Annotated in this window: 49 protein-coding genes (1 of these 49 running past the window's edge); 18 read left to right on the top strand and 31 right to left on the bottom strand. The window is 60.8% G+C overall.

What is annotated here, in order from left to right; translation table 11 throughout:
- Both Q0367_RS06515 and Q0367_RS06510 read left to right on the top strand, forming a co-directional pair.
- On the top strand, positions 1 to 777 hold the 3' end of the coding sequence (locus Q0367_RS06515) for a PQQ-binding-like beta-propeller repeat protein (RefSeq protein ID WP_297634511.1). It extends 1,377 nt beyond the left edge of the window; the window shows 777 of its 2,154 coding nt (coding positions 1,378-2,154); its start codon lies beyond the left edge, outside the window; its stop codon occupies positions 775 to 777.
- Positions 778 to 892: 115 nt separating this feature from the next.
- Positions 893 to 2,458 (top strand): DNRLRE domain-containing protein, encoded by a 1,566-nt coding sequence (locus tag Q0367_RS06510; RefSeq protein ID WP_297634514.1) that lies wholly within the window; start codon positions 893 to 895, stop codon positions 2,456 to 2,458.
- A gap of 2 nt (positions 2,459 to 2,460) precedes the next feature.
- Here Q0367_RS06510 and Q0367_RS06505 read toward each other — a convergent pair whose 3' ends face one another.
- The 11 genes from Q0367_RS06505 to Q0367_RS06455 all read right to left on the bottom strand — a co-directional run bounded on the left by Q0367_RS06505 (position 2,461) and on the right by Q0367_RS06455 (position 17,364).
- A complete protein-coding gene (locus Q0367_RS06505) occupies positions 2,461 to 4,002 on the bottom strand; it encodes a sialidase family protein (protein WP_297634517.1) in 1,542 nt (513 codons plus the stop codon).
- A 56-nt stretch (positions 4,003 to 4,058) separates the two neighbouring features.
- Entirely contained in the window at positions 4,059 to 5,756 is a 1,698-nt protein-coding gene (locus Q0367_RS06500; protein ID WP_297634520.1) for a hypothetical protein, read from the bottom strand.
- A gap of 84 nt (positions 5,757 to 5,840) precedes the next feature.
- Entirely contained in the window at positions 5,841 to 7,412 is a 1,572-nt protein-coding gene (locus Q0367_RS06495) for a hypothetical protein (RefSeq protein WP_297634523.1), read from the bottom strand.
- A gap of 52 nt (positions 7,413 to 7,464) precedes the next feature.
- Positions 7,465 to 9,045, bottom strand: a complete 1,581-nt coding sequence (locus tag Q0367_RS06490; protein WP_297634526.1) for a glycosyltransferase family 39 protein — start codon at positions 9,043 to 9,045, stop codon at positions 7,465 to 7,467.
- A gap of 274 nt (positions 9,046 to 9,319) precedes the next feature.
- Entirely contained in the window at positions 9,320 to 10,234 is a 915-nt protein-coding gene (locus Q0367_RS06485; RefSeq protein WP_297634528.1) for a glycosyltransferase family 2 protein, read from the bottom strand.
- A complete protein-coding gene (locus Q0367_RS06480) occupies positions 10,231 to 11,694 on the bottom strand; it encodes an O-antigen ligase (protein ID WP_297634531.1) in 1,464 nt (487 codons plus the stop codon). Before Q0367_RS06480 ends, Q0367_RS06485 begins: the two co-directional genes overlap by 4 nt.
- Before the next feature lie 8 nt (positions 11,695 to 11,702).
- Positions 11,703 to 12,932, bottom strand: a complete 1,230-nt coding sequence (locus Q0367_RS06475) for a glycosyltransferase family 4 protein (RefSeq protein ID WP_298981274.1) — start codon at positions 12,930 to 12,932, stop codon at positions 11,703 to 11,705.
- Positions 12,933 to 12,935: 3 nt separating this feature from the next.
- Positions 12,936 to 13,964 carry a glycosyltransferase family 4 protein gene (locus Q0367_RS06470; RefSeq protein WP_297634537.1) on the bottom strand — a complete coding sequence of 343 codons (1,029 nt, stop codon included), beginning with the start codon at positions 13,962 to 13,964 and terminating at the stop codon, positions 12,936 to 12,938.
- A gap of 178 nt (positions 13,965 to 14,142) precedes the next feature.
- A complete protein-coding gene (locus Q0367_RS06465) occupies positions 14,143 to 15,069 on the bottom strand; it encodes a glycosyltransferase family 2 protein (protein ID WP_297634540.1) in 927 nt (308 codons plus the stop codon).
- A complete protein-coding gene (locus Q0367_RS06460; protein WP_297634543.1) occupies positions 15,066 to 16,244 on the bottom strand; it encodes a glycosyltransferase family 1 protein in 1,179 nt (392 codons plus the stop codon). The genes Q0367_RS06465 and Q0367_RS06460 overlap by 4 nt, the downstream gene beginning before the upstream one ends.
- Entirely contained in the window at positions 16,222 to 17,364 is a 1,143-nt protein-coding gene (locus Q0367_RS06455) for a glycosyltransferase (RefSeq protein ID WP_297634546.1), read from the bottom strand. Before Q0367_RS06455 ends, Q0367_RS06460 begins: the two co-directional genes overlap by 23 nt.
- Before the next feature lie 257 nt (positions 17,365 to 17,621).
- On the opposite strand from Q0367_RS06455, the gene Q0367_RS06450 reads away from it, so the two are divergent.
- A complete protein-coding gene (locus Q0367_RS06450) occupies positions 17,622 to 18,359 on the top strand; it encodes a bifunctional 2-polyprenyl-6-hydroxyphenol methylase/3-demethylubiquinol 3-O-methyltransferase UbiG (RefSeq protein ID WP_297634549.1) in 738 nt (245 codons plus the stop codon).
- A gap of 14 nt (positions 18,360 to 18,373) precedes the next feature.
- Here Q0367_RS06450 and Q0367_RS06445 read toward each other — a convergent pair whose 3' ends face one another.
- The 5 genes from Q0367_RS06445 to Q0367_RS06425 form a co-directional block, all read right to left on the bottom strand.
- On the bottom strand, positions 18,374 to 19,864 hold the full coding sequence (locus Q0367_RS06445; RefSeq protein ID WP_298981272.1) for a flippase: 1,491 nt from the start codon (positions 19,862 to 19,864) through the stop codon (positions 18,374 to 18,376).
- Positions 19,818 to 21,152 (bottom strand): glycosyltransferase family 4 protein, encoded by a 1,335-nt coding sequence (locus Q0367_RS06440; protein ID WP_298981271.1) that lies wholly within the window; start codon positions 21,150 to 21,152, stop codon positions 19,818 to 19,820. The genes Q0367_RS06445 and Q0367_RS06440 overlap by 47 nt, the downstream gene beginning before the upstream one ends.
- A gap of 426 nt (positions 21,153 to 21,578) precedes the next feature.
- Positions 21,579 to 22,571, bottom strand: coding sequence for a metallophosphoesterase (locus tag Q0367_RS06435; protein WP_297634986.1), 993 nt, complete (start codon positions 22,569 to 22,571; stop codon positions 21,579 to 21,581).
- 24 nt (positions 22,572 to 22,595) lie between these two features.
- On the bottom strand, positions 22,596 to 23,528 hold the full coding sequence (locus Q0367_RS06430) for a cyclopropane-fatty-acyl-phospholipid synthase family protein (protein WP_297634559.1): 933 nt from the start codon (positions 23,526 to 23,528) through the stop codon (positions 22,596 to 22,598).
- Between the two features lie 419 nt (positions 23,529 to 23,947).
- A complete protein-coding gene (locus Q0367_RS06425) occupies positions 23,948 to 24,187 on the bottom strand; it encodes a hypothetical protein (protein ID WP_297634562.1) in 240 nt (79 codons plus the stop codon).
- 154 nt (positions 24,188 to 24,341) lie between these two features.
- Between Q0367_RS06425 and Q0367_RS06420 the strand changes: the two genes are divergently transcribed.
- Positions 24,342 to 25,478, top strand: coding sequence for an MGDG synthase family glycosyltransferase (locus Q0367_RS06420; protein WP_297634565.1), 1,137 nt, complete (start codon positions 24,342 to 24,344; stop codon positions 25,476 to 25,478).
- Positions 25,479 to 25,523: 45 nt separating this feature from the next.
- Here the strand turns inward: Q0367_RS06420 and Q0367_RS06415 are convergent, their stop codons facing one another.
- The 3 genes from Q0367_RS06415 to Q0367_RS06405 all read right to left on the bottom strand — a co-directional run bounded on the left by Q0367_RS06415 (position 25,524) and on the right by Q0367_RS06405 (position 28,811).
- Entirely contained in the window at positions 25,524 to 26,282 is a 759-nt protein-coding gene (locus Q0367_RS06415) for a DUF6062 family protein (RefSeq protein ID WP_297634568.1), read from the bottom strand.
- A 12-nt stretch (positions 26,283 to 26,294) separates the two neighbouring features.
- Positions 26,295 to 28,004, bottom strand: coding sequence for a ribonuclease J (locus Q0367_RS06410; protein WP_298981270.1), 1,710 nt, complete (start codon positions 28,002 to 28,004; stop codon positions 26,295 to 26,297).
- A gap of 132 nt (positions 28,005 to 28,136) precedes the next feature.
- Positions 28,137 to 28,811: a uracil-DNA glycosylase gene (locus Q0367_RS06405; protein ID WP_297634574.1), complete on the bottom strand. Its 675-nt coding sequence runs from the start codon at positions 28,809 to 28,811 to the stop codon at positions 28,137 to 28,139.
- 196 nt (positions 28,812 to 29,007) lie between these two features.
- Here Q0367_RS06405 and Q0367_RS06400 point away from each other — a divergent pair, with 196 nt between their 5' ends.
- The 3 genes from Q0367_RS06400 to dnaN all read left to right on the top strand — a co-directional run bounded on the left by Q0367_RS06400 (position 29,008) and on the right by dnaN (position 32,771).
- Positions 29,008 to 29,754, top strand: a complete 747-nt coding sequence (locus tag Q0367_RS06400) for a response regulator transcription factor (protein ID WP_297634577.1) — start codon at positions 29,008 to 29,010, stop codon at positions 29,752 to 29,754.
- Positions 29,751 to 31,277: a cell wall metabolism sensor histidine kinase WalK gene (locus tag Q0367_RS06395; protein ID WP_297634579.1), complete on the top strand. Its 1,527-nt coding sequence runs from the start codon at positions 29,751 to 29,753 to the stop codon at positions 31,275 to 31,277. Before Q0367_RS06400 ends, Q0367_RS06395 begins: the two co-directional genes overlap by 4 nt.
- Positions 31,278 to 31,562: 285 nt before the next feature.
- Positions 31,563 to 32,771 carry a DNA polymerase III subunit beta gene (dnaN, locus tag Q0367_RS06390; protein WP_297634582.1) on the top strand — a complete coding sequence of 403 codons (1,209 nt, stop codon included), beginning with the start codon at positions 31,563 to 31,565 and terminating at the stop codon, positions 32,769 to 32,771.
- A gap of 75 nt (positions 32,772 to 32,846) precedes the next feature.
- Here the strand turns inward: dnaN and Q0367_RS06385 are convergent, their stop codons facing one another.
- The 6 genes from Q0367_RS06385 to Q0367_RS06360 all read right to left on the bottom strand — a co-directional run bounded on the left by Q0367_RS06385 (position 32,847) and on the right by Q0367_RS06360 (position 40,405).
- Positions 32,847 to 33,986 (bottom strand): LysM peptidoglycan-binding domain-containing protein, encoded by a 1,140-nt coding sequence (locus Q0367_RS06385; RefSeq protein ID WP_298981268.1) that lies wholly within the window; start codon positions 33,984 to 33,986, stop codon positions 32,847 to 32,849.
- A gap of 93 nt (positions 33,987 to 34,079) precedes the next feature.
- Positions 34,080 to 35,957: an ABC-F family ATP-binding cassette domain-containing protein gene (locus tag Q0367_RS06380; RefSeq protein ID WP_297634590.1), complete on the bottom strand. Its 1,878-nt coding sequence runs from the start codon at positions 35,955 to 35,957 to the stop codon at positions 34,080 to 34,082.
- Positions 35,958 to 35,963: 6 nt separating this feature from the next.
- The gene (locus Q0367_RS06375) at positions 35,964 to 36,860 is read right to left on the bottom strand and encodes a metallophosphoesterase (protein ID WP_298981267.1); all 897 of its coding nucleotides are present in this window, start codon (positions 36,858 to 36,860) and stop codon (positions 35,964 to 35,966) included.
- Positions 36,857 to 37,828 (bottom strand): metallophosphoesterase, encoded by a 972-nt coding sequence (locus Q0367_RS06370; RefSeq protein ID WP_297634610.1) that lies wholly within the window; start codon positions 37,826 to 37,828, stop codon positions 36,857 to 36,859. Before Q0367_RS06370 ends, Q0367_RS06375 begins: the two co-directional genes overlap by 4 nt.
- 343 nt (positions 37,829 to 38,171) lie before the next feature.
- The gene (locus tag Q0367_RS06365; RefSeq protein ID WP_298981266.1) at positions 38,172 to 39,329 is read right to left on the bottom strand and encodes an acyl-CoA dehydrogenase family protein; all 1,158 of its coding nucleotides are present in this window, start codon (positions 39,327 to 39,329) and stop codon (positions 38,172 to 38,174) included.
- A 74-nt stretch (positions 39,330 to 39,403) separates the two neighbouring features.
- Positions 39,404 to 40,405, bottom strand: a complete 1,002-nt coding sequence (locus Q0367_RS06360; protein ID WP_297634633.1) for a hypothetical protein — start codon at positions 40,403 to 40,405, stop codon at positions 39,404 to 39,406.
- 563 nt (positions 40,406 to 40,968) lie between these two features.
- Between Q0367_RS06360 and Q0367_RS06355 the strand changes: the two genes are divergently transcribed.
- From Q0367_RS06355 to Q0367_RS06345, 3 genes are all read left to right on the top strand, one after another.
- Positions 40,969 to 41,328: a hypothetical protein gene (locus Q0367_RS06355; RefSeq protein ID WP_297634636.1), complete on the top strand. Its 360-nt coding sequence runs from the start codon at positions 40,969 to 40,971 to the stop codon at positions 41,326 to 41,328.
- Positions 41,325 to 43,013, top strand: a complete 1,689-nt coding sequence (locus tag Q0367_RS06350; RefSeq protein ID WP_297634646.1) for a gamma-glutamyltransferase family protein — start codon at positions 41,325 to 41,327, stop codon at positions 43,011 to 43,013. The genes Q0367_RS06355 and Q0367_RS06350 overlap by 4 nt, the downstream gene beginning before the upstream one ends.
- Positions 43,014 to 43,140: 127 nt before the next feature.
- Positions 43,141 to 44,571, top strand: a complete 1,431-nt coding sequence (locus Q0367_RS06345) for a UTP--glucose-1-phosphate uridylyltransferase (protein WP_297634651.1) — start codon at positions 43,141 to 43,143, stop codon at positions 44,569 to 44,571.
- Between the two features lie 137 nt (positions 44,572 to 44,708).
- Here the strand turns inward: Q0367_RS06345 and Q0367_RS06340 are convergent, their stop codons facing one another.
- From Q0367_RS06340 to Q0367_RS06315, 6 genes are all read right to left on the bottom strand, one after another.
- Positions 44,709 to 45,632 carry a cation diffusion facilitator family transporter gene (locus Q0367_RS06340; protein WP_297634653.1) on the bottom strand — a complete coding sequence of 308 codons (924 nt, stop codon included), beginning with the start codon at positions 45,630 to 45,632 and terminating at the stop codon, positions 44,709 to 44,711.
- Positions 45,629 to 46,822, bottom strand: a complete 1,194-nt coding sequence (locus Q0367_RS06335; protein WP_298981265.1) for a nitrate/nitrite transporter — start codon at positions 46,820 to 46,822, stop codon at positions 45,629 to 45,631. The genes Q0367_RS06340 and Q0367_RS06335 overlap by 4 nt, the downstream gene beginning before the upstream one ends.
- Before the next feature lie 77 nt (positions 46,823 to 46,899).
- Complete coding sequence (locus Q0367_RS06330) at positions 46,900 to 47,250, bottom strand: hypothetical protein (protein ID WP_297634662.1); 351 nt, start codon at positions 47,248 to 47,250, stop codon at positions 46,900 to 46,902.
- 22 nt (positions 47,251 to 47,272) lie between these two features.
- Positions 47,273 to 47,989, bottom strand: a complete 717-nt coding sequence (locus Q0367_RS06325; RefSeq protein WP_297634666.1) for a hypothetical protein — start codon at positions 47,987 to 47,989, stop codon at positions 47,273 to 47,275.
- Positions 47,964 to 48,920, bottom strand: a complete 957-nt coding sequence (locus Q0367_RS06320) for an ABC transporter ATP-binding protein (protein WP_297634669.1) — start codon at positions 48,918 to 48,920, stop codon at positions 47,964 to 47,966. The genes Q0367_RS06325 and Q0367_RS06320 overlap by 26 nt, the downstream gene beginning before the upstream one ends.
- 231 nt (positions 48,921 to 49,151) lie before the next feature.
- A complete protein-coding gene (locus tag Q0367_RS06315) occupies positions 49,152 to 50,531 on the bottom strand; it encodes a GAF domain-containing sensor histidine kinase (RefSeq protein ID WP_298981264.1) in 1,380 nt (459 codons plus the stop codon).
- A 168-nt stretch (positions 50,532 to 50,699) separates the two neighbouring features.
- On the opposite strand from Q0367_RS06315, the gene Q0367_RS06310 reads away from it, so the two are divergent.
- The 8 genes from Q0367_RS06310 to Q0367_RS06275 all read left to right on the top strand — a co-directional run.
- Positions 50,700 to 51,365: a response regulator transcription factor gene (locus Q0367_RS06310; RefSeq protein WP_297634683.1), complete on the top strand. Its 666-nt coding sequence runs from the start codon at positions 50,700 to 50,702 to the stop codon at positions 51,363 to 51,365.
- A 72-nt stretch (positions 51,366 to 51,437) separates the two neighbouring features.
- Complete coding sequence (locus tag Q0367_RS06305; RefSeq protein WP_297634686.1) at positions 51,438 to 51,881, top strand: universal stress protein; 444 nt, start codon at positions 51,438 to 51,440, stop codon at positions 51,879 to 51,881.
- A gap of 19 nt (positions 51,882 to 51,900) precedes the next feature.
- Positions 51,901 to 52,842 (top strand): radical SAM protein, encoded by a 942-nt coding sequence (locus tag Q0367_RS06300; RefSeq protein WP_298981263.1) that lies wholly within the window; start codon positions 51,901 to 51,903, stop codon positions 52,840 to 52,842.
- 233 nt (positions 52,843 to 53,075) lie between these two features.
- Positions 53,076 to 53,678, top strand: coding sequence for a bidirectional hydrogenase complex protein HoxE (gene hoxE / locus Q0367_RS06295; protein WP_298981262.1), 603 nt, complete (start codon positions 53,076 to 53,078; stop codon positions 53,676 to 53,678).
- Entirely contained in the window at positions 53,665 to 55,362 is a 1,698-nt protein-coding gene (locus Q0367_RS06290; protein ID WP_297634703.1) for a NuoF family protein, read from the top strand. The genes hoxE and Q0367_RS06290 overlap by 14 nt, the downstream gene beginning before the upstream one ends.
- 67 nt (positions 55,363 to 55,429) lie before the next feature.
- The gene (hoxU, locus tag Q0367_RS06285) at positions 55,430 to 56,158 is read left to right on the top strand and encodes a bidirectional hydrogenase complex protein HoxU (protein ID WP_298981261.1); all 729 of its coding nucleotides are present in this window, start codon (positions 55,430 to 55,432) and stop codon (positions 56,156 to 56,158) included.
- A gap of 3 nt (positions 56,159 to 56,161) precedes the next feature.
- Positions 56,162 to 56,695 carry an NADP oxidoreductase gene (locus Q0367_RS06280; protein ID WP_297634709.1) on the top strand — a complete coding sequence of 178 codons (534 nt, stop codon included), beginning with the start codon at positions 56,162 to 56,164 and terminating at the stop codon, positions 56,693 to 56,695.
- Between the two features lie 11 nt (positions 56,696 to 56,706).
- Positions 56,707 to 57,671, top strand: a 965-nt coding sequence (locus Q0367_RS06275) for a Ni/Fe hydrogenase subunit alpha (protein ID WP_298981260.1), incomplete at its 3' end; no start/stop codon positions are given.

The following is a 57,671-nucleotide window of genomic DNA, read 5'->3' as shown; positions in this document are numbered from 1 at the left end:
CGTTTTATGGAAAGCACCTTTTTCCCCACCGATGAACAGGCGAATCTCTCCATGGCGGGCAACGATTTACTTGGGGGACACTGGATGTTTGGCCTTGCCCATCGCGTCCTTGATCGTTCTCCTTCTCGCGGGGCTTCGGGTTCCAATCCGATCACAACAGCAAATCTACCGCACATTATCACTTCCGCCAGCAACTGTGGATTCAGCACCAGCCACTATTGTCCTAATGGGTTAACGCAGGATGGCGATCCGCGCACGATTCCGGGTGGCTTTTACATTTATTACAACCAAGGGCAGGTCTATGACCGTTACTGGAGCGAATACGCCTCCTGGGTGGTCAGCAACGACACCATCTACTTCGTGAGCACCGACGGCGCAGTCGTGGCGTTGGAGCACGGCGAGCCGACCGGCGTGGCCATGCAGCCTCCACCGGAGCAGGCTGCGGCAGCGCAGTTATCGTTCGTCCACGAAGGCGTCATCGACTACACGGCGGCGCGCGACTACGCAGGCCGCACCGTCACCGTCGAAGGCGTTCTCCACGATGTCTTCAACAATGGCAAGGCGGTGTATCTGACCTTCAAGACGCCTCACCAGGGCGCCTTCCTGGTCCGCATCCTCAAGCCATACTGGGGCAATTTCACCCAGCCGCCGGAGCGCATCTACGCCCCTGGCCAGCGCGTTCAGGTCACCGGCTTGATCGAATGGTATCAGGGCGATCCGGTGATCTACGTAAGCCATCCGTCACAGATCCGCGTGATGGAAGCGGCGGAAGGGTAGAAGCTGCACCTTCTCATATCAATGCGGGGATCAATTCTTTTGATCCCCGCATCGATCCGGAGAGCACAAAGAAGGTTTTGGACTCATGCACAGTTTGCATTTCTGAGGATTCAAGATGATGACAAAATTTGTCGTTCGACTTGCGATCGGATTGTTCGCCATCGCCTGCGTGTTTGCGGCTGTAGAGACCGGTTTTCCCGCCACTCCGGTTCTGGGGCAGGACGGAACCGGCGCTTCCACCACGATTTACCTGCCCGCCATCAGCCGCCAGGAGCCGCCGACGCCTACGCCCACCTTCACGGCGACCCCAACCGCCACGCCGACGGCCACCCCGCTCGCTACGGCGACCCCCACAGCGACGGCGCCACCACCGCCGGCCACGCCGCCCGCTGCGTCGATGCGACGGGTCAACGCGCCGTTCTTCGACGGAAACATTGTCTTTGAGCAGATGGCGATCTTCTGGTTTGGCAAGCTTTCTGAAAGCAGCAACTACGCCGACGTGCGCGTTGGCTACAATCAGGAGAAACTCACCGTCTATCTGGCCGTCTTCGACCGTCACCTGTGGTACGATGAGACGCCGACGTCCGAGACCCTGACCGATTGGGACGCCGTCACCCTCCTGCTCGATCTGAATCCCGCCGCGGCTGCGCTCTCCGCCACCTCCTATCAGTTCGTTGCGCAGCTATCGCCCGACTCCAGCAATGCGCACAGAGCGGTCTATCGGGGTGAATCACAAGGTTGGCAGCCACGCACGATCAACATCGCCACCAAACCGGGATGGCGAGGCGAATCGCTCAACGACAACCGCGGAACCGATCGCGGTTGGGCGATGACCTTCGACGTTCCATTCGCCACCTTGGGTTTGAACGCCCCGCCTGCGATCGGCAGCGAGTGGCGGCTCGGGCTACTGCTTCATGATCGAGATGGACGCAACGAGGCGCCGCAGCCTGTCCAGACTTGGCCGGAGACGCTGCATCGCGACCAACCTACCAGCTGGGGACGGCTGCGCTTCGGGCTGCCGGGCTATGCCGCGCCCAACGTTCCGGTGACGGGCGAGGTCCTCATCCGGCGAGAACGCCAAAATGACCCTACCGTGATCGACGCCGACGTCGGCGGCGCCATCACCAATCAATGTCCCGGCGACGACTATCACATCTGGAACGAATGGGCCAATCGCAACTATGGCAAAGCGCCGGACTTCAACATTCAGAACCAATCCGATGTCGCCGATTGGCCCTGCTTCGCCAAATATTATGTCACCTTCCCGCTCGATGCTGTGCCGCCGGGAAAAATCATTCTCTCGGCGACGCTCACGCTCCACCAGTTTGGCAACGCCGGAGGCGGAGACGCGCAGCCATCCTGGATTCAGGTGTTGACAGCCGCCGAAGACTGGCGGGAAACCACCATCACCTGGAACAACGCGCCGCTGGCGTGGGAAAACGTGACCGGACGCTGGGTCGATCCGGTGGGGAACAACTGGAACGGCTGGCCCGGCATTCCCTGGAGCTGGGATGTGAGTTACGCCGTCGCCAATGCCTACGCCAGCCATCAACCGTTGCGACTCATCCTGTATGAGGCGGATTCCGCCTATCACAGCGGCAAGTATTTTGTTTCTTCGGACACCGGCGACTGGAACATCGAAGGCCGCCCTTCTCTCCGCATTCGCTGGGGAGACCGCTAATTTTAGCCAGGAGAACGTCGACGCCGCAGCAGCATCATTGTCGTCAGCAGCAACAGGATCGCCATCACCGGCCCAACAGAGAGCAGCAGCAGCAGGACGTCATCATTTTCGCTGCGTAAATTCGGAGTGAGCAGCGAAAGGGCCGGCTGCGACGCATCTTCCACGTTGACCGGCGCAATTTGAGAGGTCGGCGTCGGAATGACCACCGGCGTCAACGCCATGGCCACCGGCGTTGGCGGCGGAATTGCAGGAACAGCAACCGGCGCCAACGCCGGGCTGTCGGTGGCGCCGGAAGCATACCAGACTTGATAATTCCCTGCATCCGAGTTGAAAAGGTTCTCGGCGTCGCGCACGAACCACACGACATGCAATTGGTTGCCTAAGCCGACGGCGATACGCGGCCACTCCGGCATATCTCCCTCATAGCTGGCGATCACAGACGGCGACGACCAGTTTGCGCCGTCCCAAATGACGTGTAAAAGCTCGGCGCCTGGCTGCTCAACCATTCGTCTGCCTGCTAAAACAAGATGCACCCGTCCCCTGCTGTCCACCGCCGTCGCATAACTGTCGAGCCGCGATTGGTAGAGCGCCCAAATGCCAAGCACATCTGGGACTGGGGCAGGGGAACTCCAACTTTGGCCTGCGTCTCTGGAAAGTTGGTAATAAACAGCGTCTTCCGGGATCGCCCACCAGACCGCAACTAGATGACCGTTGCCGTCTTCGGCAAGCGTGACATTGCGCGCCATAGATGCTGTAGAGGCGCCGCGCGTCGGATCCAATGGATAGGGACGAGACCAGGTGACGCCGCCGTCGTACGACGCCACATACATCACCGTCGTTGGATCCGAGAGTTGACCGTAAGAGCCGCCATACCCTGCTTCCCAGACGACGTGAATGTTATCCTGCCGATCCACAATCATCTGAGGTTTGGCGGCGCCGGTCAGTTGCACAGAAATGTCGATCGGGTCGCTCCAGGAGAGACCCTCATCCACAGAGCGCACATAGAAAATGTGATAGCAGATGCGACAGCTTTCGGTCGGAACATTCTGGGTAAAAATCAGGTGCAATACCCCCTGGCTATCCTGCGCCATCCGTGAAAAGTAACCTTCGTCGATCAGCAACGGAGCGCGCCAGTATCCCGGAACGCCTGCCCCACCTGCAGGCGCTTGTGTGTAATAGATCGATGTGTAACGATACGTGAGATGCAACGTATTGCGACTGTCGAGCAGCAGAGTTGGGCGTGTGGCCTCGCCGCCCCCGGCGATCTGTCGAACTGCAGCAATATCGACCGGTTGACTCCAGCCGCCTTCATCCTTCGCAGCATACATCACGGTGTCGAAACCTTCGGCGCCCGATGACCAGACGACGTGCGCTCGGCCAGAGCCATCCACCGCCACGTCAGGAAACCAGTATGCTCCAAGTGGAATCGGCGTCGACCATCTGCCGACTTGCGCAAAAGCCTGATTGGCCGACAGCGTTGCCAGCAACATTGCGCCGAGGAAGAGCCACATGCGCCATGCAGCGCCGTGCAGCTGTGCTTTCACCGTTGTGGCAAATGCCCTTCTGTTCTGATTGCTGCCACCCATGACAGACTCTGGTCTCACCGGGACGTCGCCGCCGGAACAAATATCGTGGCGTCCCCCCGGACAAATACCGGTTGGAAGGCCGGGTTCTCGAACAGGGGATGCGCGCCCAACGCGCGTTCAGCCGGCCCCCAAATGATATAATCCACGCTAAAATCCTCGATGATCTTTTTACGCTCACGTGGAGTCGCGTCTTCGTTAAAGAATCGCATCACCGCCGCCTCTTTGCCGTAATAATCCACCGTCTGCGCCCAGTGCGCCAGAAACGCATGAGCGCCTGTCTCGGCGGGCACATACTGCCCCAGTTCCAGCGAACTCAACACGACGTCCTCTGGCCGCGCGTTCTCCTCCAGCCAGCGCAGCGCTGCGACCTCGTCGCGATGCAGATAGTACGGGTAATCGTAGCGACTCAGGTCATAAAATCGCCACGCAAACAAATAGAGATTCGTCAGCGAAGAGAAACCGATCACGACGGCGGCGACGACGATCGCCCACCGCTGTGCAGACGCCTGCGTCAGCCGACGTCGCTGCGCCAGCGCAGGCGCCAGATAGCCGAAAATCCCCCGCGTGGCGAGAATCGCAATCGGAACCTGCCAGCCGTTGAGCATGTGAATCTGATAATCCACAGGCAGGTACACCAGCACGAAGGAAATCCAGAACCAGCCGCGCACAAAGAGGTCGTTGTCGCTCACGCCCTGCAGCTGCAACGGATTCTGGCGGATGGCCGTATATAGCGCCAGCAAAAAGGGCAGCCCCAGCAGGACCGGCAAGCGATAGAGCGGCGGCGTGTAGACGCCGGCATTGGCGAACTGCTTGAGCACCTCCTTCCACAAGGGATCGAGCGAGGTGAGCAACACCGAATAGAGCGCCGGCCAGACGGAGAGGACGCCGACAATTATACAGCTCCAGATTAAATACATCGGCGGTCGTCGGTCGCGCCACCAGACCAGAAACGTATACGCGCCGAGCACGCCGTAGACGATCAACAGATCATAGGCGTGCTGCCAGCCCATAAAAAGCGCAAAGAGACCGGCGTAGACGGCGTAGCGCAGCTGATGCTTGGCCTGGCCGCGCAGCACCAGATCGAAGACGAACATGTAGAGCGCCGCTGCGATGAAATGGGGCGATCCCAGGATGCTGAAGAAGGTGTTCGGCTCGGCGACGTAAACGTCGAGCGGCCAGATCAGCTCGCCCCTGGTCACCGTGTATTTCATCACGATCAGCACCCAGCCAAAGCCGGCTCCGAAGAGCACCAGCAAGAAGGCCGTGATGCGATGAAGTCGGTCAGCAAAGAACCAGCTCAACATCCGATAGAGCAGCAACAGGAAGAGGATCGTCGCCACCCAGCGCAGCATCTGATACATGCCCGCGTATCCAATCCCCAAGACGCCGCCGATGCGCGCCATCCCCCACCAGAGAAGGTTGAAGAAGATCGGTTTATTCGGCTCCGGCGTCAACTTGTTGGCCGCCAGGTTGGCGTGGCTGAACTCGCGGAACCAGGAGAAATACTGCATGTGATCGGACACGTTGTAAATGACGCCCATGAACTGTTTGTCCGCCGGCGCCGACCAGTAGCCATAAAGGTAGGGCAATGTGGTGACGATCAGCACGATCAGCGCCGTCGCAAACACGAAGAACCACTCCCGTCGCGTCACGGCGGCGGTGATGGAGCGCTCTTTGGCTTGCGTAGGCGCGTAACTCAACTCTGCCTGCATGGAATCCTCGATCATATCTTTATTGTTGCCGGCTATTTGCTTAATCCACTCTATCGATTGCCAGGTCAAACTGCACAACTTCTATCATTTGTTCACCTCCATGAGCCGATTTCCGCTTTCAGCTTCGATTTCGAGCGAAGATCGACCCTCTTTACTGAACAACCCCTCGCGAGATTGCAATGTGACCAGCCATCGCCACGCAACCGCCGCCAGCGCAAGCAGGAGCATCAGCGGGGTCAGACTCCAGAAGCCCTCCAACCCCAGCACCGTGCCGAAGTTGCGCGCGATGTTGCCCACCGCCCAGTTGGGCAGCACATGCTCGGCCCACGGGTTGCGCAATGCGTCCGACGGGAAGGCCTGTTCCGCCAACGTCATGCTCCACACGGCGACGAGTGACCAAAGGAGGCTCAACGCCAGCGTGAGGCGCAGCCACAGCTGCTCGCCCCAGGCGACCAGAACGAACGCCGTCGGCAGCGCCAGGAAGGGCAGCATCGGCAGCAGGTAGCGCGGCCCGACGGCGAAGCCGCCCCACCACATGCTCGACGAGGCGTTGAACAGGAACATGCCGACGACGACGGCGAGCGTCAGCCACCACTCGGCGCGCAGGACGCCGCTGCGTCTCCAGAGCGCAAAGCCCGGCGGCGCCCACAGCAGCCAGGGTGAAAGCAGAAACAGCCCACGAAACGGGCTGAAGGTGATTCCCCAGACCGCGTCGAGCGTCGGCGCAGTTAGGCTCATGAAGCCGGTGTGATGCTGCTCTGTCCACAGCTCGGAGCGGCTGTAACCCAGCTCCAGGGGGCCGCCGAAGATGGCCGTGTTATAGGCCATCCAGCCTGCAGCCACGATCGCCCCGCCAACAACAAGCCAGAAAAACGGCGCCCGTTGTTGTCGTCTCCAGAATTGATACAATCCGTACAGACCGATCGGCGCCGCCATCAGCGCCACCGGATACTCCGTGATAAACGCGTAGCCAAGCAGCAGCCCGACGAGGCAGGCGCGCATTGCTCCGACCTGCGCCGGCGCGCGCGCCAGCAGGAAGAACGCCAAAAAGAGTAGAAACGCCGCCAGTTGATGGCCGTAGAAGGCGTTGGCGTAGGCGAAGACGGGCGTCGCCAGACCGTAGCCCAGCGCGATGACCGCGCGCGGCTGCGCCAGCGGCGTCACTGCGCGCAGCCACAGGAAAAGCAGTGCGGCCAGTGCGGCCGTCGGCAGCGCAGAGACAAAGAAGCTCAGATAGACCTGGACGATGGCGAAGCGAACCTTTTGCGCCGAGACGCCGGTGCCCTCGGCGCGCAGGGTGCTGGCGAACGCCCGATGCGATTCCAGCCGCGTCGTCAGCGCGCCGATCAGCGGCGTCTCCAACAGCGGGCGCAGGGCCGCGTACAACGGAATGCCCAAAAAAGCTGCGCCCGGCGCTTTGTCGCTGTAATAATGCTCGCCCACTTTGGCGTAATCGACGGTGTTGGCGACGTACTTGTCAATTTGAAATGTGCCATCTTCCACGACGGCGAAGACCATGTCAAGCCGAGAGTTTTGATTCGGATCGGCCCAGCGCGGGAAGAAGTAGACGTAGCACAATAACAACACCGAAAACAAGGAAAACACCCACGCAAAATCTGGAGAAATTCTGCCTTGACGATATTTTGCAAAGTTCATCAATAACGCACCTTACGCAGTTTCGGGTAAACCTGGCGCACGAAAGTTGAAATTAATTCTTCAGATAGCATCGATCTCTTGTGTCATATAACGAGTACTCTTCGATGGACACGACGCATTTGCAATTCCTTTCCAGGAGTTCAGAGGGAACGTACTGTAAATGCTCATTTTCTGGTCCATCCACGATGTAATCGGGTCTTAGGTCAGCAAATTTACGAATAGGGTTGTCATTACAGTGCAAACCAAGCTGTTCGCAATCCACTTTGCCGATGAGAAACCCAAATGGAATCGGCACAAATTGATGGTTCGAGAAGAAAGAGACATCCCATTCACCAGAAAGGATGCGCACATCGAAAGAGAGATGCGCATCGAGATAGGCGGCAAATTTTTGAGCGCCGTGATTGTCGCCGCTGATCAGACGACGCACTGTATTCTGAGCAGGCCAAAACAACAGCATCAATATTAGCAACCACGCCGCAAGACTCAACGCCTTGTGGTTCCGTTTTTCAATTGCCGAAAACACGCCGTCACAAATAGATAAATTTCTCGGCGCGCCATCCGCCAGATCGACTAGAAACTTCGCAACCAATACACTCATTACAGCCCATTCCGGATACGCATAGCGGGGCCATCCGATGGAAATAAAAACGTACCAGATGAACCAACTCACAAGAAAAAAAGGAATGAACAACAGACCAATCGTGGCTCTACGATCCTCCTGATGAAAAGCTGAAGCGATGGAATAAAATAGCGCCGGCGCTCCCCAAAGCAAAATGTCCTGTTCTGCCAGAAACTTTAGATTCTTATACCAGAGCGTAATGAGTTGAGAAGGTTGCTGAATAAAGAGCAAAAATCCCGCAATCGTTGGATTAACGACCGCCCCTGATGATGTTCCGTTGAGGATCGACTGTAAAATTGACCAACCGATAAAAGTGAACAAACAGGACAACATCGGCAGCGTTGTCTGATGCCATCGCAAAGTTTTTAGCCAGAGTCGGTCAATGATAAATAGGCCCATGAAAGACGCCGCAATGGCCAGAAACAATAAATTCTTCGTGAGGACTGCACATGAAAAGAAGAGGCTGGCGAGCATCCAGTCTTTCCGACGATTGAGACGCACAGAGCGCCCCCAGAAGTAGGAGCCCCAAAATAGAAAGGCAAGACCGGGCACTTCGCCGTATACGGATCTACCCATAACAATTGTGTTCAACCAGGGAGGGCCCCAAAATAGAAACGTCAAGATGGCAACAACCGCTGCTCTGTGACCATAGGCCTCTCGTGTGTACACGTAAACGGCAATAGAAGCCAGAATGGTGTATATGCTTATAACAATTCTGGCATTCCCCAGCGTCACCCCAAATATTTTGAAGATGACGGCGATCGGCAGGAGCACCGTTGGCCCTGTCGAATCATGCCAAAAGGGTGAAAGCCCTTCGTATGTGGAGATCCCCCATTCGCCTTCCATTGCAAGGTTTCTGGGCAACATGAGACGATAGGCTTCATCGAGTGCAGTAAATTCGGGGTATCCACTGAGGTTATAGACAACCAACAGGGTCGCCAAAAGGAAAACCCCTGCTAAAATCCAATTGCCAGGGACTAGACGCAATGGCCGAAAATAGATGCGCAGCGCCATATGCCCTCCTTGGGCGGAAAAGCCACCCAGAAAGAAATAAGAACGCTTCCTTGCAATGACTCAAGTGAGCGCGCTTTGAAACCACCCGAATGGCCTTTGCTATCAAAGCAACCGTTTTAGCGCATGTGGTAGTTCAATTGTTAAGGTGCAACTAAAATTCACTCAAGAGCAATAGGCTTCCAATGATGCGTTCAAATAGCTGTTCGTTCTCCGTTCATCGAAAAGCGTCGCAGCCCAACTCATCGATTGCATCAGGAAATGCATCAAGCTACTCTTACACCTTTCGCAACGCGGTCAACAGCTCCCGCAGCGTGACCACCGGCCGCCCACGACGATTGCCCGTCGCCCACTGCGTTAGCGTATGGACGAACTGCTTTGCTCCGGTGAAGAGGACGATCATCGCCTTGAGCAGTTCCGCCTGCGTCCGCCCGTGATGGATGCGAAAGTAGCGCACGCGGCTTCGATAAAGGTCGGCCTCGCGGCTTGTCTTGCGATGGGCGCTGCTGGCGCCCCCGATATGCACGACCTTCGCCGCCGGCGCGTACCAGACCTCCCACCCGGCGATCTGCATGCGTTTGCACCAGTCCACCTCTTCGGCGTACATAAAGTACCCTTCATCCAGTCCGCCGACCTCCTCCACCGCCTCGCGGCGCACGAGCATGCACGCGCCCTCCACGTAATCGACGCGCTGCGGCCCCTTCTCCTCTTCCGGCCCATGGCTGGGATACCATGGCCTGAGGAGCCGCCGACCCAACGTCGAGAGGATCAGAAACTCTTGCCAGAGCGTCGGGAAGCGCGTGTGCGAGGCCTGAAACGCACCGTCGGGATTCAACAAATGCGCGCCGACGACGCCGGCGCGCGGCGCAGCTTCGGCTGCCTGCAACAGCGCCTGGATCGAGCCGGACTGCACAAGGGCGTCGGTGTTGAGCAGAAGCCAGTAACGGCCTGCGCTCTTCTGCATCGCCAGATTGTTGGCGCGGGCGAAGCCAAGGTTGACCGGGCTTTCGATCACCTGCACATGCGGAAAGTCGCGGCGCAGCATCGCAACGCTGCCGTCGCTGGAGCCGTTGTCCACCACCCAGATGTCATGCGGAATGGATGCAGCTTCGCGCTCGACGGCTGCAATGCACTCCGCCAGCAGCGCACAGGTGTTCCAGTTTACTATAATCACAGAAAGCAATGGCTTCATACGCGCTCGATCTCCGGCTCCACCGTTGAGGACGCTTCATGCTGGTTGGCGGATGGCGCAGCCAACGCTCCAAGCGCCGCCATTCCGCCGAACATCACCCAGCTCAACACGGCGTTGTCGAAACCGCCGATCGTCTCGTTGTACGCAAAGGGCAGCATCCAGTCGCCGAGCATCATGCCGACCATGGCGCCGACGACGCCGCTCAGGGTGACGGCGGCGAAGACCTCCTCGAAATTTCCTTTCCCTGAATAACGGCGCAGCGTTTGGCGTCCGACCTGAAGCAGTCTCGTCAAGAAGACAATAAAAATTGTAAAACCGATCACGCCGGTTTGGGCGAGAATATCGAAATAGTTGTTATGCGTAGAACGGGCGTCTTCGCTGTGATAGGTCATGTTGTAAATAGCGTAGCCTGCGGGCCCCATGCCAAAGAGAGGATGTTGCGCCACATGATTTAAGTTGCGCATCCAAAGCTCCACGCGTCCGGTGCCGCTCCCCCCTTCCTCTTCGGCAATGACGATATTCTGATAGTAGAAATCAAAGTTTAAAGCGAGATATACGAGCCCGATGGCGAAGAAACCAACGAATAGGCGTCGAGAGCGGAGCCATGTAAGCACCATACATGCTACGCCTAACGGCAACCAGCCGGAAACCCAGGACATGCCGATGATAAAGTATCGATAGACAAGCAATGCTACAAACAAAAATAGCAATATGCGTTGCCAGAACTTCAGGTCTTTATGGAAAAGCGCCAACCCATAGGCAAAAGCGGCCACCCACATGCTAAACAGGCCGCGCGTCCCTCGATAGAAAAACAGGTCTCCGATACGCGGATTCAGGAAGAAAAACGCAAGGCTGAGGACGCCTGTGATCAGCACGACGCCCACCATGTATTTGAGCCACTTGACGTCGTTCACCTGATTCCCGACGTATAACAGTGTTAACGGGAGAAGCGAGTTGACGGTCAACGCCGCCAACTGGACTACAGGAAAGCTGCTCCAGATATACAAGATTGGGTCTCGAAAAACCAGGCTCCATAGATAAGCAATGATTCCAACGATCACAAAAGCGACTAAAGGCTTATTGATCGGCGAAGGACGCAAGCGGGTCGGCGGCTTTCCCCACGCCATAGAAAGCAGCCATGGAATCACCAACATCATCGCCACAACCATGCTTAACGGGACCCGACTTTCGCGGCCCGTCGGCAATGAGACAAAACTGAGCGTCGCGCCGGCGATCAGAAGAAGCACAATTCCCTTGTTGCCTCGGTCTTTCACTTGAATGAGCCGCAGTGCGACGATTACGCCGACAATTCCTGCGCCGATGAGAAGGGGGTCAAACCGACCTCTGACATAGAGAAAAATCACCGGAGGAATGATGAGCAGCACACCGCTCACCACAAGGAAATTCAATAGCGCATACCGATCGAACGGGAGGCGTATGCGGTGGAGGTGGAACGTCATGAGTTTGCTCATCGCACCAGGTTGCCTGACTCTATAGCCGCCGATTTCGCTGAGGAAGGACTCACGCCTTCTGTCACTATTTGATTGAAACGTCTACCGATTCCATTCCAGTCATAACGATTCGCTGCGCGGCGTCCGGCGAGAGATAAGCCATTGCGCAAGGCTGGGTCTGTCAACAGGGATAACGTCGCCTCGGCGAATCGCTGAGGAGTATCCGCCACCAAAACTTCTTTGTCTTGTTCCAGGTCTAATCCTTCCACGCCCTTTGAGGTCGCCACCACAGGCACACCTAAGGCTAAAGCCTCAAGCACTTTCAGCCGGGTCCCACCCCCCAGACGCAACGGTGCAACCAGGGCCCAACTCGCCCCTACGACGGCATGAATATCCTCCACATAGCCTGTAAACACAACATTTTTTCGATTCGGCAACTGTTCAATCGGCGCGCCCCGGGTGTTTCCTGTAATCAGCAGGGTGGTTTTCGGTGCACGTTCTAAAATTCGTGGAAAGATTGCGCTTAAAAAGAAGTGCATGGCGTCAAAATTGGCGTAATAACTCAGCGCTCCGTTATAAATTAACACATCGGGCTGAGGCTCTCTGGAAACAGAGCGAAGCGACCTCACGTCGACTCCATTCGGAATGACTTCGACCGGCACAGTGGACGGAATAACTCTTCTGGCCAGCGTCTGTTCTGGCGAAGAAACCACTGTGCAGAGCTGAAACGCGGAGAGCGTCCTGCGAAGATAGGCGCTCAATTTCCACCAGGTGAGGCCTTTTCGCAACTTTGCCGGTAAATGAGACGCCTTGATGTACGCTTCATATGGAACCGTAAGTTCAATTTCTTCCGCCACCCGGAATACATCCCGCACCAAAAGCGCGTATGGAATCATGTCCAGCTGAGAAGCAACCACAATGTCCGGTTTCCATTGACCGGACACTTTCTTGACTTTCTCAGCCATCTCCGCACTGAAAGTGTCAATGAGCGAACGAGGCGTTGGAGAGAGAAAACCCAGGCGAGCGCGAACGCTGTTGGTTTGAAAACCCTTGTAAGAAACAAAATCAACCTGCGAGCAAATCTCTCGGAGAACTTGAACGGCGGCTGCCGTCGGCGACTCGTTCGCAAAAGAAAGCAGCGCCACTTCATGTTGATCGGCCAAAGACTTCAACAGATGATAGACGCGAATCTTTGAGCCGTTGTCTGTTGGAAAAGGGAACCAGCGCGACAGAAAAAGAACTCGCATCGATTAACCCTCGCGCTGCATCTGAGCCACCTTCTGCAAAACAGCGTATTGACATCGTGCAGCATGCTCAGAGGTGAAACGTTCCTCATACCGTCGTCGCGCGGCCACGCCCATCGACCTGCATTCCTCAGGATGATTCAGCAAATAAAGACATGCTTCTCGCATCGCTTCTGCGCTCTTAGGAGGAGTCAGGACACCGGTGACGCCGTCTTCAACATAATACGATGTGCTGGGGGTGCGCGTCGCCACCACAGCTTTTCCAGCAGCCATTGCCTGCACTAAAGCGGACTCCCCCGCTGCGTGCCGAGTCTCTTGCAGCGGAATTGCGACGAATCTCGCAGATATTAACAGACGTGCGTACTCACGTTCGGGCATCATTTCGTTGACAGTGACGTTGGACGGAATTGTTAAACCTTTGAGAGTAAATTTGCGGGTGTTGATAATGACTTTGACCGGCAGATCCTCAACAGCCTCGATGAAAGTCTTATAATCTCTGTACGAACGGCCAAATGAAAAAACAAAATTGCCGTTCTCCACCAGCTCAACATTTTTGCAAAGGTCATGCCAGCCAAAAGGGCAGACTGTCATATGCGCCGACGGCAAGCCTAGAACCTGTTCGTAATACGTAGCTTCAGCCGGAAACAATACGGTTACGTGATCGATTCCTCGCATGAAATTTCGGCTAACTAGCGAGAAAGACGCAGCAACTCCCTTGAATGAAAATGCAAATATGACAAGCGGGGGAGTGTTCATGCCCCTCAAACTACGAAGCGCACCGAAAGGAAAACCTGTCTTCGATTCCCAAGCAACGATGACATCGTATCGTTTTCTCCGGCACGCCTGCATCGCTCGCCATCCAAGAGCTAAATACTGGGGATAATATGATAAAAACTTACCCCATTTCGGAAAGCGGTCGGCCGGCGAGGCCCATAGGAAATCCACTTCATCTTGTTGAGCCTCCTCCGGCAGATGATTCCACATCCAGCGATCTGGCGGTTTCACCGGGCCGTCGACAAGACATAAAACGCGCATATCAAATGCTCTCCACAACACCAGTTGTCGTGGGCGCAACCATAGCTGCACTTTCTCGATTCATCCAAAACTTTGCGGTCCATCGAGAACGCGCGGCTCGTAGCCGCACCTACCATCATCGCCGCCTGTTTGCTCAATCCGCTCTATCGAGCGCCAGGTTCAACTGCGTCACTTTCATTCAGCAAAACGCCAGAGTGCGACGCCCCCATCTTCCGAATAGGCCATCGATCAGCGCCCATCGTGCTGCAGACGAAGCACAAAAATTTTTCTCAAGGCGATTCCGAATGATTCCATGAATAAGACCCCGACTTGCCCTATAGAGCGCCTGAACTTTCTGCACGCCCTGCGTATGCCGTGCAAAAAAGTGCAGCCGATTGCGCCCCATGTAATAGAGCGTCGCCGGGCTTTGCGCTCGCCACGTCAGCGGCGCTTTGTGCTGCATCTTTGCAGCAGGCTGAAAACGCACATCCAACCCGGCTTTGCGCATACGGATGCACCAGTCCGTCTCTTCCCAATACATGAAGAAACGCTCATCGATCAGCCCCACGCGTTCGATCGCCGCCTTCGAGACCAGAATCCCACAGCCGTTGACGAAATCCACGCTGCGCGGCGGATACTGTCCCTGGTCGACCTCGCCGGCGCCGACGTTGACGGCGTCCGCGGCCGCCCAGTCCACCCAGCCGCCCGCCGAGGAGATGATCTCCCAGTTGTCCCACGTGTAGACCATCGGCCCGACTGCGCCGCAAGCCGGCGGCTTCTGAATCTCCTCCACCAGCGCCGCAACGCAGTGCGGATCGAGCCGCGTGTCATTGTTGACGAGGAAAAGCAGCTCTGCGCCGTTCGCCAGAGCATGGCGCATCCCCAGGTTGTTGCCGCCCGCATAGCCCAGATTCTCGGGGGCCTCTAAAAGCTCCACGTCCGGCGCCTGTTGACGCAAAATCTCGGCGGTGCCATCTGTGGAGGCGTTGTCCACCACCAGCAGATGCAGGCTCGGGTAATCCTGGTTGCGCAGGGTGGCAAGGCACTCCAGCGTCAGCTCGACGCCGTTGTAGGCCAGCACGATGCACCAAACTGTCGGCGGGGCGGTGCGATTTTCCATCGTCATGAACTCGCAGTTGCGGGCGCCGGCCTGCCCTTGCGCGGCAGCGACAGCGCGTAACGATACACGTCCAGCATGCGATCGGCCGGTTTGGGCCAGCTAAACTCCTCGGCGCGGGCAAAGCCGCGTCGCTGCAACTCCTGGTGAAACGAGCGATCTTGCAAGAGCCGCGTGATGTGCGCCGCCAGCGCCGCATCGTCCTCGGCGTCGATAAGCAGGCCGGCGTCGCCCACCACCTCTGGGATCGAGCCGCGATCGGAGGCGATCACCGGCGCGCCGCAGCGCATCGCCTCCAACGGCGGAAGCCCCAACCCTTCGTAGAGCGACGGAAACAGAAACCCCTCCGCCAGGTTGTACAAGGCGACCAGATCGCTGCGGCTGGGACGGATCAGCACCTGCGCCTGGCCGGCAGCGACCATTTCCTTGACTGCCGCGGGCGGGTCGCTGACGCGTGAGAAGAAAAGCATCTGATGGGTTGCGCGCAGCTCCTCCGGCAGGCGTCGCCAGGCGCGGGCAATGACGTCGGGATTTTTGATGGCGTCGGCGAGCAGGAAAGGGCGTTGCACGTTTAGCCGCGTACGTACCGTTTCAAGCGCAGCGCGATCCTCGATGCGTCGGAAGATCGGCGACGGCCCATAGCGAACGGCGATCACGCGGTCCTCAGGCAGGCCGCTGCGCCGCAGAATCTCTCGCCTGGCGGATTCGGAGACCGTCGCCACCACGTCGGCGCGGCGCACCGAAAGCGTCGAAAGGAAGTGTAAATAGGTCATCATCGCCATGGTGCGCGGGGTTTTTTCGTGACCGCTCAGGATTTCCCACAGCGGTAAGATGTTGATGGCGTCATGCAGGGTGAGGACGCTGACCGCGCCCGCCGGCGCCAAGCCAACATTGGCGGGAAAGTGCGCCACGTCGATGCGGTCGGCGGCCATGGCGTTGCGCAGGGTGAAATCGAGCCGGAGCGCAGACAGCGCGTTGCGATAGGGCAGGATGCGCACCGTCGCGTGCGGCGGGAGGGCGGCGACGTCCAGCTCGAAAGGCGCCTTGGAATCGGCGTACAGAAAAATTTCGGCGCCGCTGGCCCGTTCGATGAGGGCGGGAACGAGCAGACTGATGTAGGTGTGAACGCCGCCGACCAGGTTATGGGAAAGATACCGAACGTCAATACCGATTCTTATCGACATCAAAATATGGGATGGTGAACGTGTGCACCGGTTGATGTACGTTATGAGCAGGGTGCATAGCCTGACGGACCGCCTGTCGTCCCTGCTCCGCCCAATGCATAATTTGTCGCACGCTGTCCACAATGGAATGACCGTGTATCACCGTTTGATACGCGCGCTCCACGATCGGCTCTCGCTTTTCAGGATGCTCCAGATAGTCCAGAATGGTGGGCGTCAGTTGTGACGCCGGCGCCGCCACATAATGCTCCCCCGGCAAAAATTCCGGCGCATGCGGCAGCGAGTCTTCCGTCACCAGCAGGGCCCGGTTGGCGGCGGCCAGCGGCCAGCGATAGGCCAGGGCCGAATCATACCATGTCGGCAACAGATTGAGCATAATCTTGGCGCGATTGAGCAACAACGTGCGCGCTTCGCCGTAAACAGGGCCGCCGGAGCCATCGACAATAAGCACGCGCTTGCCGTAGGCGGCGAGCTCGCCCATCACTTTGTCGAGCAACCTGCTGCGTCGCTTCGTGCGCCGCGTGCCGATCCACAGCACGTCAATATCCCGTTCCAGTCTCAGATCTCCTCTATGGGAATTGTCGAGCAGCCCCCATTGTGCGTAGCGCGCCGGAATTCCTGCGCGATTGTAATAATCGGCGTAGACTTTGGAATATTCGACGAGCAACCCCATCAATCCTGCGTTGAGCGCGTGATGATAGATGCCGACATAGCGAAATTTATGAAAGCGCCGATTCACCCAGCGCAGCGGAGCCGTGTGGGCGAGGCGGCCTTGCAGGCCCTCGGCCTCCTGCCAGCGATCCAACCAGGCCAGCGTCCGTCCTACAGGCACGGTCACCCAGCCCGGCAAACGGATGTCCGGACAATCTTCGGTGCTCCAGTGCACCCAGAACGGGCGCTTCTGCGGCGGCGTCTTGGCGAGCTGCGCCGCCACGCGCTGAAGACGCCCCCACGGCGCATAGGTGAACAGAAAGTGGGCGCCCTCCAGCGCCTCGCTGGTGTAATGGGCGACAAACGGCCGATAGCCCAGCTCTGTCAGCGCCCTGGTCACGGTCTGCGCCAGGTCATCGACGTCATCATACCAATGCAGGACGGCAACGCGTCGATTTTCTTCCATTAGCATCGATCTCCTTTGTGCACGGCAGCAGGCGCCAGCAGAGCTGTCGTTTTGACTCTCATTTTACATAGGCTGACGAAGATTTTGGCTTGCGATTCGCTGACAGTCTCACATTCTCTCTGGAGAGCGACAACCGATGCAAGCTCAAATTGGAAGAAAATTTACCAAATGGGTCTCGCTCGCCAGTGTAGCCTTTTCCAAAATCCAAGAGGGCCTATCTTGGCGAGCCACAACGGAGACGGATCTGTGTGAGAGGTGACGCCATGGCGCTAGACAGAAACAGAGAACAATGGAACGACCTGGGAAGTCTCGACCCATTCTGGGCGATGACAGGAACCAATCGCTTCAATCGGTGGGACATCGAGGCGTTCCTCGAAACCGGCGATCGACAGGTCGCCGAAACCCTCTCGCATGCGGCAGCGCTTCGCCATCCATCCTCCAAGGAACGCGTGCTCGATTTCGGCTGCGGCGTAGGACGGCTGGCGCGCGGTTTCCCGGCGCACTTTCGCCACTATTTAGGGCTCGACATCGCCGACGCGTTGATCGAGAAAGCGCAGGAAATTCACCAGGATTTGCCCGACGCCCAATTTGCACAGGGCAGCGTGGAGGCGTTGGCCGCGCTGCCGAACGACGCCTTCGACCTGGTGCACAGTTGGGGCGTTTTGCAACACATCCCCGATCGCTGCGTCGTTCGTTGCATTGTGCAGGAATTCGTCCGCGTGCTGCGCAAAGAGGGGCTGATTGTGTTCAGCGCGCTCCATGACATCAAAACGCCTTATCGCCTTCAGCCTCGTCGTCGGCTCTACGCCTTGCTGAAGGCGCTGGGAATCTCTGAGGCGACGCTTTACTATCGACTCAAGCTCTATCCCCAGGAGGTTCACTTCATCCCAGAGCAGGAGATTGTGCGCTGTCTGGAGAAGGTGGGCGCGCAGGTGCTGAAGATCATGGCGGCGGCGCCCGACGAACCCCATCAGGTGCGCGTGTATTACGCGACGAAGTGAAGTCCAGCGCCTGGCTAGTTCGCCTGCCGACGGCGCAGGCCCAGCACCAACTCAAACTCTGGCCTGCCGACCACCCCCAGAGCGAGTAACAGACCCAAATAGATCACTGCGCCGATCAGAACGTCGAGCGGGAGATAGAGCGCGCGCATCAGATAGACGACCACGCCCATCGTCGCCGCCGCCAAAACCGGTCGCCAGAGGGCGTAGCTCCAGTTTACATGGCGCAGCCTGGCGCGCAGCACCCATGCGTACTGAGAGAGCAGCACCGCCTCCGTCAGCACCGTCAGCAGCGCCGCCGCCGTCACGCCATAGATTGGAATCAGCAGCGCGTTCAAAGCCACATTGATAGTGGTGCTGACGGTGATCGCCCAGGCCACGCGACGCTCCGCTCCACTCACCACGATTACATATCCCAAGAACTCGGTGACGAACATGAATGGCGCCACCCAGATCAGGATCGACAGCGGCAGCACCGCCCCTGCGTATTTGCCGCCGTAGAGAAAGCCGATGATCTCCGGCGCCAGCGCCCAGCCGCCGAAGGCAATGGGCAGGGCAATCATGAGCAGATAGCGCAACATGCGTTCGTGGATGGCGGGCAAAGTCTCCGGATGCGTCACCGACTGGCGCGCAAGCGAAGGATAGAGGGCGGTGTTGACTACATTCGAGATCACCAGCACCGAAAAGATGAGGTTATACGCTGAGTTGTAATAGCCGGTCACGACGTCGCCGGCGTAAATGTTGAGCAGAATGGTGTCGAACTTGTAGGACAGCCCCAACGTGAAGCCGATGATGCCAAAGGGAATGCTGGCGCGCAGCAACGGCAGCCACCAGGAAGGGATCGGCATCGCCGGCCGCACGCCCAGTCGTCGCACCCCCTGCCAGCAGAGAATCGTCATCAATAGGATGCCGGCCAGGTTGGCGAAGATCAGCCCGTAGTAGCCGGTGGCGAAGAGCAGCGCCAGCGTCCCCAGCGCGACGAACGTGAGCTGATGCGCCACCTGCGCGCCCGCAGCGATGTCGATGCGTTCATGGCCGGCCAGGATCGCCTCGGCGGCGCCTTGCGCGCTGTAGATAACCAGCCCAATGGTGCCCAGCGCGACGCCAATGATCATCTCCATCGGCCGGCCGGTCAGCCAGGCAGTCGAGATGATGGCGACGGCGGCGCCCAGCGACAACAGAAAGCGCAACGCCAGCACGCTGCCGAAGAGCTTCTCGATCTCTTCTTTGCCGTCTGGCCGATCGCGCAGCCGCGCCACTTGACGCACCGTGTAGGGGCTGAGGCCCAAATCGGCGAAGAAGACGAAGACGGCGCCAAAGGCGAGCACCGCCGCATACTGACCGTAGACTTCAGCGCCCAGGCGGCGAATGACGAGCACCGTGAAAATAAACGAAACCACCTTGATGGTCATGTGCGCCGCCATGCCGAAGGCGGAATTACGCGCAACGATTCGGGAAAATCTAGATAGCGTGGGGCGCTCTGTGGCCGACGATTCGGGCAGTCTCATAGATGCTCAACAATTGGTGCATTTCCTCTTCGATAGTGCGAATAGAACGCATGCGCGCTCCTTGTTGCAACCGGGTCCTGAGTGCAGGCTCATCCAGAATGCGCTGCAAGACTCTGGCCAGATCGGCGGCGTCGCCCATGCGAAAATGCAGGCCGTCCTCGCCATGGTTGACCAGCTCCGCCATGCCTCCCCGATCGGCGGTGACGACGGGCGCATGCGCTGCGTACGCCTCCAGGATAGCCAAAGGACAATTCTCGTACCAGATGGAGGGAACCACCACAAAGTCCAGGGCGTCCAAAATCTCGGGCAGCCTGTCGTTGCTGAAGCGACCATGAAAGACAACGCGCGGATCCTCTCCCGCTTTCTGTTGCAGCGAGGTCACATAGGCTGGGTTTCCTCCGTCGCCCCCCCAGATGTGCAGTTCGATTTTCTGTTCTCGCTCGCGCAGAGATTGAAACGCTTCGACCAAAAGATGCACGCCTTTGTGAGGGGCGACCTGGCCCACATATCCGAAGCGCACCACAGGGCCAGCGCCTCGCTCTGTGCGGCTGCGAAATCGTTCAACGTCGATGCCGGTGCGGCAGAAGACAAGACGCTCGGGGTCGACGCGCTCCGCAAAAAGGCTGGCCATAAATTGCGACAGCGCCACCACCTGCGCCACGGCGTCCAGCGCCGCCTGCAGCCGCTTGCGACGCAGCGCCATCCGCTCGCCGTCTGCGGGCCAGGGCAGCTTCGCCGCCATGGTGCGCACTTTCGGCCACCGCCCCAGTCGTTGATACGGTTCGTAACTCCATAGACGGCAACGCGCACATTCCAGCGGGTTTTGCGGCGGCGCAGCACAGAGTCCGCCGTCGCTGCGCTGCAATGTATGTTGTGGGCACAGATACCAGTAGTCGTGGAGCGTCAAGACAACCGGCACGCCTGTGCGCTGCGCAGCAAAGATCGGCGCCGCGCCGATCAGATAGCCGGCCTGAAAATGCGCTAAGTCGGGACGTTGACGCTGAAAGTAGCGTTCAAACCATTCGCCGAGCAGAGGGTTGTCGAATTCCCACAATTCACGCTGCGGCGCCTTGAGCAAATTGAAGCTGAGCCGCCAGACCGGAATCCCCTGGTGGTGGTCGTGCGTCGCCTCGAGTTTCGTCGCGTCTCCGCTCTCAATGTCTTCAATGGCGACGACTTCCACCTCGTGGCCGTGCGCCTGAAGCCATTTCGCCAGCCGATAGGTGTACAGCTCGGCGCCCGCAGAGTAGCGTGGCGGGAAATGATGCACAGGCAGAACAATTTTCATGTGCATACTCTACCACATGAACGCCTCGAAAGCGCTTACACGCGCCTGACAAAATCTCCGAGATGAGATGGCTCGAACACAGGGTTTTGGTAATGACCAGCTGTAGCGCAGCCTTGATTCATCCAAAGCCTGAGGGTGGTATGCCAGAAGCTGCGGCTTGCAGCCGCAGCTACGGTGAATCCAGAGAATCTACGATGCTCCTCTTCTCCCCCTCTCCCAGCCTTGGGAGAGGGGGCCGGGGGGTGAGGGCTTTCCCCCAGCTTTTGGGATTGAGCAAATCGGCGGCGATGATGGAAGGTGCGGCCCGTAACCGTGCGTTCTCGATAGACCGCAAGGTTTTGGGTGATTCAAGAAAATACAGCTACGAGTTGCGCCTCTCCGGCCATGTCATGAACCACGAAGCCACAAAGACGCAAAGCATAAAACCTACACAGGCTGCAATGTGAAGACTGTGATCTCCGGCGGGCAGTTGAGCCGGTATGGGATCGGCCAGCAGCCCAACCCCCGGTTGGTGTAGACGTAGCGCTCGCCGATGCGACGCAGTCCAATCGGATAGCGCTGGCCGTACTCGGGCACGATAGGCGCATAGGTGTAGAGACCGTCTGGCCCCGGTGTCAGCCGCGGCAGCCGCACCTGCCCGCCGTGCGTGTGTCCGCTGAACTGCGCCGCCACCGGCGCCTCGCGACGCAAGACATTGTCGAAATAATCGGGAGAGTGGGACATAAGCAGAATGACGGCGCGCGCCGGCGCATTGCGCAGCGCGGCGCCCAAATCGGGGCGCCCACCCCAGAGATCCTCGACGCCCGCCAACCACAGCCCATCCTCCACCGCGACGCCCTCGTTGCGCAAGAGCCGCACGCCCGCCTCGCGCAACATGCGCGCCACCGGCTCAAGCCCACCCCAATGGTCATGATTGCCGGCGGCGGCGACCATCGGAACCTCGACCAACCGCAGCGGCTCGATCAGGGAAAAGAGCGCCTCTTCGCGGCGACGCAAACGCAGCGTCCGGTCCCGCTCCCGCACGGTGGCGAAGTCGCCGGTCAACATCAACAAATCGACGCCCAGTCGATTGACGCGTTGAAAGGCTTCAGCCGCCTGCTCTGGGGTGAAATATTCGCCGACGTGGACATCCGAAATCTGGGCGATGCGCTTGCCCGCCAGACGCTCCGGCAGGTGCGCAAGGGTCAGCGTGATCTCGTCGATCTGAATGCGCGCCGGCTCGACAAAGCGCGCATAGCCCGTTCCCAGCATGCCCGTGCTGAGCAGCCCGCCGATCATCCACATGAACGAGCGCCGTGAAATGAGCCGTGGACGAGCAAAGCTCTCGAAATCCCGCTCGTAGGCAAGCTCCAGATGCTTCTCCAACTCGTCCTGCGCCGCAGCCTTCGCCTCGCTCCAAATGCGCGCTTCGCGTCTCATCACGATTGAACCTCTTTTGCCGTGTTATTTTGCGTCATAACGTCGGAAGGCCAGATACACGTTCCACTCCGCCGCATCGTACAGCGGAAGGCCATCCCAGGCGGGATAGACAGAGACCGCCGCAAAGCCCGCTTGCTCCAGCATCGTCTTCATTTCCTCTACTGCATAGGTCTGGTCGCAAAGCAGAATTTCGTCGAGCTGTCCACTTTCCAGATGAAGGGTGTAGTAGCGCTCCATCGACAGCGCCGCCTCCTCGTCCCAGAAGCGTTCACCCAGGCTGAGGAAAGGCGCGTCGCCCCACAATCCTGTGTCGTCGGTGAACCACCACGTGCTGTGCGTCTTGTCCACCTTCTCCTGATCGAGCAGCTCGATGCATGCAACCCCGCCCGGCCGCAACGCCTCCGCCATTCGACGCAAAAGCGACGCCGCCTCTTCCCGCGGAAAGACGGCGAGTTGGCCGTACAGAAAAAGCGCAGCGTCAAACGCGCCGGGCTCAAGTGCAACTGAGCGCACGTCGCTCTCGATGAAGGTGCATCGTTCGGCTACGCCCTGGCGGGCGGCAAGCTCGCGCGCATAGCGAATCGAGGCCGGCGCAAAATCGACGCCCGTCACGCAACAGCCCCGTTCGGCCAGAGGGACGGCGTAGAGTCCGGGGCCGCAGGTCAGGTCGAGCACGCGACTGCCTGGAGCCAGCGCCAGCCGCTGCCAGAGCCACTCGATCTGCAGGCTGCGCTCGGCGCTGTTGCGCGAGGCTGCGCCATGCGATTCATCCAGGTGCTCCCGGAGCATGCGCTCTGAGAAGGCCGGGTCGTTCCAGGGCAGATTGCCGCCGCCGTCCCATGCGGTCGGTCGCTCCGGTCGGCGATAGATGCGCCAGAGCGCCTCGACCAGACGCCGGGCCGTCTCTGAGGAAGAAAGGCTGAAAGGATGAGAGAGTTTTGGCAGTGTCTGCGTCATTTCATCATTATATACATTCCGCACATTCCGCCGATTGCCGGTGGGAGCGCGGTGCGCTGAAGAAAAAGTACATCAAAGGCGCGGGGTTTTCCATAAAAGCCTCTGCGCGCTCTCGTCCCGGCGACGAAATTTCATCATACAGGAACCGATTGTAATTCATTCAAAGAAGGGAAATATTGTAGGCGCTGCTCGTAGCAGCGCTTCCTTAAACCGCCCCAAAGCTTGCGCTCCATCGGGACGTGCGGCTGCGAGCCGCACCTACGGGAAAACGGCGTTGCGATCCATCGAGGATGTGCGGCTGCGAGCCGCACCTACGGGAAAACGGCGTTGTTGCATAGGCGCGGCTCGTAGCAGCGCTTCCTTGAATTGCTGCATGAGTGGGATGTCACACCCGAAACGGTGACCTGCGGAAGCCAGCGTCAGGGGTCAATGCGGGACGGCGCTCCATACAAATCTGCAAAAACTTCAGGCGAAGGAGGGGGCGCAAGGCGCAGCTCTCCTGCCGGAAGATCGGCTTCGGTCAGATTCAGGTTGCGATTCACCCACTGCGCAGCGATGGAGAGCAGAATCAGGGCGACCAGTAAAATGATCAGCTCAATGTCAACGGTGCGTCTTCGCCTGTTCATCTGAGTGTTCCGATTCACAATCGTTTCAGCCATCTTCGCCTCTTCAGTGTATAACCCGAGCGTTGATCGAACGTTGACGCCTACAAGGTGATAGATGGCGTATAATGCACAGAATGAACGCTGCGGACGGGATCGCCGTTCCATTCCGCGGATTGTCGTCTCATCGTCTACCAGAAAGGCGTACTGTATGGCGCGCATCCTTATTTTTTATTCCCCGTTCGGGTCGGGCCACCTGAGCGCATCGAAGTCATTGGCTGCTGCGTTTCGTCATCTGGACCCGCAGCATATCGTGGTGGTGGAGGATATTTTCGAGCATATCGCCCAGCCGCTGCGCAGCGCCGTCTCGACGCTGTACGAACGGTTGAGCGAGCGGGCGCCGCTGCTCTATGAAATTTACTACGAATCGACCGACGTCGATGAGCTTTCCTTCGCCATGACCTCTAACATGCTCACCGACGCCCTCTACACCCCATTCCTGCACGGACTGGCGAAATTTATTGAGCGCACCAAACCCGACGCCATCGTCTGCACTCAACAGTTTCCGCTGGCGGCGGTGAGCTTTCTTAAGCAACAAGGGCGCATTCGCCAACCGATCTTCGTCGTCGTCACCGACTACATGGTTCACGCCTCCTGGATTGCGCCCGAGGTGGAGGGATACTTCGTCGCCCATCCGCAGACCGGATACGTGTTGCAGCGCCGCGGGGTTCCCGCCGAGCGAGTTCACGTGACAGGCATTCCCGTCCGCCTGGAGATGTTGACACCTAAAACGCCGGAGGAGATGCGCAGAGCGCGCGATCTGCCGTTGGACCGTCCTGTGATCGCCATCTTCGGCGGCGGGATCGAACCGAAACGAGTGCGGCTGCTCCTTGAGCGCATGTTGGAAGAGGCGGACAAGCCATCCTGCGCCGTGGTGGTGGCCGGCCGCAACCGGGAGCTGGCGGCCTCGTTGGAAGATCTGCAAAGCGGACCGCAGATGGAGCTGCGCAAGGTGGGGTTGATCGATTACGTCGACGATCTGATCGTGGCGAGCGACGTGGTGATCAGCAAGTCCGGGGGACTGATCGTCAGCGAGGTGTTGGCGCGCAACACGCCGATGATCATAATTGACCCTATTCCTGGTCAAGAAGAATGGAACGCCGATTTCGTCGTGGCGGCCGGCGCAGGCATGCAGTTGCGCATGCCGGAAATCGTACCTACGGCCACACTTTCGTTGCTGGATGAGCCAGAGCGTCTGCGACAGATGGCGATGCAAGCCGCCAAGATGGGACGGCCGCGAGCGGCGCTCGATATCGCCGAGATCATTCTGAACCGCATCGCGTCATGAAAGCGTGGTGAAAGTGCAAGCTGCTCTCCAGCGCCGTAAATGCAGCTATCCGGTCTGGGTGAGCCCTCCCCGAGAGGACGTCGCAGCAGGCTGCGGCCCCGAGGTCAACGCCATGGCTCGCTCCCAGGAATCTCGCTCCACGCCGAACGTTTCCCCGCGGAAGCGATGGTCGTTCTTGCGGATGAATTCGGCCAGCTCCGCATGCAACGTCTCCCAGATCGCAAGTTGCGTCTCAATCAGGGGACGTCGCAGCGCAGGCTGGGAGGTCGCAGCAAGCAGCGCGCCAAAATGGGCGAGACAGAGCCCCGAAGACGCCCGATAATGGCTCAGAAAATCCTCCGAGCGTTTCATGGCGGCAAGCACCGTGGCGCACAGGTGGCCTTCAATTTCAGCGGCGTTCACACAGACCGGACACGGCTGTTGCGGCTGAAGCGTCCGCACGACGCGGTCCTCATCGCCAGGGTTTCCTCCCCAGAACGACTTCATCTGCTTCCAGAACGAACGCTTTTCGGCGACGGCGGCCGTCCGGACGGCGTTCGCCACTGCGTCCACCACGTCTTTGTAGATAATGGCGGCGCTGAGCGCAGCGCCTGGCCGCACAAGCAGCCAGGCGTGATCTCGGCAAAACCCTCTCGCTGCGCTCACCTCGCGCCGCAGCCTCGGATCGTTGACGCTCTCCCATAGAAAGGCGTCCAGATATCGCTCGGCGGCGCGCTGCTGAAGCTTGCAGAAGGCGCAGCCGGGCGTCGCCATCGCCTCGACGATGTCGTCGTAGTAGGGAATGTATTTCGCCGGTCTGGACATCTTCTGCTCTGCCTACACTTCGATCACGATCGGCAGGATCATCGGCCTGCGCCCGATCTCTCGCGCAGCGAAAGCGCCGAGCGCATCCTTGATCTTGTTCTCCAGCACCGCGATCGGCGCCTTTTTCTTAAGCACTTTGGAGACGGCTTCTTCCGCGCGGCGAATCAGATCCTCCTGCTCTCGCATATACACAAAGCCGCGGCTGACAATTTCTGGGCCGTAAATGATCTCGCCGTCGAACTCGTCGATGGCGACGATGCAGACAATAAAACCTTCCTGGCTCAACTGACGGCGATCGCGCAGGACAACGTTGCCGATGTCGCCCACGCCCAGGCCGTCGACGTACACATGGCCGGCCTCCAGCTTCTCTCCGCGCCGCGCCTCGATCTCGCCGGAATCGGAAAAATCGCCGAACTCGACGGTTTCCCCGTCTTCGATGACAAAAATGTGATCCTTGGGCAATCCCCAGCGTTCGGCCAGACGCGCATGCAGAACGAGGTGTCGATACTCGCCGTGCACCGGGATGAAGTATTTGGGTCGCGTCAGGTCCAACATATGCCAGTAGTCATCCTGGCCGCCGTGACCGCTGACGTGCACGTTGCCCAGCTCATGATAGAGCACATTGACGCCCTGGCGGAAGAGGTTGTCCACCGTGCGGTTGAACAATTCTTCGTTGCCCGGGATGGGCACAGCGCTGAGGATCACCGTGTCGCCCTCGCGCAGCGTGAGCTGGCGATGCTCCCCCATGCTCATGCGCACCATGGCGCTGGTCGGCTCGCCCTGGCTGCCCGTGGCGACGATGGCGACCTCCCGGCCCGGAAGCGACTCCATCTCGCCGGCCGTGAGGAGATCGTCCTCCTTGATGTCCAGGTAGCCGAGCTTGATAGCGATGCGCACGTTGTTAACCATGCTGCGCCCCACCACGCCCAGACGCCGCCCGTGTCGGCGCGCCACGTTGATCATCTGCTGCACTCGCCCCAGGTTGGAGGCGAAGGTGGCCATCAGCACGCGACCCTCCGCCTGGCTCATCACCTCCTCCAGCATTTGCTCCACAGTCGCCTCGCTGGCGGTGGAGCCTTTGCGCTCGGCGTTGGTGCTGTCCGCCAGCAGAAGCAGGACGCCCTCATCGCCCCATTTTTTCAGCTTATGCTCCTCGGTGGGGCGACCGTCCGCCGGCGTTGGGTCAAAGCGATAGTCGCTGGTGGCAATGACGCGACCGGCCGGCGTCTTCACGGCAACGCCGACGCTGTCGGGAAAGCTGTGGGTCGTATGGAAAAATTCCACCGTGAACGGCGACAGATCCAGGACATCATCCGCCGTGATCGTGTGTAGGTCCACCTCGTTGATCAGCTTCTGCTCGCGGAGCTTCACCTCCAACAGGCCCTGCGTCAGCGCCGTGGCGTAGACCGGCGCACGCAATCCCTGTTCAATGAAATAAGGCAGCGCGCCGATGTGATCCTCATGTCCGTGCGTCAGCACGATGCCGCGCACCTTGTCCATGCGCTCCATCACATAGGAGGCGTCGGGAATCACGATGTCGATGCCGTGCATTTCGCTGGTGGGAAACATCAGGCCGGCGTCGATGATCAGCAGACTCCCGTCGGACTCCAGCACCATCATGTTCTTGCCGATCTCGCCTAGCCCTCCCAGGGGGACGACGCGCAACAGGGGTGCAGCCTGCGCGGCTGCAGTGGACTCTTGTATCAATTCCTGTGTTGTCATGTTGTTCTCAAAGGCTCCTTATCCTCTGATGATGTGGAAAAAATTCTCTCAACCTAATACGAAACAGGCTCTCAGCACGCGAGCCTGTGTGCGTCAAATCCATTCGAGCGACGGCTCAGCATTTCCCCTCGCTCAGCATTTTCCATCGCCGATTGCGTCAATTTGCAGCGTTTCTGGCGACACCGTCTCGCCGCGCTGCGCCGCTGCGCGCACGCGCTCGACCAGCGCCGGCAAGCGAGCCATGTCCTGCTCGAAGGCGACCCGCCACTGTGGGTTGCGCAACGCTGCAGCCGGGTGAAACATCGCCACGACCACGCGCCCATCTTCAGTCACGCGTGTGCGACCATGAAGCCGCGTAATGGAGCCTTCCGGGAACCAGCGCCGCATGCTGAGACGTCCAAGGGTCACAATGATGCGCGGACGAATGATTTCAATCTGGCGCAGGAGATACCCTTCACATGCGGCCAGCTCATCGGGCAGGGGATCGCGGTTGCCGGGCGGGCGACACTTGACGATGTTGGTGATGTACACCTCGCTGCGCGCCACGCCGCACCGGGCGAGCACTTCGGTCAAATATTGACCACTGCGCCCTACGAAGGGGCGACCCGATCGGTCTTCCTCAGCGCCGGGCGCCTCGCCGATAAACAGAACCGTGGCGTTGAGGTTGCCTTCGCCCGGAACGGCGTGCGTGCGCCCTTGCGCCAACAAACAACGCTGACAGGTCGCAACTTCCTCCTCAAGACGGCGCAACGCCCGCAGGCGCTCATTTTCTTTCGATGCGTTCCCAGGCGTTGTCACCGCAGACATAAAGATTTCCTTTCGCTGCCCTGCATCGATTGCGGCTCCGTGCGCCTGGTGAACGACTTGAACATATCAACCGACGATTATACCATCACCCTGCAATAAGAACAGAATGAAATCGAGACGAAGTTACATTTTTTTTACAATGACCCCGCTTTGCCCTTACACTTTTTTGTAAGAATTGAGGAGAAAGGAAGCGTGCATGACCGTCACCGTTCTGGTCGTCGACGATGAGTCGAACATCGTTGAGTTGAATCGCATGTATCTGGAAAACGCCGGCTATCGGGTCATCACGGCGCGCACCGGCGCCGAAGCGCTGGCGCGCATCGAAAACGACCATCCAGACCTGGTGGTGCTCGACCTGATGTTGCCCGGAACCGACGGCTGGACCGTCTGTCGCGAAGTGCGCCGCAAGAGCCAGATTCCCATCATCATGCTGACGGCGCGCACCGAGGACATCGACCGCATCCTGGGGCTGGAGTTGGGGGCAGACGATTATGTCACCAAACCGTACAACCCGCGCGAGCTGGTGGCGCGCGTGCGCGCAGTCCTGCGCCGCACTCACCCCTCCAACGAAGCAGAGGAAGCCGCTGCGCCGCTGCGCCTCGGCAACGTCACGTTGGACCCGGCGCGACGCACCGTCCTGGTCAACGATGAGCCGGTCAACCTGCGCACCAAAGAATTCGATCTGCTGCACTACCTGATGGAAAATCCCGGCATTGTGCTGACGCGGGAGCGCCTGCTCAGCCATGTGTGGGGATATGACTACGCCGGCGAGACGCGCACCGTCGACGTCCATATCGCCGCCTTGCGTCGCGAGCTGCGCAACAGCAACGTGTCGCTCGAAACCGTGTGGGGCGTCGGCTACAAAATTGTCGGGCCATCTTCTGGAGAGGACAAAGAACCTCGCGCCGTCGAGGAAGCAGACGACGAGGTGGAAAAGAGGTGAACCGTTTGTTCAACACGTTGCAGAAACGCCTCTTTCTCACACACATGCTGGTGGCGCTGGCCGTGCTCCTGCTGGCGTCATTGATTTTGCTTGCGCTGCAGGCGCCGCTGCGCACAGAGGCCATGTTGCGCCGCATGAGCGAGGGGCTGCAACCCACCGTCACGCTGGCGCGCAACAATTTCGCCACGCTGCTGCTCACCGGCGACAGCGAAGCGGAGGAGCGTTTCTTCAACTACCTCCGCAGCCAGGCCGCCGCCCAGGATGTGCGCATTCTGCTCGTCGTGGAGCCTGAGGGAACCATTGTCTTCGACTCTGAGGAGCGCCTGCAAGGAGAACGCTGGCAGCCTGCAGAAGCGCAGGCCTTTGAACCGCCCCTGCGACGCATGCGCGGCGCTGCGATGAATTTCTCCGGCCAGGTCACCCGCGGCGTGGTCGCACTCGAGAACGCAAACTGGCATTATGTCTCGACGCTGCTCTTGCCCGTGCGCAGGAACGATCTCATGCTGGTGATGTTGAAGCAGCAGCCGCCTCCCTTGCGCGCCCTCGTGGAACCGATCACGGAGCTCCCGCAGGGATTGTTGGTGGGCGGGCTGTTGACCCTGGCCGCCGCCATCTTTCTGCTCAGCCGGTGGACGGCGAGCGCGGTCACGCGCGGCCTGGCGCCGTTGATGGCCGGCACACGCGCCCTGGCCGATGGCGACCTGAGTTATCGCGTCGACGTCAGCCGCGTCTCGCTGGCCGAGGTGCACGCGCTGGCGACCAGCTTCAACCAGATGGCCGACCGGGTTCAACAGACGCAGCAGGCGCAGCGCGACTTCGTCGCCAACGTCAGCCACGACCTCAAGACGCCGCTCACGAGCATCCTGGGCTACAGCCAGGCGCTGCTAGATGGCGCAGCCGCCACGCCCGAGGCGCAGCAACGCGCCGCACTTGTCATTCACCAGGAGGCGCAGCGACTCGGCCATCTGGTGGAAGAAGTGATCGACCTGGCGCGCTTGGAGGGCGGTCAGCTCCACCTTCATTGGCAATCCGTCGATCCGAACGAAATCGGCGCAGAGATGGTGGAAAGTTTTCGACCACAGGCTGAAGTTGCGCAGATCGCGCTGGAGTGGAAGCCCTCGCCTTCCTGCCCTCCAATCACGGCGGACGCGTCGCGATTGCGCCGTGCGCTGGCGAACCTGCTCGACAACGCCATCAAACACACTCCCGCCGGTGGACGCGTCCTGCTCGCCGTGGAGCACCTGGCAAACTCCCGAGAGGTGCAGTTCAGCGTCCGAGACAACGGCCCGGGCATCCCCGAGGCGGAGCGCGAACGCATCTGGGAGCGCTTTTATCGTCTCGACCGTGCGCGCACCGCCGGCGGTTCTGGGCTGGGCCTCGCCATTGTAAAAGAAATCGTCGAGGCGCACGGCGGGACGGTCGGCGTGGAGAATCTCGACGACGGCTCGCGTTTCTGGATTCGACTTCCTTGCAGCGAGATGAAGGCCTCGTCTACGCAAGAAGGCAAAGCGCAAAGAACATAACCTGAAGAACTTCTCGCTTTTTCGTCGTCTCTCGCCTTCGCCTTTTTGAGCGTCTATGCTATACTGCCCTCAACCACGATGAAAGGTCGGCCTTGCCACCCAAACCTTCTCATCGGACGAACAAACCAAACGACGCATCCAAGAGAATCAATTCACAGAGCCAATCATGCCTCTTCTGCAGAGTGCGACCAACCCTGAAAAGAGCGCCGCCTTGCAGAGTTTTGCATTCGTATGCACTCAGCAGCGCCGGACGGCGCCAAGTGACTCAAAAAAGCGGAGGACGTTGTGCGGGTAAGCTGTCTTCAAGAGCATCTGGCCAAAGGGCTTTCGATCGTCGGACGCGCAGTCTCCTCGCGCTCCACGATGCCGGTGTTGGGCAACATCTTGATCGAAGCGAACGACAACCAGCTTCGCCTGGCTGCCACCAACCTGGAAATCGGCGTAATCTGCTGGATCGACGCCAAAGTCGAAGACGCCGGGTCGATCACGGTGCCGGCGCGGCTGCTCACCGAATTCGTCAATAGCCTGCCGCCGGAGCGCATCGACATGGAGCTCGCCGTGCGCACGCAGACGCTCCATCTGCGCTGCGCCTCGATCGAGGCGAACCTGAAGGGCATCGACGCCGCCAGCTTCCCCATCATTCCCACGTTCGAGACGATCACCGCCAACGCCGACATGGAAGCGCTGCAGATTGAGCTTGGCTCGGCCGGCCTGCGCAAGATGATCGATCAGGTCGTCTTTGCAGCGTCGACGGACGAAAGCCGGCCCACGCTCACCGGCGTCGAAGTGACCTTCAAAGAGGGTCGGCTCACGATGGCGGCCACCGACGGCTATCGCCTCAGCGTGCGCAGCGCCGCCGTCGAGGGCAGGCTGCCCGCCGCGCCGGTCACCGTGATCGTGCCTGCACGCAGCCTGAGCGAGCTGGCGCGCATCAGCGCCGACGCCGACGAGTCGCGGCCGGTGCAGGTCTTCGTGACGCAAGAGCGCAACCAGATTCTTTTCCAGATTTGGGGCAAGAGCGGCGAAAGCAAAGGCGGCACCTTCCAACGCGTTGAATTGGTCAGCCAGCTGATCGACGCCAGATTTCCCGACTACCGCGCCATCATTCCCAAAACCTACAACACGCGCACGGTTGTAGACACCGCCGCCCTGCTCAAGGCGGTGCGCGTGGCCTACCTCTTTGCGCGCGACAACGCCAACATCGTGCGCATCAAAATCCGGCCCGCCAACGGCGTCAATCCTGGCCACGTCAGCCTGGCGGCCACCAGCGCCGAGATGGGCGACAGCGTCAACGAACTCGACGCCATGGTGGAAGGCGAGGACCTGGAAATTTCCTTCAACGCCAAATACCTGATCGACGTGCTCAGCCAGATCGAAGAGCCGCAGGTCGTGATCGAGACGACGCAGCCGACCCGACCGGGCATGATTCGACCGCTCGGCATCGGCGAGGACGAGTTCCTCCATGTCGTGATGCCGATGCATCCGACGCGGTGACGCCGCGCAGCGTCAATCGCAAAGAGAACGCAAAACCTGTCGATGCGGCGAGCCCCAGAAATTGCCCGTTGTCGGCTATTCCATCGGCGGCGTCTTCAACACCATGCCGACGCGCAGGGCGTCCGGCGATGGGAGAACGTCGCGGTTCGCCTCGAAGAGCGCCTGCACGCGAGCAGGCGTCCCATATAACTTCATCGAGATGCCCCATAAGGTGTCGCCCTCCTGGACGGTGTAGGTGGCGGGAGGGCGCACCCGCACATTGACCGCCGAAACCTCCTCCACCGTCGGCAGACGCTCCAACAGCGCCACGAGCGCCTCGCGCTCTTCAAAGCTGGACACCGTTCCCTCCAGAACCAATCGACCGCCCTCCAGCCGGCCGGTGACCGTTTCCGCCAGTTCGGGACGCTGCGCCTCGATCAGGATCGTTTTCAAATCGAAGGCGGCGCCGGCGAGCAGCGCCTCTAGGCTGGCTGCAGCCAGCGGCTCCAGATTGACTTCCGCCAGGTTGGGGGAGACAAAGGGGGTGGGAGAATTTTCCGGCGCCGGCGTCTCTTGCGGCGTCTCCGGCGGTGCAACCTGCTGCGCAGGGGCGCCCTGTGCGCTGTCCACCCCGATGGACGCCTGCAGCGTCGGCGTCGGCTGAAATCCCAAGCGCGCCGCCCAATCCGGCGACGCTTGCCAGAGTCCCCAGCCGACGACGCCCACCGCCGCCAGCCCGACGATGAAGGCCGCCGTCCGCGTCCCCGAACGGCGCTGGACTGAATGTGACGTCGGGCGCACTTCGTCCATGCTCAACGGCAACAGCTCGTCGTCGGAAAGCGGCGATTCCTCCTCGGCGCGTGCGCCCGCAGCGACGCGCCGCCGCGCCTGGCTCGAGCGCAACAGCCACTCCGCTTCCCCTCGCAACACGTCATCGACCGGAATGGCGGCGACGTGACGCCGCATTTCGTCCAGCCGCCCCATGCGCTTGCAAAGGATCGCCCCAAGCAGGTGCAGCTCAGACGTAGGCTGATACGCCAGCCCGCGCCGCACTTCATACAGGGCCGCCCCCACATCCCCTCGAGCAGAAAGTTCGGCTGCGCGCGTGTAGAAGTAGCGCGAGGCGCTGCGCACGTCGATCAGGCGGCGCAGGTTGGCGCCGCACAGGGCGCAACGATCGGCGTCCGGGCTGATTTCCACGGTGTGACCGCATTGAAAACAGGTAACCGCAAGCATGATGGACTCTTGCCTCTGGACTCTTGTATGGTTGCGATGTGTGCATCGATGATAGACCGCTGTTGCGCGCGAGGCCCTCATGCACCTGTCTGCTCATAATTCGGCCCTGGCGGAGAGCTCAAACCAGCGTTCCAAAGCCGCTTCTAGCCTCTGATCAAGTGCAGTCACCTGGATCGAGAGATCCCGGAGACGCGCGTAATTATCCCCGATCTGCGCGATTTCGTCCAACAGCGCGTTTTTTTGCGCCTCCAGCCCGGCGATCTCCTCCTCCAGCGCCTCCAGGTCGCGCGCCTCCTTCCAGGTCAGCCCTGTGCGCCGGGAAGTGCGTCTGGACGTCGCCGCGGCGCCTGCCATCTGCCTCGGACGAGATGCATGCTCCGCTCGCAAACGTGCGAATGTTTCATACGGCGTCGGATAGCGCGGCCCCAGCCGTCCTTCCTCCATGGCGATCAGAAAATCGACCGTGCGATCCAGAAAATAACGGTCATGACTGACGACGATGAGCGCGCCGTTGAAGTGATCGAGAAATTCCTCCAGCACCGTCAACGTTTCGACGTCAAGGTCATTGGTCGGTTCGTCGAGGAGCAGCACATTGGGCTGATGGATCAGCGTGCGCAAGAGATAAAGCCGCCGACGCTCACCGCCGCTCAGGCTGCCGATGCGCGCCTGGTGCATCGTGCGCGGGAAGAGGAACCATTCGAGCATGTGCGCTGCTTCAACCCGTTCGCCCGTTTTGGTGCGAATGAGCGGCGCTTCCTGTTCGATGAACTCAAGCAGGCGCAGATCGTCGCGCAGGTCGACGCTGCGCTGGTCATAGTAGCCGATGGCCGCCGTCTCGCCCCATTCGATGACGCCGGCGTCGGGAGTCAGTTTGCCCGCCAGCAGATCGAGCAACGTGCTTTTTCCCGCACCGTTTGGCCCCACGATGCCGATGCGGTCGCCGGCTTCGAGGCGGAGGTCGACGCCGTTCACGACGGGCGTCGCACCGAACCGTTTGACCAATCCGCGCGCGTCCAGCACCTTGCGCCCCAGCCGCCGCGACGCCAGTGCGATCGCCACGCGATCCTCGCCGCTGTCGTGCTGAATCTGCATCAGCTCCTCGACGCGCTGCTTGCGCGCCTTCTGCTTCGTGCCGCGCGCCATCGGTTGACGGCGCAGCCACTCCAGCTCGCGGCGCAGCAGATTGCGGCGTTTGGCTTCGGCTGCAGCCAGCCGCTCCTGGCGGGCGATGCGAGCCGCCAGATATTCGCTGTAGTTGCCCGGATAACTGACCAGCTGGCGGCGATCCAGCGCGACGATGCGGTTCACCACGCGGTCTAAAAAGTAGCGGTCGTGCGTCACCATCAGCAGCGCGCCCGGCGCAGCGACCAGATACTCCTCCAGCCAGGCGACGGCGTCGGCGTCGATGTGGTTGGTCGGCTCGTCGAGGATCAGCAGATCGGCGCGGTCGATCAGCGCCCTCGCCAGCGCCACGCGCTTGCGCTGACCGCCGCTGAGCGCGCCGACGCGCGCCGTGAAATCGGTCACGCCGAGCCGGGTCAGGATGGCGCGCGCATGGGCTTCGGCCACCCAGCCGTCGCACCGATCCATTTCGGCGCTCAGGCGATGCAGCGACTCCTGAAGCTGTAGGTCTTGCGGACGCTGTTCGAGCTGCGCCACAACCTGCTCGTATGCGCGCAGCAACTGCATTTGCGGAGAGCTGCTGCGGAAGACTGTCTCCAACACGGTCAGGCGATCATCAAGTTCAGGCTCCTGAGCAAGGTGCTCGATGCGCACGCCGCCCGGAGTCAGCACTTCGCCGCTGTCGGGCGCTTCGAGGCCGGCGGCGATCTTGAGCAGGGTGCTCTTCCCGCTGCCGTTGACGCCGATCAGCCCGATCCTGTCGCCTTCATTGACCAGCAAGCTGACCTCCTGGAAGAGCAGCCGCTCGCCGTATTGTTTGGAGATGCGATTCAACGTGAGCAGATTCATGGGGCGTCAGGAAGCAGTGGCTCGGAGCAGGCCGGAAAACGCCCACTTTCCGGGTGCGTGCTGCGCCAGATACAGCGGCACCGCGCGATCGAGGTCGTTGCGGATTTCGTCGGATTGTTCGCGCAGCCAAATGCCAAAATCGCTGCTGTAGGGTTGACCGGTCTCCGCGGTGAGCAGATGCAGCTCGCCGACGGCGCCGGTGGCCGCCAACATTCCGGACGCTTCATAGGCCGGGCGCAACACGCTGTGGTCATACGCCACGCGGCGAAAACAGGGCTCCCAGCGATGAACGCCGCGCTCCACCACGCCGTCGAGGAGCAGATACTGGGCGCGCGGGTCGCCGTTGTACGGCAACCCCACGCTGCCGCCGTTGAAGATCGTCCATCCGCCGGTGCGCCGCGCCATCGGGCGATGCGTGTGGGCGCACACCACCACCGCTTCGGCCACACCCCTGAGCAACGCAGCGATCGTCGCCTCGTTCATCTCCTGATAAAGCCCTAAGAACATATTCTCCGGCGTCCCATGGAAAAGTCGAATCGGCGGAAAGGGCTTGAAGTCGATGCGCCGCGCAGGAGGCAGCTGTCGCAACGTCTGCAGATGGCGCTCATGCAGCGTAGAGGCAGTCCACCAAAGCGAGCGATAGCGCTGACGGTCGGTGAAGGGCGGCGGGTTGTAAGGCGTGTGGATGCGCGCCGCCACCAGATCATGGTTGCCGATGACAGAAGGCCACCCCAGGTCGGCCAACAGATCCATCACCTCGTTGTTCCAGGGGCAGCGATTGACCAGATCGCCGCCCAGAAAGACCTGATCCGGCGCCTGACTGCGCAGATCGTGCAAGACGGCCTCCAGCGCGGGCAAATTGCCGTGAATATCGGCGAGAAAAGCCAGGCGTACGCGCTTCATCCTGTCGCCCCATTGTAGAGAGGATCATGCAGACGAACGAAATCACGGCGCCCGCTCTCCACGGCGTACCGCTCAAACGTCGCTTCCAGCCCATCGCGGTCGGGGTCCATGCCGCGTTCGTAAGCCCAGCGATAGAAGTAGATGATCTCCGGCGCCGCCGTCACCACTTCCCAGTAAAAGAGCGTCGAGAACACACCGCCCGCCGCCAACATGCCGGAGGTCTTGAACGCATCGAGGACAGGACGCCGGTCGTAGGCGACGTCGAAATGGCGCGCGCGCCAGCCGCCGGGCGCATCGGCGTCGTGCGCCGCTTCCAACACGGCGAACTGGGCTGTGGGTCGTTGATTCAAGGGCAGGCCGACGCTGCCCGGGTTGATCACATGCCAGGTGCGCGGGGCGGCGGGCATCTGCATGTCGCCGTGCGGATGGGCGCTCAATTCGCCGTTCAGCGTAGGCTGCCAACGCACATGGCGGTCGATCTGAACGTGGGTGTGCGCCGTCACGAACGTCTGCTCACGCACTTCTCCCAACGCAACGGCGATCTCTTCGTCGGACTGGGCAGGGTGAAGGCCGACTTTGTTGCGGCCGGGAAGCCCATGCGTGATGCGGATGGGTTGCGTGCCGGGCAGATAGAGCGTGCGTTCGTCCGGCAGCATGGCGAGATAGGCGATCTGTTCGGGTCGCATGCGCGCCGCCAACCAGTGAAGCTGCCCCCAACGCGTGGGGTCCTCGCTGCCGGGAATTGCGCGCGGGGTGCCCAGGTCGAGCAGATAGAACTCGTGGTTGCCGCGCAGCACCACCCAGTCCAACGAGCAAATACAGTCCACAACCTCGACGCTGAACGGCGCCCCGTTGATTAAATCACCGTTGACCACGACGTAGTCCGGCTGAATCTGCTCCAGCGCTGCGAGCACAGCCTCCAACGCGGGTAGATTGCCGTGGATGTCGGCCAGAATTGCTAACCTCATCGGAGAAATTTTCGTCTTCCGATCCGAAAAATAAAATCAACACGCAACGCCGTTTTCCCGTAGGTGCGGCTCCCAGCCGCACATCCTCGACGAATCACAAGATTTTGGGCCATTCAAGGAAGCGCAGCTACGAGCTGCGCCCACGTCACAACGGCGGTTCTTCGGTAGATAGATGCGGCTCCCAGCTGCACATCCTCGACGGATCGCAACGCCGTTTTCCCGTAGGTGCGGCTCTCAGCCGCACATCCTCGACGAATCACAAGATTTTGGGCCATTCAAGGAAGCGCAGCTACGAGCTGCGCCTACGTCACAACGGCGGTTTGCAATCTTACACCTTCTACGTTTACACGCTCTCGCCTTTCAAAATGCTGCGTGCGATCACCATGCGTTGAATTTCGCTGGTGCCTTCGCCGATCGACATCAGCCGCGTGTCTCGATACATGCGCTCGACCTCATACTCGCGGCTGTAGCCATAGCCGCCGTGAATCTGGATGGCGTTGCGACAGATGCGCTCGCTGACTTCGGTGGCGAACAGCTTCGCCATGCCGGCCGCCGTGGCGAAAGGCCGCCCTTGATCCTTAAGCCATGCGGCGTGATAGAGCAGGAGGCGCGCTGCGTGCAGCTCGGTGGCGGCGTCGGCCAGCATGAACTGGATGGCCTGAAAGTTGGCGATGGGTTGGCCGAAGGCATGGCGTTCCTTAGCGTAGGCGAGCGCGCGCTCGTAGGCGGCCTGCGCCAGGCCCAGCGCCAACGCGCCGATGCTGATGCGCCCCTTGCTCAGGGTCGCCAACGTCTGTTGCAGGCCGAATCCTTCCTCTCCGACCAGATTCTCGACGGGCACGCGCACGTTGTCGAAGGTCACGGCATGCGTCGGCGAGCCGTTCAGCCCCATCTTTTTCTCGGGCGGGCCGATGATGACCCCCGGCGCATCCGTCGGAATCAAAATCTGGCTGAGACTGTGGCTGCCGCCGGCCGGGTCGGTGCGACAGAGCGCAATGATGATGTCGGCGATGCCGGCGTTGGTGGCCCACATCTTAGCGCCGTTGATCACCCACGCATCGCCCTCGCGCACTGCACGCGTGCGCACGCCTCCCTGCAGGTCGGAGCCGGCGCCCGGCTCGGTGAGCGCCAGACAGGCGAGGCGTCCGCGACCGGTCGCCAACTGCGGCAACCAACGTCGCTTGAGCGCCTCGGAGCCGAAGTCCACGAGGGGACCAAGCCCCAGATGATTATGCGCCGAGATCGCCAGCGCAGTCGAGCCGCAGCCCCAGCCCAGCTCCTCAATGGCGATAGTGGCGCAGATGGCGTCCAGTCCTGCGCCGCCGTACTCCTCCGGAACCTGCAACCCCAGCATCCCCATCGGCCCCATCTTGCGCACCGCGTCCCAGTTGAACTCGCCCGTTTCGTCGACGTGGCGCGCGCGGGGTCGCACCTCTCTCTCGACAAAGTCATGCACAATGCGCTTAAATTCGCGCTGTTCGGCGGTCAAGTCGAAGTTCATGGCGGCTCCCGGCTGACGGCGTTCCTACAGGGATGCGATTCACTGTTCACCAGTATACTACAACGGGCCGTTTCTCACCCATCCGAGCCGTTTCTCGAAGGCCCACAATCTCGATAATTTTGTTGATTTCTGGCCTCGTCCAGCGTGTACTCGACGCGGTGCACCTCGCCGTTCCACTCGAACTCCACAGCTTTCACCCACTGCTCCCGCCCCAATGACAACAAATACCAGGTTTCTGGGCGAGAGACATCTTGATAGTACAGAATGGATTGACGCTCGGTCACCGGCCTCGAATCTTTTGCACGCCAGCTTACCGTCTCCACGGAGTCCACGACGCCATCCGTGATGATCCACCGCGTTGGACGGTAGACGGGCAAGACCGGCGTGGTGTTGAGGTTTTCGATGGACAGGGTCACTCGGAAGCTGCGATACACCCACTGTTGGACGTTCTCTCCCTCGTCATTGGCGAAGGCGCTCATGCTCTGGATGCATGCATACCAGGGAGAAGAGAAGGTCACCGCCAGATCGCGAGCGCCCGCAGGCCGGGGCGGAATATTTGCGGCGACCGGCAACTCGCCAGGTCGTTGATCCAACAAAAAGGCGGCCACCCATGCGCCATTTTCCAGCTGATACCAATCTCCCGCCTGATTTTGCGCCGTGACGCGCAACGGAGCGCCAGGAGCAGCCACTCCCACGCGGTCGTAGATAGTGCCCGGCCCTCGCCGCAAAATCGCATACTCTTTCGCGCGGGGACCGCTCCACTCCGCAGTCGGCGTAGGAAGCGGCGTCGGGGTCACCGTCGGCCAGACGAAAACGACCGGCGCAGTCGCCGTCGGAGTCGCCTCGGCGTCGACGATCGGCAGGCCGGCGGGAGGCGACCCCACCGCTTCGCTCGGAATCCAGCGGCTGGAGTCAAGTCGGAGCCAGGTGCAACCTGGATTGCAGGCCTGAGCGCGCACTGCGTTGCCCGCCTTCAGAGAGCCGACCTGTTCGGAGCCAAAATCCGGCCCGGCGTACAGAAAAACATCTTGCACCCCAACGACGAAGGGCGCCGCCTCGGTTTTCGGCGACGCCATCCCGACGCTTTCAGTCGGTTTTTCGGCGTTGGATGCCAAGTCGGAGACGTTTCCTATCAACTGATAAGAGATTCCGGTGGAATCAGCCTCCACGCCGGTGGCTTCTGACGCCTCCGATAAGCTAAGATTTTGCAGAGACGAAAATTCATTCGCAACGATATTGGTTGGAGTCAATGGATTTGCAGTAGACTGTGAGGTGTTGGTCCCTGGCTCCACCAAAAACGCTGAAACCATGGAGACGCCGCCGATCAGTACAATGCAGATGATCAAGACGGCCGCCAGAGCAAGTAGAGAGCGTCTCATGTTCTTCTCCTTTTCAAGAAATAGAACCCTACAAAATCTTAAAGAAATTATAAGAGTAAACCATTCTCGAATCAACGAAACAACTAAAAAACGCATTTCGCCAGAATAGCAACAAGAAAGAAAAGCAAACTTTTCTAGAATGAGTGATTTCTCGTTTCAGTGAGGATGTGATTTCATGTTCACTGATGTTGCAAAGAGAGAACGCTGTTGCCTATATGCGAGCGCAACTGCGGCGGTGACGCAAAGGGACAGATAGGAGAATGTGGACTGAAACACTGCTAGGCGTGCCACTGATTTTCTGGGGTCTTCTCTGTCTGGCGATCGCCGTGGGCTACTATTTCTTCTGGCCCAAACCCGGCCCGAGACGACTGACCTCGCGCAGCCTGAGCGAGCACATTGTGCTGCGCTATTTCCACTCGTTGGTGTGGGCGCTGCTCGCCATCGGCGCGTTTCTCGGCGCGTTGGGAGCAGGCGCCACAGGGCGATGGGTGGCGTTGCTGGCGATCCCGGTTTACATCGTCTTTCTGGTCTATGTGATTCGCGACCGCAACAAAGAAGAGGCGGCCCGCGCCGCCCGACGCGCAGGCGCCGGCAACCGCGACATGGGGGCGCCGCTATGAAGATCGACCCAACCTTTCGCTCTCGACGCAGCAACGTGATGGCGACGCGCGGCATGGTCGCCACCAGCCAGCCGCTCGCCGCACAGGCCGGTCTGTCCATCCTGCAGGCCGGCGGCAACGCCGCAGACGCCGCCGTCGCCACTGCAGCCATGCTCAATGTCGTCGAGCCGATCTCCACCGGCGTCGGCGGCGACTGCTTCGCGCTCTATTACGACGCCCGCACCGGCGCAGTGACGGCCCTCAACGGCTCCGGACGCGCGCCCGCCGGCGCCTCCATCGAAGCAATCATCAAACTCGGCTATACGAAAATGCCAACCTACACCGGTCACACGGTCAGCATCCCCGGCGCCGTGGCCGGCTGGTCTGACCTGCTCGAGCGACACGGGCGCATGTCCCTGGCCGAGGTGCTCCAGCCCGCCATCTGGACCGCCGAGCACGGCTATCCGGTGTCCGAGCTGATCGCGCTCGCCTGGCGCACACAGGAGAAAAAGCTGCGCCGCGACCCAGACTGGCAAAGCGGCGACCTTGACAACGGCCCACCCCAACCGAGCGGCTTCGAGCTGCTCATCGATGGCCGTGCGCCGCGCCCGGGCGAGATCATGCGCATCCCCACGCTGGCGGAAACGTTGCGCGGCGTCGCCGCCGAAGGCAAACGCTACATCTATGAAGGGGAATTCGCCCACAAACTCAGCCAACACGTCCAGCGCTACGGCGGATGGATCACGCCGGCCGACATGGCTGCGCATACATCCACCTGGGACGAACCAATCTGGGCCGACTATCGGGAGGTGCGGCTCTATGAGTGTCCACCCAACGGCCAGGGACTGGCCGCCATCCTCGCCCTCAACCTGGTCGAAGGCTATGACCTTGCCCGCATGACGCCCGCCGACCGCCTGCATGTCTGCATCGAAGCCATGCGGCTCGCCTTCGCCGATGCGCAGCAGTGGGTGTGCGACCCGCGCGTGCATCCCATTCCGCTCGACAGGCTGGTGAGCAAGGAGTACGCCGCGCAGCGCCGTCGGCGGATCGACCCTCAGCGCGCTGCACAGCATGTCCCCTTCGGAACGCCGCTGGCCGGCTCGGACACGGTCTACCTGAGCGTGGTGGACGGCGAGGGCAACGCATGCAGCTTTATCAATAGCCTCTACATGGGGACGGGCAGCGGCCTGGTGGTGCCGGGGACCGGCGTCAGCCTGCAAAACCGCGCCAATCTCTTTCAGCTCGATCCGGCGCATCCGAATGCGCTGGCTCCGAACAAACGTCCGTATCAAACGATCATCCCGGCGATGACGCTTTATCGCGAAGGGCCGTTCGCCGGCGCGCTTCACGCCTGTTTCGGCGTGATGGGCGGCTATATGCAGCCGCAGGGCCACCTGCAAATGGTCATCCATCTGGTCGATCTGCACATGACGCCGCAACAGGCGCTCGACATGCCGCGCTGGGCGCTGGCCGGGCCTGAAGCCGGATTGGGCGCAGCAGAAGCGGGCGGCCTAGTGCACGTGGAGGAGGGGTGGGAGTTCGGCGTCCTGGCCGAGCTGGCGCAGCGCGGCCATCATCTGGCGCCGGTGACCGGCTTTGCGCGTTCGCTGTTCGGCGGCGGGCAGATCATTCTGCGCAACCCGGAGACCGGCGTCCTCATCGCCGGCAGCGACCCGCGCAAGGACGGCTGTGCGGTGGGATGGTGAAATCACAACCGCACACAACAAGGTTGAGCGTGAAGGTTGAGCGTGCAAGCTGCATCTATATATCAAAAGCCATTGCTTCAAGACAATTCATCACTCCAATCAAAACAACCATCGGAACAAAGCGATCATGACGACCCATCAGACAACGGCGTCTGCCTTCGCCGCCTTCGAGCGCAAGATGCGCAGCGCAGGACTTTCCCAGACATTCATCGACAATTTTCGCTTTTATTACGAGCAGCTCGTGCAGGGCGCCACCGGGTATATCTCTCGCCAGGAAGCGCAACCTGTGGAAGCGTTGCCCTCCTACCACGAACTCGATGCATCGCTGCAGCGCGCAGGCGAAGAGGCGCTGCGGCGCGCCTTTGTGCTGAAGCTCAATGGCGGGCTTGGCACCAGCATGGGCATCGACGGCCCCAAATCCTTGCTGCCGGTCAAGGGCGAACTCACCTTCCTCGACATCATCGTGCGTCAGGTGCTGGCGCTGCGCAAGCGCTTCGACGTCTCGATCCCGCTGGTGCTCATGAACAGCTTTCACACACGCGACGCAACCCTGCGGGCGTTGGAGGCCTATCCTGAACTCAAAATCCAGGGCGTTCCGCTCGACTTTATGCAACATATGGAGCCAAAGGTCTGGAAGGAAACGCTGTCGCCTGCAGAGTGGCCCGCCGACCCGGAAAAAGAGTGGTGCCCTCCTGGACACGGAGACATTTATCCCGCCCTGATGGACAGCGGCATGCTCTCCACCTTGCTCGATGCGGGCTACGAGTACGCCTTTGTCTCCAACGTCGACAACCTGGGCGCAGTGCTCGATCTCGCCATCCTGGGTCACTTCGCCCACAATCGCATTCCGTTCCTCATGGAGGTGGCGCAGCGCACGCCCGCCGACCGCAAAGGCGGACACCTGGCGCGCAGCAGCGATGGCCGCCTGATCCTGCGCGAGTCGGCGCAATGTCCGCCCGAAGAGGAGGCTGAGTTTCAGGATATTCACCTCTATCGCTACTTCAACACCAATAACCTGTGGATCAACCTGCGCGCGCTGGCGGAGACATTGGAGCGTCGCCATGGCGTCTTGGGCTTGCCGTTGATTCGCAATGAAAAGCCGATCGATCCGACCGACCCGACGACCCCGCGGGTCTATCAGTTGGAGACGGCGATGGGCTCTGCGATCGGCGTTTTTGAGGGCGCGCAGGCGATCTGCGTCCCGCGCAGCCGCTTCGCGCCGGTGAAGAAAAACAGCGACCTGCTCGTGCTGATGTCGGACGCGTATCATCTCAACGAAGATTACACGCTTTCGCTGGCGCCGGAATGCAACGGGACGCCGCCTGTGGCGACGCTCGATGACCGCTACTACCTGCTCTATGAAGCCATGAAGGCGCGCTTCCCGGCCGGCGCGCCCTCGCTGCGCCGCTGCATCAGCCTGACCGTGCGCGGAGATGTCACCTTTGGCGCCAACGTGACGGTCGCAGGCAGGGTCGTCATCGAAGCGCCGGAGGGCGAGCCGTTGCGCATCCCCGACGGCGCCGTGCTCGAAGAGGCGACATCGAGAGACAGATCGTAGAGGGCGGCTTTCCAGCCGCCTCTCCTCGCCAGCTCTGGAGAACAGGAGACAGAAGGAACGCGGCTACGCGCCGCGCCTGCGGGGGTGTCAAAAGGTTGTAGGGATCGTTCATCGATCCAGGCCAGAACTGCGCCCGATCAGCGATCGATCTCGATGTCCTCCATCGAAACGGGGTCTTCGACCGGCTCCAGGTGTGTGAGGATCGTCGTGGGGCCGGGCAGCGCGTTGCGGACGTCGCGCTCGATCTCTTCAAGAAGATTGTGGCCTCGCTGCACCGTCCATTTGCCCGGCACCAACACATGCACAGAAATGAAGCGGCGTTGCCCCGCCTGACGCGTGCGCAGCGAGTGATACTGCACTCCCTGCGGAGCGTATCGGTCGAGAATCTCCGCCACTTGCCGCCGCTCCTCCTGGGGAATCGCCGAATCGAGCAAGCCCAACGCAGAACGACGCATCAACTGCACGCCCGACCAGATGATGTTGGCGGCCACCGCCAGCGCAATCAACGGGTCGAGGATCAGCCAACCGGTCAACGCCACTGCGATCACGCCAATGACCACGCCCGCCGAGGTCCACACGTCGGTCATCAGATGTTGGGCGTCCGCCTCCAACGTGATCGAGTTGTGGCGGCGCCCCGCCTGCATCAGCACGCGCGCCACGCCGAAGTTGATCGCCGAAGCAATCACCGAGATGACCAGACCGACGCCGATGTTTTCCAGCGGCTGGGGCTCCAGAATGCGCTGAATGGCGGTTGCAATGATGCTGTAGGCGGCCAGCAAAATGAGCGCGCCTTCGGCCGCGCTCGAAAAATACTCCGCCTTGCTGTGGCCATAGGCGTGCTCTTCATCGGGCGGGCGCTCGGCGATGGTGAGCAGTAGAAGCGCCAACAACGCCGCCGCCAGGTTCACCAGCGACTCCAGCGCATCGGACAACAGACCGACCGAGCCCGTCACATAGTACGCCAGCCCTTTCAGAGAGATGGTCAAAATCGCTGCGGCGATCGAAAGGTGGATATAGCGCCGCAACGACGGCGGCGCCGGGGAAAGGGCGGGGACGGTCATGCTGCGCTCCTGCGCATCGGCCAGTAGAACATGAGCATGGCGGCGGTGCCGGTGGCCATCGCCATCAGCGCTGCGCTGTAGGCCTCGGGCGGATAGCGGGCGTCGACGCCGGGAAAGAGGCCGATGATCAGCCCCATCCACCATTGCACCAACGCCGCGCCGCCGATGGCGAAAAGGTTGACGGCGGTCGTGGCCTGCCCCGTGACGGCGATAGGGAACACGTAGCGCGGCTGCACCAATAACATGATTGTGAGGCCGCCGCTCAGCCCAAAGAGCGCGCCCACTGGCGCCATCACCGCCGGCGGCGGATGCAACGCCAGCGCAACCTGTGTCGCAATGAAAAGCGCAGCGCCCAAAGTCACCAGGTTCGCCAAGCCCAACCGTGTGCTCAGCCAACCGGAAAGCAGAAAACCGACCGTGACGCCTGCGCTGAGCCACAGCAAGACATTGCCGCGGGTGAGCGCATCGGCTGCATACACGTCGTTGAGATAGGGCCCGGCCCACAACCCCTGAAACGCCAGCAACGTCCCATTGGTGAAAAAGACCAACAACGCTATCCGCCAGAAACGAAGATCGCCGAACACCGTTTGCAGCGCCCGCAGATCGACGGATTGTCCGGGCCAAGGGACGCCGGGCGGCGCGTTGCGCGTTCCCAGCGCAATGGCGGCGGCCACACCGGCGACTGCTCCTGCGCCGACGCCAAAGACGGCGCGCCATCCCACCGTTTCGTTTAACCAAGCCAGCGGCGTGGCCGCGGCCAGTGCGCCCGCCGAACCGAGGCCCACCAGCAACCCAGAGAGCGCCGGATAACGAAGGGGCGAATACCACTGGCTGAATGCTTTCAGCGCGCCCATCAAGACGCCCGCCATGCCCACCCCGATCAGCGCCCGCCCGAGCGCAAGCGCAGCCAGGCTATGCGCAGAGGCGAAAAGCAAGCTGCCCGCTGCGCCGACCAGCATTAACGCCGAGGTGACCCAGCGCGGCCCCAATCGATCCAGCCCAACTCCTAACGGCAACTGAACCGCTGCAAACGCCGCAAAAAAGAGGCCGGTCATCAAGCCCAGCTGCGATGCATCCAGAGCAAGCTCCTGCGCCAGATCGGGCGCAATCACCGCATTGGCGGAACGATAAAAATAAGAAAGGAAATAGGCGGCGGTGAAGATAACGAAGACGCGAACATGCGCAGCCATAGGCTGATGATACGTTTGACGGCCAGGGTGCGCCAAATCGGCCTATCGCTGCGCAGCGGTTTGTCTCACAAGAAGCATTATTCAACGGCCAGGATATGAATCTTAGGGTGCGGAATGGTCTCGAACGAGCCAAAATGCGTCTTGAGGGTGAATCCTTTTTCAAGGTGCGGCTCCTCGACCGCCAGCCGTTTCGCCTGCATCACAGCCCATTCAAACAGGTCGATAAAACGCCCGGCGTTTTGACGTTCATACAGCTCGGTGCTCTCCGTATGCTCAAAAGGAACGGCCAGCCAGTGCACGACGCTTTCGGGATGGATGCTCTTGATCAGGGCGAACTGTTTCTCCTCATCGCGGGCGACGATCACTCCTGGCTCCACGCCGGCGAGGATTCCACAAAACGGACATGCAGTTTTCGTTTCGGTTGTCATGGTTCACGCTTCTCCTTCCTGCTTATCCACTTGTCATGATCATTCGTTCACGGCGCACCGCAATCAACAGCAGAGCGGTCAAAGTGACATCGAGCGTCAGAACCGCAAGGCCGACCATGGTCAAGGAATTGACCAGCAGTTCATCGGAGCCGTCCGGTTGCCAGAAGACCATCGCAAAGGCGATGAGCACCAACACTCCGCCGAACACGGTGGTCAAAAAGAGGGCGAAGCGCGCGCCAGGGGTGTAGAGCGCTATCAATGCGCCTATCGTCACGGCCAGAACGACGCAAGGCGCGCCCACAACCAGCAGCCCCCATGCCAGGGTCGCCGGATTGAGCTGTTCAAAGCCAGCGGCGGGCGCAAGCCATTGCTGGAGGATCACAGGCGCCGCCGCCGCCAGCAGAAGCATCCAGCCGAGCAAAACGGCGGCGCTCATCTTCCCGAGCAAGATGGCCCGCTCCGAAAGACGCGAAGCCAGCAACGTTTCCAGCGTCCGCCGTTCGCGCTCGCCCGCCAGCGATTCGGCGATCATGATGGCCGAGAGCACGAGCGGCAACCCGGCCAGCAGGACGCCCACCATGAGAGGGCCGCGCTCGAAGCGCCCCAGCAGATGCGGAGCGACGGCGCCCCCCGCCAGGATCGGCGCAACCAGCGCCGGCCACACCGCGCGTGCAGCGCCCCACTCTCGCCACTCTTTGACGAAAATCACCCAGCTATCTCGCAACAGGTCTGGCCTCATGTCCATCCTCCACAAACGCTCGATAGACCGCCGCCAGGTTGTCATCGCAGCGCATGACGGAGTCCACATCTGCGCCCGACTCCACCAGCAGATTCACGACGGCGGCGCAGGCGGCCTGGCCTGAAACTTCGATAACCAATCGGTTTTGTTCGTCGATTGCAGCGTGCGTCACGTCTTGACGGCTTTGCACCAGCTCGACCAGCTCCGGCGTGAAACCTCGTCCGGCGATCACCACCCGACGCCTCGCCACCGGCATGCGCGCGATCGCATCCGGTGTTCCAGCGGCGACGATGCGCCCCCGATGCATGATCGCAATCTCGTCGCACAGCGCCGCTTCCGTCGGATCATGCGTTGCGATCAACACGGTCACCCCTTCCTGGCGCGCCAGAGAGGTCAAGTCCGCCCGCAGAAGCTCCCGGTCCACGGCGTCAAGCCCTCCAGTCGGTTCGTCGAGCATCAACAGTTTGGGGCGATGCATCAGTGCGCGCAGAATGGCGAGCTTGTGCTTCATGCCGGGGCTCCAGTCGGCGACGCGTTCGTTGCGCCTTTCCCACAGACCATGATGGCGCAACAAGGCTCGAATGCGCTCGTTGCGTTCCAATGCAGGAAGATGCCAGATGCGCCCAAAGAGATCGAGATTCTCGAACGCCGTCAGATTCTCGTAAAGGCCCGGCGACTGCAACACCACGCCTGTACGCGCCCGGATCGAGTGCGCGTTGGTGCGCACGTTGTAGCCCAGCACCCACGCCGCGCCGTACGCAGGTTCGATAAGGCCAAGCAGCAGGCGGATCAACGTTGTCTTTCCCGCGCCCATCGGCCCTAGCAAACCGAAAATAACGCCCGCCGAGACCGAGAGATTGACCCGGTCTACAATGGTTTTGGCGCCGACTGTGCGGGTGAGTTGTTCGGTGAGGATGGCTGGCGACGGCACAAAACCCCTTTCACCGTTGCGCGCATTGCCACGGAAAATTGCAAGGCCAGGCGTGCTCTGGCGCTCAAAATGCTCGTTCTCCTGTCAGAGTATGGAATTCTCCACCGAAAAAAACCAGGGGCAGGTGTCACCTTGACGCGGTGACAGATGTTGTTCATTGCGAGGCCGACGTCTCCACCCTATCGCCGACAAGTCCAAACGACGCCGGCGCGCCTCGCACGTCGGCGTCGATCATCCTTCGCGCTTTTCGATGGGCGCAGTGACCGAGAGGCGAGCGCCGGCGCCGGGCGCGCTCTCCAACCGGAACTCGCCGTGCAGCCCGCGGGCGCGCGCGCGCATATTGCGCAGACCGTTGCCTTGGGCGCGGCGCGCCGCATCGGGATCCATGCCGGCGCCGTCATCCTCGATGCACAACTGCAGCAGCCCTTCGTAAAAACCGAACTGAATCGTCACATGACGGGCGGAGGCGTGTTTGCGCACGTTCGCCAGCGCCTCCTGGGCCACATGAAGAAATTCATCGGCCTGTCGGGCGGTGCAGACATTGGCGGCTCTCTCGTCGATTTCCACGGAGACGGAGAGCGCCGTGTCATTGCGCAGCTCCTGCGCCAGCGCCTCCAAGCCCTGACGGATGTCGCGCCCGCGGAAGCGCTGTGGGCGCAGATGTTGAATGTAGCTGCGGATGTCGGCGATCACCTCGTTCAGACCGTTGATGGCGGCGCCGATCACCTCGCGCGTTTGCTCCGGCGAAGTGTCGATGCGGTGGCGCGCGTCATCGAGCAACAGGCCGATGGCGTAGATCGACTGGATGACGCCGTCGTGCAGGTCCATGCCGATGCGCTCCCGCTCGCGCAGCACGGCGATCTGCTGGTTCTCACGGTACAGTTGAGCGTTCTCCACGGCGATCGCCGCCTGCACCGCAAACATGGACAGCAGCTCCTGATCTTCGGCGCTGAATTCGCCGTCGATCTCGCCGCCCGAGGGCAGCGAGATGCGTTTGTCGGCCAGGTAAAGATTGCCGTACACCTTGCCTTTCGAGCTGATCGGGACGCCGACCAGCGTGCGCATCGGCGGGTGCCCCTCCGGAAAGCCGACGGAACGCGGATCGGCCAGAATGTCCGCCAATCGAATCGGACGGCCTTCTTTGCTCATCACGCCGAGCACGCCGGCGCCGCTCGGAAGGTTTGGCAGTCGGCTATGAAATTCGGGAGTGAGGCCGGAGGTGTAAAACTGTTCGACCGTGCGCCCGTCCGGCCCCAAAACGGCGAGCGCGCCGTAGCGCGCGTTGACCAGCTTGCGGCTCTGATCGACCACCTGCTGCAACACCTTGCCAATCTCCAGCTCCGTCGTCAACGCCAGACTGGCCTGACGCAGCGCCTCCAGATGCTCGCTGCGCCGACGAATTTCCGCTTCGCGGCGCTCCAGATTCACGGCCACCCAGTTGGCGAAGAGGGTGGCGCCGACGGCGATGATCGCCAGCTCGATCAAGGTGGCCAGCCACGAGACGGGATGATCCCAGATCCACGTGCGCACGATCGCCCACAAAATCCATGAAGTCAGTGGAACCAGCACCCCAAGCCAGCGAAGGGAACGCGTGTCGATTTGATTGATCATGTATGCAACCGTTGCCTTTGATTCGTTCTCTATGGAACTCCGCCCTTGTCGACGCTATGTTATAATGAAAACGGCATCGAGCGTCGTTGTCAACAACGGGCAGTGGAGACCAACATCCATCATCATCATCCATCATGGCGTCCGTCATCCTTTACCGAACAACAGCCTATGCATGTCCGAATCTTGCTCGTCGACGATCATGAAATCGTCCGCCTTGGACTGAAAGCCCTGCTCTCCCGATATCCGCATTTTGAAGTGATCGGCGAGGCGCGCGATGCCCAGGAGGCGCTGGAGCAGACGCTGCGCCTGCAGCCCGACGTCGTCGTGATGGACATTCGCCTGCCCGGCAAGAATGGCATCGAAGCGACGCGCGAGATCATCGCCGCGCGCCCGGAGACCAAAGTCATCATGCTCACCTCCCATGCGGACGACGACGTGCTTTTCGACGCCATCGCCGCCGGCGCCAGCGGCTATGTGCTCAAGCAGATCGGCAGCGACGACCTGGTGCGCGCCCTGGAGACCGTGAGCCGCGGCGAATCGATGCTCGACCCCGCCATCACGCAGAAAGTCTTTCAGCGCGTGCGCGAAAGCGCGCGCCGCGCCGAAGACGAATACTTCGCCACGCTGACGGAGCAGGAGCTGAACATCCTTGCGCTTATCACCGAAGGGCTGACCAATCGCGAAATTGCGGAAAGAATCTATCTCAGCGAAAAGACGGTCAGAAATTATGTCAGCTCGATCCTCTCCAAACTGGACCTGTCCTCGCGCGCCGAGGCTGCAGCGTACGCAGTGCGCCATCATATTCACGACCATCTTCCAGGGCGCTCGGCATAACCTCTGCATGCACCGCGCTGCGGATGTCGACCAACACGAACCCTAAAAACACGAACCTTGAGGAGGCTCTCTATGTACAGGACAATTCTCGTGCCGTTGGACGGTTCGCCTCGCGCCGAAAAGATTCTGCCTCACGTCGTCTCGTTGGCGACCAAGTATAACGCCAAAGTGGTGCTTTTGCAGGTGGTCGAACCGATCGTGGCCATGGTCACCCCATACGATATGGTCCCTTACGTCGACAAAGAAGCAGCTGACCGCGTGTTGCAAGAAGTCAAGAGCTACCTGGCGGCCAAAGAAGGCGAATTGCGCGGGCAGGGGATCGAGGCGAAGGCGGTGGTGGAAACCGGACCGGTTGTGAGCACCATTCTCGATGTGGCCGAACGCGAGCAGGCCGACCTCATCGCCATGGCCAGCCACGGTCGCACGGGGCTATCGCGCGTCTTTTACGGCAGCGTGGCCGCCGGCATTCTGCAAAAGGCGGACCGCCCGTTGCTGTTGATCCGCGCTCAGGATTGAGCGTCCCTGAGAACAGCATATGCAATACGTTTACGGTCCGGTCCCGTCGCGCCGACTGGGGCGTTCGCTAGGCGTCGATCCCATTCCGCTCAAGACCTGCAACTGGAACTGCGTCTATTGCCAGCTTGGCCGCTCGACGCCGCTCACCAATGAACGCCGGGAATATGTCCCGCGCGAGGCGATCCTGGAGGAAATCAAAGAGGCGCTGGCGCATCATCCCGACGACATCGATTTTATCTCCTTCGTCGGCTCGGGCGAGCCCACGCTTCACGTCGGGCTGGGCTGGCTGATCCGCAGCGTCAAGGCGCTCACCGCCATCCCCGTTGCGGTGATCACCAACGGCGCACTGCTCTATCGCGCCGACGTCCAGGAGGACCTGCTGCCCGCCGACGTCGTCATGCCAACCGTAAGCGCAGGCTCCGCCGAGCTGTACAGGCGCATCCATCGGCCGCACCCGGAAACCACCTTTGAACGGCTCATCGAGGGGCTGACCGCCTTCCGGGCGCGCTACAGAGGACGGCTTTGGGTCGAGGTGATGCTGATTCGCCACATGAACGACGACGAAGAAGCGCTGCGAGCGCTCGCCAAAACGCTGGCGCAGATTCAGCCGGACCAGGTGCACATCGTGTTGCCCGAACGTCCGCCGGCCGAGCCATGGGTCGAGCCGGCGGACGCCGAGGGGCTGTTGCGCGCCGAAGCCATCCTGGGGCCGATCGCCCAGGTCGTCCATCCTTTCACCAACTCCGTTCATGTGCACGACTACGCCTCGCCAGAAGAGGCGATCGTCGGCATCGTGGCCCGCCATCCCATGAGCGAATCGCAGCTGATCCAGGCGCTCAATCTGTGGTCATCCGAAGAAGTCATGGCTGCGTTGCGCCGGCTGGAAGCAGCCGGCGCAACGCAGCCGGTGGAGCGCCTGGGCGTGCGTTTCTGGGCGGCGGCCAACATGGTCTTCCCATAACGAGCATCGTTCCTGGTCAGTTGACCAGGAGAAGCGTCCTTCGTGTGTCCAGGACAATATCTCACCCTGCGCCTGTGGCAAAATCGTTCACTTCCCTGTACCCTATGAGGGTCAGATGCTGGTGAATCAGACGTTGGTGAAATAGACAAGCTCCTGTCACAAATTCTCTTTCCGGCGCAGAGCCGGTCAATCTGCGGCGCTCTTGGGCGTCGTTTTAGCAATGCGAGGGATGTATGTCAGTCAAAACCAGTCCACCGCCTCGCGCCAGGCCGCAGGCTGCGAGAGAACATCCAAGCGGCGACCCGCGCTTCAACCTCATTGACCGCACGCTCAAGCGGTTCAGCTATCAGCAGGACGCGCTGATCGAGGTGCTGCACACGGCGCAGGAAACGTTTGGTTTCCTGAGCGACGATCTGCTGATCTACGTGGCGCGTCAACTCAAGCTGCCGCTGAGCTGGGTCTATGGCGTGGCGACCTTCTACCACTTCTTCACGCTCAAACCGCAGGGAAAGCACACTTGCATCGTCTGCATGGGCACCGCCTGCTACGTCAAACGCGCGGCGGAAATCGTAGCTGCGCTGCAGCAGGCGTTCCATGTCGAACCGGGCGGCACAACTGCGGATGGTCTCCTCAGCCTGAGCACGGCGCGCTGCCTTGGCTCCTGCGGCCTGGCGCCTGTCCTCGTGCTCGACGGCGAGGTGCTGGGGCGCGAGACGCCGGAAAGCACGCTCGAGCGCGTGCGTCAACTGCTTCTGACGGAGCGCTCAGAGGCTGCACCCTCTGCAAACGGCGACGCTGTGCATGTGACAAACGGAGGCATCCATGAACCGATCTGACCTTGAAGCCCTGGCCCAGCGCGAGCTTCAGCGTCAACAGGCGTTTCGCTGTCGCATCCTTTGCTGCGCCAGCACACCCTGCCTTTCATCGGGCGCTACGGCCGTCTACGACGCCATCAACGCTGCGATCAAAGAGGGGGAGCTGGACGCCGAAGTGCAGGCCGTCTCGACCGGCTGCATGGGGCCGTGCAGCCGCGGGCCGATGGTGACCGTTCAGGTCAAGGACGAGGGCGAGTTCATCTATGAGCACGTCTCTCCTGAAGTCGGACGTCAGCTTGTCACTTATCATGCACGCAGCGCAGCGTCCCCCGCTGAAGAGTTGCCCGAACCCTTGCGCACGCGGCTGTTGCCGAGCGACATGCCCTTTTTTGCCAAACAGAAAAAGGTCGTGCTCTCCAACAGCGGCCTGATCGACCCTGAACGGCTCGAGGATTACGTTGCGCGCGGCGGATACGCCGCACTGGCTCACGCCCTGCGCGAGATGACGCCCGAGGAGGTCTGCCGCGAGATTATCAACAGCGGCCTGCGCGGGCGCGGGGGCGCCGGCTACCCGACCGGCCTGAAGTGGGACATGGTGCGCAAAGCGCGCGGGGACAAAAAATATGTCATCGCCAACGGCGATGAAGGCGATCCCGGCGCGTATATGGATCGCACGCTCATGGAGTCCGACCCCCATCGCGTGCTGGAGGGCATGGCGATCGCAGGCTACGCCGTCGGCGCCGACCAGGGCTACATCTATGTGCGCGGCGAATACCCGATTGCAGCCAAGCGGCTGGAGCGCGCCATCCGCACGGCGGAGCGCCGCGGCCTGCTCGGCAGCCGCATCCTCGACAGCAACTTCAACTTCCGCATCGACGTGCGCATCGGCGCCGGCGCCTTTGTCTGCGGCGAGGAGACGGCGCTGATGGCCTCGATCATGGGGCGCCGGGGGCAGCCGACGCCGCGTCCCCCTTATCCGGCGCAAAGCGGGCTGTGGGGCAAGCCGACGCTGATCAACAACGTCGAGACCTTCGGCAACATTGCGCCCATCATTCAGAACGGCGCCGAGTGGTTCGCCTCGATCGGCACGGCGAAGAGCAAGGGCACCAAAATCTTCGCCCTGGCCGGCAAGGTCGCCACCACAGGTTTGATCGAAGTGCCGATGGGCATCACCCTGCGCGAGATCGTCTACGATATCGGCGGCGGCATTCCCAACGATCTGGCATTCAAGGCTGCTCAGACGGGTGGGCCGTCGGGCGGCTGCATCCCTGCCCAATATCTCGATACGCCGGTCGACTACGAGAGCCTGAAGGCGCTCGGGTCGATCATGGGGTCGGGCGGGCTGATCATCATGGATGAACACTCGTGCATGGTGGACGTCGCCAAGTTCTTCATGGAATTCTGCATGGACGAAAGCTGCGGCAAGTGCGTCCCCTGCCGGGTGGGAACGGTGCAGATGCACCGCCTGCTCGAGCGCATCACCGATGGCAGCGCAACCCTGCAAGACCTGGAGACGCTCAAAGAGCTGTGCGTGATGGTCAAAGAGACCAGCCTGTGCGGCCTCGGTCAGTCGGCGCCGAATCCGGTGCTGAGCACCATTCAATACTTCCTGGACGAATACGAGGCGCATATCCGCGAGCGGCGTTGCCCGGCGGGCGTCTGCACGCTGGAGAAGACGCCGGTGACGGAGTGGGTGCATGCATAAGCTCCAATCTCAGAGTTTCGGCCATCTAAACCCGGAGATTGGATAAGCGCTAAAGGAGACGAGCTGTATGTCCGTTGTAACTTTAACCATCAACGACGAACTGGTGAGCGCCCAGGAAGGACAGACGCTGTTGTCGGTGCTCCAGGAGCGCGGCATCGAGGTGCCGACGCTCTGCCATCTGGATGGATTGAGCGAGCGCGGCGGCTGTCGGCTCTGCATGGTGGAGATGGAGGGCACCGGTCGCTTGCAGGCGGCGTGCGTGACGCAGGTGCAGGAGGGCATGGTCGTTCATACCCACAGCGAACGGCTGGTCAAGTATCGCAGGATGATCCTGGAGCTGCTTTTTTCAGAACGCAATCACGTCTGCGCCGTCTGCGTCATGAACGGCCACTGTGAACTTCAGTGGGAGGCCGCCCAGATCGGCATGGATCACGTGCGCTATGAATATCTCAATCCCGACCTGCCGATGGATGCCAGCCATGAACGCTTCGTGATCGACCATAACCGCTGCATTCTCTGCACGCGCTGCGTACGCGTCTGCGACGAGATCGAAGGCGCCCACGTGTGGGACGTCATGGGCCGCGGGGTCAACAGCCGCGTGATCGCCGATCTCAATCAGCCCTGGGGGACAAGCCAAAGCTGCACAAGCTGCGGCAAGTGCGTTCAGGTTTGCCCAACCGGCGCGCTTTTCAGCAAGGGCGCCACTGTGGCGGAGATGGAAAAGCAGCACAACTTCCTGCGCTGGATTCTGGATGGGCGCGAGAAAAAGATCTGGTCCTACGAGAATGGGAAGTGACCTATGCCAAAAGTAAGATTCGCCACCGCCTGGCTCGGAGGCTGTTCGGGCTGCCACATGAGCTTTCTGGACCTCGACGAGAAGCTGATCGACCTCGCCGATAAAATTGAGCTGGTCTACAGCCCTATCGCCGACGCCAAGGAGTTTCCCGAAAATGTGGATGTGACGCTGGTCGAAGGCGCCGTCGCCAACATCGACAACCTGAAGCTGGCGAAGGAAATTCGCGCCCGCAGCCGGTTGGTCGTCAGCTTTGGCGACTGCGCCGTGACGGGCAATGTGCCCAGCCTGCGCAACAAACTCGGCGTCGACGACGTGTTGACAGCAGTCTATCACGAGGGGCCGGGTCGCCACCCGACGGGCGGCGATGAGATCATGCCCCGCTTGCTGCCCAAAGTCCTGCCGCTGCACCAGGTGATCCATGTGGACGCCTTTTTGCCGGGCTGCCCTCCCGACCCTGACCGCATCTGGGCGGCGGTGAGTGCGTTGCTGGCCGGCGAGCCGCTCGTGCTCGAACCAGAAATGCGAACCTTCGGTTAATGGAGCGGATTATGAGCAAAACAATCCTGATCGATCCCGTCACGCGCATCGAAGGGCACGCCAAGATCACCATCCATCTCGATGAAGATGGCCAGGTCGCCGACGCGCGCTTTCATGTGACGGAATTTCGCGGCTTCGAGAAATTCTGTGAAGGGCGCAGCTTTTGGGAGATGCCGGGCATCACGGCGCGCATCTGCGGCATCTGCCCCGTCAGTCACCTGATGGCCTCCGCCAAGGCGGGCGACGCCATTCTCGGCATCCACATTCCCCCAACGGCGGCCAAGCTGCGCCGCCTAATGAACTGGGCGCAGATCGTGCAAAGCCACGCGCTCAGCTTCTTCCACCTCAGCGGCCCCGATCTGCTGCTAGGCATGGATTCCGACCCGGCCAAACGCAATCTGATGGGGCTGGTCGAGAAATATCCAGATGTGGCGCGCAACGGCATCCGCCTGCGCCGCTTTGGACAGAAAGTGATTGAAATCTTGGGCGGTCGCAGCGTACATCCGGCCTGGGTCGTGCCGGGAGGCGTGCGCGAGCCGTTGAGCGATGAGAACCGCAGCAAGATTCGCCGCATGTTGCCGGAGGCGTTCGACATCGTCGGCCTGGCGCTGGACATGCTCAAAGATTCGTTCGACCACTTCCGCGATGAAGAGGCGATGTACGGCAACTTCCCCAGCCTCTACATGGGCCTCGTCACGCCGGACGGCGGCCTGGAGCACTACGACGGGCTGCTGCGCGTGGTCGACAGCGACGGCGCGGTTCTGGAGGCGGGGCTGCCTCCTGCGCGCTTTCGGGAAATCCTGGGCGAGGCGGTGGAGCCTTGGAGCTATCTGAAGTTCCCGTATTACAAGCCAGCCGCCATCCGCGAGGCGCAGGGGGGCCGTTCAACGCTGCACTACCCGGCCGGGATGTATCGCGTCGGCCCGCTGGCGCGGCTCAACGTCTGCGACTTCGCCGGCACCCCGCGCGCCGACGC

Source organism: uncultured Caldilinea sp., assembly GCF_937128415.1.
GTDB lineage: Bacteria > Chloroflexota > Anaerolineae > Caldilineales > Caldilineaceae > Caldilinea.
This window is presented reverse-complemented; position numbering and strand designations above follow the sequence as displayed.

Excerpts from the sequence above, each read along its gene's own strand:
- Q0367_RS06290 (WP_297634703.1), top strand. The coding sequence starts at position 53,665 with ATGAACCGATCTGACCTTGAAGCCCTGGCCCAGCGCGAGCTTCAGCGT.
- Q0367_RS06365 (WP_298981266.1), bottom strand. The coding sequence starts at position 39,329 with ATGAACTTCGACTTGACCGCCGAACAGCGCGAATTTAAGCGCATTGTG.
- Q0367_RS06490 (WP_297634526.1), bottom strand. The coding sequence starts at position 9,045 with ATGGCGCTGCGCATCTATTTTCGGCCATTGCGTCTAGTCCCTGGCAAT.
- Q0367_RS06360 (WP_297634633.1), bottom strand. The coding sequence starts at position 40,405 with ATGGCGTCGCCGAAAACCGAGGCGGCGCCCTTCGTCGTTGGGGTGCAA.
- Q0367_RS06405 (WP_297634574.1), bottom strand. The coding sequence starts at position 28,811 with ATGTCTGCGGTGACAACGCCTGGGAACGCATCGAAAGAAAATGAGCGC.
- Q0367_RS06460 (WP_297634543.1), bottom strand. The coding sequence starts at position 16,244 with ATGTCGATAAGAATCGGTATTGACGTTCGGTATCTTTCCCATAACCTG.
- Q0367_RS06450 (WP_297634549.1), top strand. The coding sequence starts at position 17,622 with ATGGCGCTAGACAGAAACAGAGAACAATGGAACGACCTGGGAAGTCTC.
- Q0367_RS06400 (WP_297634577.1), top strand. The coding sequence starts at position 29,008 with ATGACCGTCACCGTTCTGGTCGTCGACGATGAGTCGAACATCGTTGAG.
- Q0367_RS06480 (WP_297634531.1), bottom strand. The coding sequence starts at position 11,694 with ATGACGTTCCACCTCCACCGCATACGCCTCCCGTTCGATCGGTATGCG.
- Q0367_RS06305 (WP_297634686.1), top strand. The coding sequence starts at position 51,438 with ATGTACAGGACAATTCTCGTGCCGTTGGACGGTTCGCCTCGCGCCGAA.
- Q0367_RS06345 (WP_297634651.1), top strand. The coding sequence starts at position 43,141 with ATGACGACCCATCAGACAACGGCGTCTGCCTTCGCCGCCTTCGAGCGC.
- hoxU (WP_298981261.1), top strand. The coding sequence starts at position 55,430 with ATGTCCGTTGTAACTTTAACCATCAACGACGAACTGGTGAGCGCCCAG.
- Q0367_RS06375 (WP_298981267.1), bottom strand. The coding sequence starts at position 36,860 with ATGAAGCGCGTACGCCTGGCTTTTCTCGCCGATATTCACGGCAATTTG.
- Q0367_RS06445 (WP_298981272.1), bottom strand. The coding sequence starts at position 19,864 with ATGAGACTGCCCGAATCGTCGGCCACAGAGCGCCCCACGCTATCTAGA.
- Q0367_RS06340 (WP_297634653.1), bottom strand. The coding sequence starts at position 45,632 with ATGACCGTCCCCGCCCTTTCCCCGGCGCCGCCGTCGTTGCGGCGCTAT.
- hoxE (WP_298981262.1), top strand. The coding sequence starts at position 53,076 with ATGTCAGTCAAAACCAGTCCACCGCCTCGCGCCAGGCCGCAGGCTGCG.
- Q0367_RS06455 (WP_297634546.1), bottom strand. The coding sequence starts at position 17,364 with ATGCTAATGGAAGAAAATCGACGCGTTGCCGTCCTGCATTGGTATGAT.
- Q0367_RS06410 (WP_298981270.1), bottom strand. The coding sequence starts at position 28,004 with ATGACAACACAGGAATTGATACAAGAGTCCACTGCAGCCGCGCAGGCT.
- Q0367_RS06470 (WP_297634537.1), bottom strand. The coding sequence starts at position 13,964 with ATGCGCGTTTTATGTCTTGTCGACGGCCCGGTGAAACCGCCAGATCGC.
- Q0367_RS06465 (WP_297634540.1), bottom strand. The coding sequence starts at position 15,069 with ATGACGATGGAAAATCGCACCGCCCCGCCGACAGTTTGGTGCATCGTG.
- Q0367_RS06315 (WP_298981264.1), bottom strand. The coding sequence starts at position 50,531 with ATGATCAATCAAATCGACACGCGTTCCCTTCGCTGGCTTGGGGTGCTG.
- Q0367_RS06425 (WP_297634562.1), bottom strand. The coding sequence starts at position 24,187 with ATGGCTGAAACGATTGTGAATCGGAACACTCAGATGAACAGGCGAAGA.
- Q0367_RS06355 (WP_297634636.1), top strand. The coding sequence starts at position 40,969 with ATGTGGACTGAAACACTGCTAGGCGTGCCACTGATTTTCTGGGGTCTT.
- Q0367_RS06385 (WP_298981268.1), bottom strand. The coding sequence starts at position 33,986 with ATGCTTGCGGTTACCTGTTTTCAATGCGGTCACACCGTGGAAATCAGC.
- Q0367_RS06415 (WP_297634568.1), bottom strand. The coding sequence starts at position 26,282 with ATGTCCAGACCGGCGAAATACATTCCCTACTACGACGACATCGTCGAG.
- Q0367_RS06485 (WP_297634528.1), bottom strand. The coding sequence starts at position 10,234 with ATGAAGCCATTGCTTTCTGTGATTATAGTAAACTGGAACACCTGTGCG.
- Q0367_RS06510 (WP_297634514.1), top strand. The coding sequence starts at position 893 with ATGATGACAAAATTTGTCGTTCGACTTGCGATCGGATTGTTCGCCATC.
- Q0367_RS06500 (WP_297634520.1), bottom strand. The coding sequence starts at position 5,756 with ATGCAGGCAGAGTTGAGTTACGCGCCTACGCAAGCCAAAGAGCGCTCC.
- Q0367_RS06420 (WP_297634565.1), top strand. The coding sequence starts at position 24,342 with ATGGCGCGCATCCTTATTTTTTATTCCCCGTTCGGGTCGGGCCACCTG.
- Q0367_RS06280 (WP_297634709.1), top strand. The coding sequence starts at position 56,162 with ATGCCAAAAGTAAGATTCGCCACCGCCTGGCTCGGAGGCTGTTCGGGC.
- Q0367_RS06430 (WP_297634559.1), bottom strand. The coding sequence starts at position 23,528 with ATGACGCAGACACTGCCAAAACTCTCTCATCCTTTCAGCCTTTCTTCC.
- Q0367_RS06380 (WP_297634590.1), bottom strand. The coding sequence starts at position 35,957 with ATGAATCTGCTCACGTTGAATCGCATCTCCAAACAATACGGCGAGCGG.
- Q0367_RS06335 (WP_298981265.1), bottom strand. The coding sequence starts at position 46,822 with ATGGCTGCGCATGTTCGCGTCTTCGTTATCTTCACCGCCGCCTATTTC.
- Q0367_RS06440 (WP_298981271.1), bottom strand. The coding sequence starts at position 21,152 with ATGAAAATTGTTCTGCCTGTGCATCATTTCCCGCCACGCTACTCTGCG.
- Q0367_RS06435 (WP_297634986.1), bottom strand. The coding sequence starts at position 22,571 with ATGAGACGCGAAGCGCGCATTTGGAGCGAGGCGAAGGCTGCGGCGCAG.
- Q0367_RS06300 (WP_298981263.1), top strand. The coding sequence starts at position 51,901 with ATGCAATACGTTTACGGTCCGGTCCCGTCGCGCCGACTGGGGCGTTCG.
- Q0367_RS06370 (WP_297634610.1), bottom strand. The coding sequence starts at position 37,828 with ATGAGGTTAGCAATTCTGGCCGACATCCACGGCAATCTACCCGCGTTG.
- Q0367_RS06310 (WP_297634683.1), top strand. The coding sequence starts at position 50,700 with ATGCATGTCCGAATCTTGCTCGTCGACGATCATGAAATCGTCCGCCTT.
- Q0367_RS06495 (WP_297634523.1), bottom strand. The coding sequence starts at position 7,412 with ATGAACTTTGCAAAATATCGTCAAGGCAGAATTTCTCCAGATTTTGCG.
- Q0367_RS06475 (WP_298981274.1), bottom strand. The coding sequence starts at position 12,932 with ATGCGAGTTCTTTTTCTGTCGCGCTGGTTCCCTTTTCCAACAGACAAC.
- Q0367_RS06350 (WP_297634646.1), top strand. The coding sequence starts at position 41,325 with ATGAAGATCGACCCAACCTTTCGCTCTCGACGCAGCAACGTGATGGCG.
- Q0367_RS06330 (WP_297634662.1), bottom strand. The coding sequence starts at position 47,250 with ATGACAACCGAAACGAAAACTGCATGTCCGTTTTGTGGAATCCTCGCC.
- Q0367_RS06325 (WP_297634666.1), bottom strand. The coding sequence starts at position 47,989 with ATGAGGCCAGACCTGTTGCGAGATAGCTGGGTGATTTTCGTCAAAGAG.